51 protein-coding genes and 8 tRNA genes (1 of these 59 only partly in view) are annotated in these 57,291 nt (G+C 72.2%); 17 read left to right on the top strand and 42 right to left on the bottom strand.

Features of this window, described 5'->3' with window-relative positions:
• From AC060K_RS00515 to ligD, 3 genes are all read left to right on the top strand, one after another.
• Positions 1–345 carry the 3' portion of a DUF349 domain-containing protein gene (locus tag AC060K_RS00515; RefSeq protein ID WP_483763483.1) on the top strand. The gene continues 1,779 nt to the left of window position 1, outside the view, so only the last 345 of its 2,124 coding nucleotides appear in the window; its start codon lies off the left edge, out of view; it ends in the stop codon at positions 343–345.
• Between the two features lie 70 nt (positions 346–415).
• The gene (locus AC060K_RS00510; protein ID WP_483763482.1) at positions 416–1,021 is read left to right on the top strand and encodes a hypothetical protein; all 606 of its coding nucleotides are present in this window, start codon (positions 416–418) and stop codon (positions 1,019–1,021) included.
• A gap of 9 nt (positions 1,022–1,030) precedes the next feature.
• Positions 1,031–2,107, top strand: coding sequence for a non-homologous end-joining DNA ligase (gene ligD / locus AC060K_RS00505; protein WP_483763481.1), 1,077 nt, complete (start codon positions 1,031–1,033; stop codon positions 2,105–2,107).
• A 7-nt stretch (positions 2,108–2,114) separates the two neighbouring features.
• Here ligD and AC060K_RS00500 read toward each other — a convergent pair whose 3' ends face one another.
• The 18 genes from AC060K_RS00500 to AC060K_RS00415 all read right to left on the bottom strand — a co-directional run bounded on the left by AC060K_RS00500 (position 2,115) and on the right by AC060K_RS00415 (position 17,944).
• Complete coding sequence (locus tag AC060K_RS00500; protein ID WP_483763480.1) at positions 2,115–3,269, bottom strand: ATP-dependent DNA ligase; 1,155 nt, start codon at positions 3,267–3,269, stop codon at positions 2,115–2,117.
• A gap of 70 nt (positions 3,270–3,339) precedes the next feature.
• Positions 3,340–3,873, bottom strand: a complete 534-nt coding sequence (locus AC060K_RS00495) for a Uma2 family endonuclease (RefSeq protein ID WP_483763479.1) — start codon at positions 3,871–3,873, stop codon at positions 3,340–3,342.
• Between the two features lie 75 nt (positions 3,874–3,948).
• Positions 3,949–6,333 (bottom strand): RelA/SpoT family protein, encoded by a 2,385-nt coding sequence (locus AC060K_RS00490; RefSeq protein WP_483763478.1) that lies wholly within the window; start codon positions 6,331–6,333, stop codon positions 3,949–3,951.
• A gap of 58 nt (positions 6,334–6,391) precedes the next feature.
• The gene (locus AC060K_RS00485; RefSeq protein ID WP_483763477.1) at positions 6,392–6,973 is read right to left on the bottom strand and encodes an adenine phosphoribosyltransferase; all 582 of its coding nucleotides are present in this window, start codon (positions 6,971–6,973) and stop codon (positions 6,392–6,394) included.
• A 7-nt stretch (positions 6,974–6,980) separates the two neighbouring features.
• Positions 6,981–8,075 (bottom strand): protein translocase subunit SecF, encoded by a 1,095-nt coding sequence (secF, locus tag AC060K_RS00480; RefSeq protein WP_483763476.1) that lies wholly within the window; start codon positions 8,073–8,075, stop codon positions 6,981–6,983.
• Entirely contained in the window at positions 8,075–9,976 is a 1,902-nt protein-coding gene (gene secD, locus AC060K_RS00475) for a protein translocase subunit SecD (RefSeq protein ID WP_483763475.1), read from the bottom strand. Before secD ends, secF begins: the two co-directional genes overlap by 1 nt.
• 125 nt (positions 9,977–10,101) lie before the next feature.
• A complete protein-coding gene (gene yajC / locus AC060K_RS00470) occupies positions 10,102–10,563 on the bottom strand; it encodes a preprotein translocase subunit YajC (RefSeq protein WP_483763474.1) in 462 nt (153 codons plus the stop codon).
• A 68-nt stretch (positions 10,564–10,631) separates the two neighbouring features.
• Positions 10,632–11,741, bottom strand: a complete 1,110-nt coding sequence (ruvB, locus tag AC060K_RS00465) for a Holliday junction branch migration DNA helicase RuvB (protein WP_483763473.1) — start codon at positions 11,739–11,741, stop codon at positions 10,632–10,634.
• 22 nt (positions 11,742–11,763) lie between these two features.
• The gene (gene ruvA / locus AC060K_RS00460) at positions 11,764–12,384 is read right to left on the bottom strand and encodes a Holliday junction branch migration protein RuvA (protein WP_483763472.1); all 621 of its coding nucleotides are present in this window, start codon (positions 12,382–12,384) and stop codon (positions 11,764–11,766) included.
• A 106-nt stretch (positions 12,385–12,490) separates the two neighbouring features.
• On the bottom strand, positions 12,491–13,057 hold the full coding sequence (gene ruvC / locus AC060K_RS00455) for a crossover junction endodeoxyribonuclease RuvC (RefSeq protein ID WP_483763471.1): 567 nt from the start codon (positions 13,055–13,057) through the stop codon (positions 12,491–12,493).
• A gap of 72 nt (positions 13,058–13,129) precedes the next feature.
• Positions 13,130–13,888, bottom strand: coding sequence for a YebC/PmpR family DNA-binding transcriptional regulator (locus AC060K_RS00450; protein WP_483763470.1), 759 nt, complete (start codon positions 13,886–13,888; stop codon positions 13,130–13,132).
• 9 nt (positions 13,889–13,897) lie between these two features.
• The gene (gene pdxT, locus AC060K_RS00445; RefSeq protein ID WP_483763469.1) at positions 13,898–14,542 is read right to left on the bottom strand and encodes a pyridoxal 5'-phosphate synthase glutaminase subunit PdxT; all 645 of its coding nucleotides are present in this window, start codon (positions 14,540–14,542) and stop codon (positions 13,898–13,900) included.
• Positions 14,543–14,587: 45 nt separating this feature from the next.
• Positions 14,588–15,079, bottom strand: a complete 492-nt coding sequence (locus AC060K_RS00440; protein WP_483763468.1) for a hypothetical protein — start codon at positions 15,077–15,079, stop codon at positions 14,588–14,590.
• Positions 15,076–15,651: a hypothetical protein gene (locus AC060K_RS00435; protein ID WP_483763467.1), complete on the bottom strand. Its 576-nt coding sequence runs from the start codon at positions 15,649–15,651 to the stop codon at positions 15,076–15,078. The genes AC060K_RS00440 and AC060K_RS00435 overlap by 4 nt, the downstream gene beginning before the upstream one ends.
• Positions 15,644–16,345 (bottom strand): LPXTG cell wall anchor domain-containing protein, encoded by a 702-nt coding sequence (locus tag AC060K_RS00430; protein ID WP_483763466.1) that lies wholly within the window; start codon positions 16,343–16,345, stop codon positions 15,644–15,646. Before AC060K_RS00430 ends, AC060K_RS00435 begins: the two co-directional genes overlap by 8 nt.
• Positions 16,342–16,914, bottom strand: coding sequence for a signal peptidase I (locus AC060K_RS00425; RefSeq protein ID WP_483763465.1), 573 nt, complete (start codon positions 16,912–16,914; stop codon positions 16,342–16,344). The genes AC060K_RS00430 and AC060K_RS00425 overlap by 4 nt, the downstream gene beginning before the upstream one ends.
• A gap of 1 nt (position 16,915) precedes the next feature.
• Complete coding sequence (locus tag AC060K_RS00420; protein ID WP_483763464.1) at positions 16,916–17,080, bottom strand: hypothetical protein; 165 nt, start codon at positions 17,078–17,080, stop codon at positions 16,916–16,918.
• 285 nt (positions 17,081–17,365) lie between these two features.
• Positions 17,366–17,944 carry an NUDIX hydrolase gene (locus tag AC060K_RS00415; RefSeq protein WP_483763463.1) on the bottom strand — a complete coding sequence of 193 codons (579 nt, stop codon included), beginning with the start codon at positions 17,942–17,944 and terminating at the stop codon, positions 17,366–17,368.
• A 283-nt stretch (positions 17,945–18,227) separates the two neighbouring features.
• Here AC060K_RS00415 and AC060K_RS00410 point away from each other — a divergent pair, with 283 nt between their 5' ends.
• Entirely contained in the window at positions 18,228–20,444 is a 2,217-nt protein-coding gene (locus AC060K_RS00410) for a rhamnogalacturonan lyase family protein (RefSeq protein ID WP_483763462.1), read from the top strand.
• A gap of 168 nt (positions 20,445–20,612) precedes the next feature.
• Positions 20,613–22,955, top strand: a complete 2,343-nt coding sequence (locus AC060K_RS00405; protein WP_483763461.1) for a non-reducing end alpha-L-arabinofuranosidase family hydrolase — start codon at positions 20,613–20,615, stop codon at positions 22,953–22,955.
• A 78-nt stretch (positions 22,956–23,033) separates the two neighbouring features.
• On the opposite strand, the gene AC060K_RS00400 is transcribed toward AC060K_RS00405, so the two are convergent.
• Genes AC060K_RS00400 through hrpB form a run of 3 tightly spaced genes read right to left on the bottom strand, consistent with a single transcriptional unit; the run spans position 23,034 to position 26,949 of the window.
• Positions 23,034–23,708 carry an O-methyltransferase gene (locus AC060K_RS00400; protein WP_483763460.1) on the bottom strand — a complete coding sequence of 225 codons (675 nt, stop codon included), beginning with the start codon at positions 23,706–23,708 and terminating at the stop codon, positions 23,034–23,036.
• A gap of 24 nt (positions 23,709–23,732) precedes the next feature.
• Complete coding sequence (locus tag AC060K_RS00395; RefSeq protein ID WP_483763459.1) at positions 23,733–24,371, bottom strand: HAD family hydrolase; 639 nt, start codon at positions 24,369–24,371, stop codon at positions 23,733–23,735.
• Between the two features lie 34 nt (positions 24,372–24,405).
• A complete protein-coding gene (hrpB, locus tag AC060K_RS00390) occupies positions 24,406–26,949 on the bottom strand; it encodes an ATP-dependent helicase HrpB (protein WP_483763458.1) in 2,544 nt (847 codons plus the stop codon).
• Positions 26,950–27,051: 102 nt separating this feature from the next.
• Here hrpB and AC060K_RS00385 point away from each other — a divergent pair, with 102 nt between their 5' ends.
• From AC060K_RS00385 to recQ, 3 genes are all read left to right on the top strand, one after another.
• A complete protein-coding gene (locus AC060K_RS00385) occupies positions 27,052–27,615 on the top strand; it encodes a dihydrofolate reductase family protein (RefSeq protein WP_483763457.1) in 564 nt (187 codons plus the stop codon).
• Between the two features lie 61 nt (positions 27,616–27,676).
• On the top strand, positions 27,677–29,176 hold the full coding sequence (locus AC060K_RS00380) for an SDR family NAD(P)-dependent oxidoreductase (protein ID WP_483763456.1): 1,500 nt from the start codon (positions 27,677–27,679) through the stop codon (positions 29,174–29,176).
• A gap of 26 nt (positions 29,177–29,202) precedes the next feature.
• Positions 29,203–31,062, top strand: coding sequence for a DNA helicase RecQ (gene recQ / locus AC060K_RS00375; RefSeq protein WP_483763455.1), 1,860 nt, complete (start codon positions 29,203–29,205; stop codon positions 31,060–31,062).
• A 100-nt stretch (positions 31,063–31,162) separates the two neighbouring features.
• Here recQ and AC060K_RS00370 read toward each other — a convergent pair whose 3' ends face one another.
• The 4 genes from AC060K_RS00370 to AC060K_RS00355 form a co-directional block, all read right to left on the bottom strand.
• A complete protein-coding gene (locus AC060K_RS00370) occupies positions 31,163–32,857 on the bottom strand; it encodes a glycoside hydrolase family 27 protein (RefSeq protein WP_483763454.1) in 1,695 nt (564 codons plus the stop codon).
• 141 nt (positions 32,858–32,998) lie between these two features.
• Positions 32,999–34,477 (bottom strand): non-reducing end alpha-L-arabinofuranosidase family hydrolase, encoded by a 1,479-nt coding sequence (locus tag AC060K_RS00365; protein WP_483763453.1) that lies wholly within the window; start codon positions 34,475–34,477, stop codon positions 32,999–33,001.
• Between the two features lie 22 nt (positions 34,478–34,499).
• Positions 34,500–36,572: a family 43 glycosylhydrolase gene (locus AC060K_RS00360; protein WP_483763452.1), complete on the bottom strand. Its 2,073-nt coding sequence runs from the start codon at positions 36,570–36,572 to the stop codon at positions 34,500–34,502.
• Positions 36,573–36,740: 168 nt separating this feature from the next.
• On the bottom strand, positions 36,741–39,428 hold the full coding sequence (locus tag AC060K_RS00355) for an ATP-binding protein (RefSeq protein WP_483763451.1): 2,688 nt from the start codon (positions 39,426–39,428) through the stop codon (positions 36,741–36,743).
• A 120-nt stretch (positions 39,429–39,548) separates the two neighbouring features.
• Between AC060K_RS00355 and AC060K_RS00350 the strand changes: the two genes are divergently transcribed.
• Positions 39,549–39,968, top strand: a complete 420-nt coding sequence (locus AC060K_RS00350) for a hypothetical protein (protein WP_483763450.1) — start codon at positions 39,549–39,551, stop codon at positions 39,966–39,968.
• 171 nt (positions 39,969–40,139) lie between these two features.
• Here AC060K_RS00350 and AC060K_RS00345 read toward each other — a convergent pair whose 3' ends face one another.
• The 11 genes from AC060K_RS00345 to AC060K_RS00295 all read right to left on the bottom strand — a co-directional run bounded on the left by AC060K_RS00345 (position 40,140) and on the right by AC060K_RS00295 (position 49,289).
• Positions 40,140–40,484, bottom strand: coding sequence for a type II toxin-antitoxin system PemK/MazF family toxin (locus tag AC060K_RS00345; RefSeq protein ID WP_483763449.1), 345 nt, complete (start codon positions 40,482–40,484; stop codon positions 40,140–40,142).
• Positions 40,478–40,726: a ribbon-helix-helix protein, CopG family gene (locus AC060K_RS00340; RefSeq protein ID WP_483763448.1), complete on the bottom strand. Its 249-nt coding sequence runs from the start codon at positions 40,724–40,726 to the stop codon at positions 40,478–40,480. The genes AC060K_RS00345 and AC060K_RS00340 overlap by 7 nt, the downstream gene beginning before the upstream one ends.
• 263 nt (positions 40,727–40,989) lie before the next feature.
• Positions 40,990–41,913: a pyridoxal 5'-phosphate synthase lyase subunit PdxS gene (gene pdxS / locus AC060K_RS00335; RefSeq protein WP_483763447.1), complete on the bottom strand. Its 924-nt coding sequence runs from the start codon at positions 41,911–41,913 to the stop codon at positions 40,990–40,992.
• Between the two features lie 119 nt (positions 41,914–42,032).
• On the bottom strand, positions 42,033–42,692 hold the full coding sequence (locus tag AC060K_RS00330) for a hypothetical protein (protein ID WP_483763446.1): 660 nt from the start codon (positions 42,690–42,692) through the stop codon (positions 42,033–42,035).
• Positions 42,692–43,873 carry a glycosyltransferase family 4 protein gene (locus tag AC060K_RS00325; protein WP_483763445.1) on the bottom strand — a complete coding sequence of 394 codons (1,182 nt, stop codon included), beginning with the start codon at positions 43,871–43,873 and terminating at the stop codon, positions 42,692–42,694. The genes AC060K_RS00330 and AC060K_RS00325 overlap by 1 nt, the downstream gene beginning before the upstream one ends.
• Complete coding sequence (locus AC060K_RS00320) at positions 43,870–44,868, bottom strand: phosphatidylinositol mannoside acyltransferase (protein WP_483763444.1); 999 nt, start codon at positions 44,866–44,868, stop codon at positions 43,870–43,872. Before AC060K_RS00320 ends, AC060K_RS00325 begins: the two co-directional genes overlap by 4 nt.
• On the bottom strand, positions 44,865–45,488 hold the full coding sequence (gene pgsA / locus AC060K_RS00315) for a phosphatidylinositol phosphate synthase (RefSeq protein WP_483763443.1): 624 nt from the start codon (positions 45,486–45,488) through the stop codon (positions 44,865–44,867). The genes AC060K_RS00320 and pgsA overlap by 4 nt, the downstream gene beginning before the upstream one ends.
• The gene (locus tag AC060K_RS00310; protein ID WP_483763442.1) at positions 45,488–45,991 is read right to left on the bottom strand and encodes an HIT family protein; all 504 of its coding nucleotides are present in this window, start codon (positions 45,989–45,991) and stop codon (positions 45,488–45,490) included. Before AC060K_RS00310 ends, pgsA begins: the two co-directional genes overlap by 1 nt.
• A 115-nt stretch (positions 45,992–46,106) precedes the next feature.
• Positions 46,107–48,140 carry a threonine--tRNA ligase gene (gene thrS / locus AC060K_RS00305; protein ID WP_483763441.1) on the bottom strand — a complete coding sequence of 678 codons (2,034 nt, stop codon included), beginning with the start codon at positions 48,138–48,140 and terminating at the stop codon, positions 46,107–46,109.
• A 176-nt stretch (positions 48,141–48,316) separates the two neighbouring features.
• On the bottom strand, positions 48,317–48,514 hold the full coding sequence (locus AC060K_RS00300) for a hypothetical protein (RefSeq protein ID WP_483763440.1): 198 nt from the start codon (positions 48,512–48,514) through the stop codon (positions 48,317–48,319).
• Between the two features lie 145 nt (positions 48,515–48,659).
• Entirely contained in the window at positions 48,660–49,289 is a 630-nt protein-coding gene (locus tag AC060K_RS00295; protein ID WP_483763439.1) for a TetR family transcriptional regulator, read from the bottom strand.
• A gap of 66 nt (positions 49,290–49,355) precedes the next feature.
• Here AC060K_RS00295 and AC060K_RS00290 point away from each other — a divergent pair, with 66 nt between their 5' ends.
• Entirely contained in the window at positions 49,356–50,213 is an 858-nt protein-coding gene (locus AC060K_RS00290; RefSeq protein ID WP_483763438.1) for an SDR family NAD(P)-dependent oxidoreductase, read from the top strand.
• A gap of 18 nt (positions 50,214–50,231) precedes the next feature.
• Here the strand turns inward: AC060K_RS00290 and AC060K_RS00285 are convergent, their stop codons facing one another.
• The 6 genes from AC060K_RS00285 to AC060K_RS00260 form a co-directional block, all read right to left on the bottom strand.
• The gene (locus tag AC060K_RS00285) at positions 50,232–50,969 is read right to left on the bottom strand and encodes a tyrosine-protein phosphatase (protein ID WP_483763437.1); all 738 of its coding nucleotides are present in this window, start codon (positions 50,967–50,969) and stop codon (positions 50,232–50,234) included.
• Positions 50,970–51,111: 142 nt separating this feature from the next.
• On the bottom strand, positions 51,112–52,908 hold the full coding sequence (locus AC060K_RS00280; protein ID WP_483763436.1) for a cation:proton antiporter: 1,797 nt from the start codon (positions 52,906–52,908) through the stop codon (positions 51,112–51,114).
• Positions 52,909–53,281: 373 nt separating this feature from the next.
• Positions 53,282–53,355: transfer RNA gene (locus tag AC060K_RS00275), tRNA-Val, on the bottom strand.
• Positions 53,356–53,376: 21 nt separating this feature from the next.
• Positions 53,377–53,448, bottom strand: a tRNA-Val gene (locus AC060K_RS00270).
• A 9-nt stretch (positions 53,449–53,457) separates the two neighbouring features.
• Positions 53,458–53,528 (bottom strand) — tRNA-Cys (locus tag AC060K_RS00265).
• Between the two features lie 52 nt (positions 53,529–53,580).
• Positions 53,581–53,653 (bottom strand) — tRNA-Gly (locus AC060K_RS00260).
• A gap of 171 nt (positions 53,654–53,824) precedes the next feature.
• Between AC060K_RS00260 and AC060K_RS00255 the strand changes: the two genes are divergently transcribed.
• The 7 genes from AC060K_RS00255 to AC060K_RS00225 all read left to right on the top strand — a co-directional run bounded on the left by AC060K_RS00255 (position 53,825) and on the right by AC060K_RS00225 (position 57,150).
• Positions 53,825–54,979 (top strand): chorismate-binding protein, encoded by a 1,155-nt coding sequence (locus tag AC060K_RS00255; RefSeq protein WP_483763719.1) that lies wholly within the window; start codon positions 53,825–53,827, stop codon positions 54,977–54,979.
• Entirely contained in the window at positions 54,976–55,407 is a 432-nt protein-coding gene (locus tag AC060K_RS00250; RefSeq protein ID WP_483763435.1) for a VOC family protein, read from the top strand. Before AC060K_RS00255 ends, AC060K_RS00250 begins: the two co-directional genes overlap by 4 nt.
• A 110-nt stretch (positions 55,408–55,517) precedes the next feature.
• Positions 55,518–56,369, top strand: coding sequence for an aminotransferase class IV (locus AC060K_RS00245; protein WP_483763434.1), 852 nt, complete (start codon positions 55,518–55,520; stop codon positions 56,367–56,369).
• Positions 56,370–56,438: 69 nt separating this feature from the next.
• Positions 56,439–56,512: transfer RNA gene (locus tag AC060K_RS00240), tRNA-Val, on the top strand.
• Between the two features lie 374 nt (positions 56,513–56,886).
• Positions 56,887–56,959: transfer RNA gene (locus tag AC060K_RS00235), tRNA-Gly, on the top strand.
• A 47-nt stretch (positions 56,960–57,006) separates the two neighbouring features.
• Positions 57,007–57,077 (top strand) — tRNA-Cys (locus AC060K_RS00230).
• A gap of 1 nt (position 57,078) precedes the next feature.
• Positions 57,079–57,150 (top strand) — tRNA-Val (locus AC060K_RS00225).
• Positions 57,151–57,291: the final 141 nt, after the last annotated feature.

Raw genomic sequence — 57,291 nt, 5'->3', positions numbered from 1 at the left:
TCGTCCGCCAAGGCCGCCCTGCGCGACATCCAGGAGCGCTGGGAGCAGGCGGGCAAGGTTCCGCGGGGTGACGTGCAGCGGGTCGAGGGGCGCCTGCGCGCCGTCGAGACGGCCGTCCGGGACGCCGAGCAGGCGCAGTGGAACCGCAGCAACCCTGAGACGCGCGCTCGTGCCGAGGGGGCCGCTGCACAGCTCCAGGCCGCGATCGAGTCGCTCGAGGCCGACCTGGCCAAGGCTCAGTCGGCGGGTGACAAGCGCAAGGTCGCCGAGCTCGAGTCGGCGCTGGCCGCCCGCAAGTCGTGGCTGGAGCAGGTCGTCAAGGCCGCCGAGGACAGCCGCGGCTGATCCCTCGTTCGTCCACAGGATGCCCGGCCGTGCTCAGCACGGCCGGGCATCGTGCGTCTAGGGTCGGTCCGTGATGCTCGCGACCCTGCTCGACCCGGCGTCCGGGCCGCCCCTGCGTGTGGTCGAGCCGGACCACGTCGGCGGCCGTGCGGCGTGGGCAGACCTCCTCCGCGCGGGCGCGCTGGACCTCCTGCACGACGACGCGGCGGTCCCGCGTGGCACCGTCCTGACAGCGGTCCACCGAGCGCTCGCCCTCGCCGCCGTCGTGCCGCCTCGCTGTGTCCTCGCGGGCCGGTCCGCCGCCTGGGTGCACACGGGGCTGTACAACGGCCGGCCCGTCGTCCGGCTGCCCCCGGGCACGGCAACGGAGGTGGCCTATCCGCTCGGCACCCACCACCCGGCGCCGCGACCGGGTCTGCACGTGCACCAGGCGCCACGCCTTCAGCGGGACACGGACCGCGTCGCGGGGGTCGCCGTCATGTCGCCGGTCCGGACCGCTGTCGAGGTCGCCTGCCGGGTGCCGCACCCCGAGGCCGTCAGGCTCCTGCGCGGGCTGGCGCGCGCCGGGGCGGACCTTCGTCTCGCGGCCCGGCTGCTGGAGCAGCGGCAGCGCGTCGTCGGGCGGCCTGCGGCGCGCCGGGCGCTCTCGGCGGCGGTAGCGGCGCTGCCCGGCTAGTTTGGCTCCATGGCGACCAAGACTCCAGCCGTCGAGCTCGACGTGGCCGGCCGCACCGTGCGCGTCTCCAGCCCGGACCGGGTCGTCTTCCCGGACCGGGGCCTGACCAAGCTGCAGGTCGTGGAGTACTTCGTCGCGGTGTCCGACGGGATCACCGGCGCGCTGCTGCACCGTCCCACCACGCTGGAGCGCTGGCCCAAGGGCTTCTTCGACGGCGCGGTGATGTCCACCCGGGCCGACAGCCACGGCGACGCCTTCTACCAGAAGCGCCTCCCCCAGGGTGCCCCCAACTGGGTGGAGACGGCGACGATCGCCTTCCCCAGCGGCCGGACCGCCGACGAGGTGTGCCCCACGGAGCCGGCCGTCGTGGCGTGGGCCGCCAACCTGGGCACTCTCACCTTTCACCCGTGGCCCGTCCGCCGCGACGACGTCGAGGCCGTGGACCAGCTCCGGATCGACCTCGACCCGCAGCCGGGCACGGCGTTCGCCGAGGCGGTCGCCGTCGCCCCGCACCTGCGGGAGCTGCTGACGGAGCTGGGGCTCACGGGCTACCCCAAGACGTCGGGTGGCCGGGGCCTGCACGTGTTCGTGCCTCTCACGCCGGGCTGGTCGTTCACCCAGGCCCGGCGCGCCACCATCGCGATCGGCCGGGAGCTGGAGCGGCGCCTTCCCGACCAGGTCACGACGAAGTGGTGGAAGGAGGAGCGGGGCGAGAAGATCTTCGTCGACTACAACCAGATGGCCCGCGACCGCACCATCGCGTCCGCCTACTCGATCCGTGCGAACAAGCGGGCCACGGTGTCCGCGCCGCTCGAGTGGGACGAGGTGGACCAGGTCCACCCCGACGACTTCGACGTCACCACCGTGCCGGCGCGCCTCGCCGAGAAGGGCGACCTGTACGCGGCCCTCCGCGCCGACCGCGACCCGTCGCTCGACTGCGACCTGCGCCCTGCCCTCGATCTCGCCGACCGTGACGAGCAGGAGCACGGCCTGGGCGACCTGCCGTACCCGCCCGAGTACCCCAAGATGCCGGGCGAGCCGAAGCGGGTGCAGCCGAGCCGTGACAAGGACCGGCCGAAGGACTGACGACTCCTCAGCCGCCCGCGAGCGTGGCCAGGGGCGCGCCCGGGAGCAGGTCGCCCAGGTCGTACGACACCGGTTCCTCGAGCTGCTCGTACGTGCACGACGCCGGCTCGCGGTCGGGCCGCCAGCGCTTGAACTGGGCCGTGTGCCGGAACCGGGTGCCCTCCATGTGGTCGTAGCCGACCTCGAGCACCCGCTCGGCCCGCAGCGGCGTGAACGACAGGTCCTTCCCGCTGCTCCACCGCGACACCGCCCCGGGCCGGCGCTCCTTCCCGTCGGCGGCGGCGGGGTCCTGCCAGTCCGCCCACGGGTGCGCGTCCGCGGCGGCCGTCCCCGGCTCGACGACGAGCGGCGCCAGCTCCTCGATCAGCGCCGCACGCCGCGCCGCGGGGAAGGAGGCGGCGACACCCACGAACTGCAGCTGACCACCGTCGTCGAACAAGCCCAGCAGCAGCGATCCGATCAGCGGCTTGGCCTCCGTCGAGGTCTTGTGCAGCCGGTAGCCGGCGAGCACCACGTCGGCCGTGCGGGCGTGCTTCACCTTGAGCATGGTGCGCTTGTTGGCCTCGTAGGGGCCGTCCAGCGGCTTCGCGACGACGCCGTCGAGCCCCGCGCCCTCGAAGGAGCCGAACCACTCGCGGGCCACATCGGCGTCGAACGTGCGCGGGGTGCGGAACACCAAAGGTCCGGTCAGCCCCAGACCGTCCAGCACGTCGAGCCGCTCACGGAGAGGCCGCGCCGAGACGTCGTCGTCGGCCAAGGCCAGGACGTCGAAGACGACGAACGCTGCGGGCGTCTGCTCCGCGAGGAGCCGCACCCGTGACGCCGCAGGGTGGATGCGCTGCGAGAGCAGCTCGAAGTCGAGCCGGGCTCCCCCGTCGCCCGCGCGGGCGATGACGATCTCGCCGTCCACCACGCACCGCTCCGGCAGAGCCTCACGCACCGCCTCGACGACGTCCGGGAAGTACCGCTCCATCGGCTTCGCGTTCCGCGAGTCGATGCGCACGCTGTCGCCGTCGCGGTACACGATCGCGCGGAAGCCGTCCCACTTGGGCTCGTAGACGTACGACGGCGGCCCCTCACCCTGGTCGGGCACGCTCGCCACCGAGCGGGCCAGCATGGGCAGGACCGGGGGCAGCACCGGCAGGTCGAGGTCCGCAGTCATGGCCCCGATGCTGCCACCGGCGAGGGGCCGAGGCGAGTGCTCGCGGCCTCCCTGGCTCGGGGAACCGCCGTCAGCGGCGGGGAGCCGTGAGCGTGACGGGGAACGGCTGCGTCAGGTCGACGGACTCCCCCGGCGAGACCTTGGCCACCACCTCGTACGACTCACCGGCGAGCGCGTAGACCACCACGGACCCGTCCAGGTCCACCCGCCAGTACGCCGGGATCCCGGCCTCGGCGTACGCGACCAGCTTGTCGCCCCGGTCGGTAGTCACGGTCGACCGGCTCGCCACCTCCACGACGAGCTCCGGACGGACGGCGTTGTACTCGACGTCGGCGAGCACTACGCCGGGAGACAGGACCGCAATGTCGGGGACGAACCGGTTCTCCCCCAGCGCGATGCCGATCTCATAGAGCACGTCCCAGCCCTTCGGCACGCCCGTGAGCAACGTGAAGAGCATGTCCCTGGCCACCGTCTGGTGGCCAGCCTTGGCAGGGGGTGTCACGAGCAGCCTTCCGTCGACGATCTCGTACAAGTACCCGTCCGGAAGATGCTGCAGGTCGGCCTCGGTCCAGTCCGTCTTCAGCGGGTTCAGCAGCTCTGTCATCGCGCCACCTCCTTTCGGGGTACAGGTATCAGTCTCGCCCGTCGCGGGCAATCCCGCCCGTCGAGACCTAGACATCTACACCGGGAGCTGCGGGCGCTCCGCCGCCTTGGTGCCCGTGATGCGGTGGACGTCGAAGACACCGTCGACCTTCCGCACGGCGGCCAGAACCGTCGCGAGGTGCGCCGGCTCGGCCATCTCGAAGACGAACCGGGAGATCGCCAGGCGGTCGCTCGAGGTGGAGACGAAGGCCGAGAGGATGTTGACGTGGTTGTCGGAGAGCACCCGCGTCACGTCGGAGAGCAGGCGGGCCCGGTCGAGGGCCTCCACCTGGATCTGGACCAGGAACATCGTGTTGGCGCCGGTGGTCCACTCGACCTCGACAAGGCGCTCGGGCTGCTTCCGCAGCCCTTCCAGGTTCACGCAGTCGGAACGGTGCACGCTGACGCCCTGACCGCGGGTCACGAAGCCGACGATGTCGTCGCCCGGCACCGGCGTACAGCACTTCGCGAGCTTGACCCACACGTCGTTGCTGTCGGACCCCTTGAGGGCCACGCCCGGATCGCCCGCGCGGATGCGTCGTGTCGGCGTGCCGAAGGCGGGACGGGCCGCCTCGGCCATGTCCTCCTCGGCGCCGTTCTCGCCGCCGAGGGCACGGACCAGCTTCTCCACCACGTTCGCGGCCGAGACCTGCCCCTCGCCCACCGCCGCGTACAGCGCCGACACGTCGGGGTAGCGCATCTCGTCGGCGAGGCCGACGAGCGTCTCGTGCGACATGAGGCGCTGGATCGGCAGGTTCTGCTTGCGCATCGCCTTGGCGATGGCCTCCTTGCCGGTCTCGACGGCCTCCTCGCGGCGCTCCTTGGTGAACCACTGGCGGATCTTGTTCTTGGCCCGCGGCGACTTGACGAACGCCAGCCAGTCGCGCGACGGGCCGGCGGTCTCCGACTTGGACGTGAGGATGTCCACCACGTCGCCGTTGTCCAGCGACGAGTCCAGCGGCACGAGGCGCCCGTTGACGCGCGCGCCCATGGTGCGATGGCCCACCTCGGTGTGCACCGCGTACGCGAAGTCGACGGGCGTGGCGTCCGCCGGGAGGGCGATGACCTCGCCCTTCGGCGTGAAGACGTAGACCTCGTCGCCGCCGATCTCGAACCGCAGCGAGTCGAGGAACTCCGCCGGGTCGGCCGTCTCACGCTGCCAGTCGACGAGCTGACGCAGCCACTTCATGTCCTGGTTGCGCGGGTCGTCGTTCTTGGGTGCGCTGCTCCGCGCGCCCTCCTTGTACTTCCAGTGCGCCGCGACGCCGTACTCCGCACGCCGGTGCATGTCGTGGGTGCGGATCTGGATCTCGACGGGCTTGCCGCCCGGGCCGATGACCGTCGTGTGCAGCGACTGGTACATGTTGAACTTCGGCATCGCGATGTAGTCCTTGAACCGGCCGGGGACCGGGTTCCACCGCGCGTGCATGGCGCCGAGCGCCGCGTAGCAGTCACGCACCGAGTCCACCAGGACCCGGGTGCCGACGAGGTCGTAGATCTCCGCGAAGTCGTGGCCGCGCACGATCATCTTCTGGTAGATCGAGTAGTAGTGCTTGGGCCGGCCCGTCACCGTCGCCTTGATCTTGGCCGACCTCAGGTCGGACTCGATCTGCGCCTTCACCACGTCGAGGTACTCGTTGCGGGCGGGCGCGCGCTCGGCCACGAGGTGCACGATCTCGTCGTACACCTTCGGGTAGAGCGCCTGGAAGGACAGGTCCTCGAGCTCCCACTTGATGGTGTTCATGCCCAGCCGGTGGGCCAGCGGGGCGTAGATCTCGATGGTCTCGCGCGCCTTGCGCTCCGCCGACTTGGAGGGCACGTACTTCCAGGTGCGGGCGTTGTGGAGCCGGTCGGCGAGCTTGATCACGAGCACGCGGATGTCGCGCGCCATCGCGACCACCATCTTGCGGACGGTCTCGGCCTGGGCGGAGTCGCCGTACTTGACCTTGTCGAGCTTGGTCACGCCGTCCACGAGCAGGGTGACCTCGTCGCCGAAGTCGGTGCGGAGCTGGTCGAGCGAGTACTCGGTGTCCTCCACCGTGTCGTGGAGCAGCGCGGCGGCGATGGTGGTGCCCTCGAAGCCGAGCTCCGCCAGGATCGTGGAGACCGCGACCGGGTGGGTGATGTAAGGGTCGCCGCTCTTGCGCATCTGCCCGCGGTGCGCCTTCTCGGCAATCACGTAGGCGCGCTCGATGAGCGAGACGTCGGCCTTGGGGTGGTTGGAGCGCACGGCCTGCAGCAACGGCTCGATGGCCGCCGTCGAGGCCCCCGAGCCCGCACCGCGAACCCCCAGGCGCACCAGACGGTTGCGCACCCGGACGCCCGTGCCCGGGGTGGGTACGGCGGGAGTCTGACGGCCCTGCGGACCGGAGCCCGGGTCACCGCCGGACGGCGCGCGCGACACCGTGGTGTTCTCTGACATTGCGCGCCTCCTTCTGCCTGGGACGACTGCCGGAACGGCAAGTCTAGCCCCGGGACCTCTATTCCCCGGACGACTCCACTCGCAGGAGCGTATCGACGTGGCGTCCGTCCAGCCTGTCACGGCCGCGGAGCGCCGCGAGCTCGAGCAGGAAGGCGAGCCCCGCAACCACGCCTCCGCACTGCTCCACGAGGCGGGCGGCGGCCTCGGCCGTGCCGCCCGTCGCCAGGACGTCGTCCACCAGGAGAACGCGGGAGCCGGGGGCGAGTGTTCCCGAGCGCAGCTCGATGGACGCGGAGCCGTACTCGAGGTCGTACTCGACCCGCTCGGTGGGCGGAGGCAGCTTGCCGGCCTTGCGCAGCGGCAGGAACCCGACGCCCAGCTGCACCGCGAGCGGGGCGCCGAGCAGGAAGCCGCGGGCCTCCATGCCGGCCACCACGTCGACGCCCTCGGCCGTCGCCAGACCGGCGAACGCGTCCACCACGTCGGACAGCGCCGGGCCGTCGGCCAGCAGCGGCGTGATGTCCCGGAACATGATCCCTGGCAGGGGGAAGTCCGGGACGTCGGCGATCAGGGAGCGCACCGACGCCGCCCTCTCCGGCCCGAGGCCGGAGAGGGCGGCGACTGAGATGTCGTCGGTCAACGCGACCTCAGCGACGACGCCGCGGCTGCGCCGTGTGGCCGAGGTGCTGGCCCGGCACGAGCTGGGCCGAGCCGGCGGCGACGGCGGCGAGGGTCTCCTCGTCCGCGCCACCCTCGACGAGGCCGGCCCGCGCCTGGAGCACCTTCTCCGTGTGCGCGGCGATCTTGGGCTCACGGATCCGCAGGGCCACGTCGAGCGGCGTCGCCAGGAAGATCGACGACGCGGCACCCACCGCGATACCCACGAACAGCGACAGCGAGATGTCGCGCAGCGCGCCGGCGCCCAGCAGGAAGCCGCCGACGAACAGGATGCCCGCCACCGGGAGCAGCGCCACCACCGACGTGTTGATCGAGCGCACGAGGGTCTGGTTCACGGCCAGGTTGGCCCGCTCGGCGTACGTGCTGCGCGTCTGCTCCAGCACGCCCTGGGTGTTCTCGCGCACCTTGTCGAAGACCACGACCTTGTCGTAGAGCGAGAAGCCCAGGATCGTCAGGAAGCCGATGATCGTGGACGGCGTGACCTCCCAGCCGACCACCGCGTACACGCCCGCGGCGATGAGCAGGTCGGCCAGCATGGCGACGATCGCGGCGACGGACATCCGCCACGCGCGGAAGTAGATCGCCATGAAGATCGCGACCGCGACGACGAACGCGATGACACCGAGAAGCGCACGCTGGGACACGCCCTCGCCCCACGTGGGGCCGATGAACGCGCTGGTGATCTGCTCGGACCCGTTCACGCCGTAGGCCTCGGCGAGGGCCTCGGCCACCGCGTCGGTCTGCTCGGCCGTGAGCTCGGCGGTCTGGACGCGCACGGCGTCCTGACCGACGCTGGTCACGCGCGCCTCGTCGTTCGGCACCACCGACTGCACCGCCTCGACGGCGAGGTCCTGGTCCTTGGTGGTGACACCCGAGACGGTGAACTCCGACCCGCCGCGGAAGTCGATGCCGAGGTTCAGGCCCTGGAAGACCAGGACGAGGACCGAGGCCACGGCGAGCACACCGGTGACGACGAACCACCGGCTGCGCTTCTGGACGATCGGGTACGACCTGCGACCCGTGTAGAGGTCGTTGCCCCACTGCGCGAAGCTGCGGCCGGCCATCAGTGCTTCTCCTCGTTCTCGTCGACGGGCGCGTCGGCCTGCTCGGCCGCCGCCCGGCGCTCGGCGGCACGCCGCTCCGCGATCGTCATCCTGCGCCCGTCCGGGCCGCTCTGCGGCAGGCCCTGCGGGGCGATCCCGGCCATGGCCGGCTCCGGGACCTGCTCCTCGGCGGGGGCGTCCTCCACCGCGGCGGGCGCGGTGGACCGGGAGCCCGTGGCGACCCGGCCGGCACCGACGTACCGGGTACCGGCGACCTGGAGGCGGTCGGGCGAGAGGCCCGACGCCGGGTGGCCGTCGCGGAAGAACTTCACCTTGGAGATGAGCTCCATCACGGGGTGCGTGAACCAGAACACGACCATGACGTCGATGATCGTGGTGAGACCCAGCGTGAACGCGAAGCCCTGCACACCGCCGACCGTCATGTAGTACAGGATCACGGCGGAGAGCAGGTTCACGCCCTTGGCCGCCAGGACGGTGCGGCGGGCGCGGTCCCAGCCGCGCTCCACGGCGACGCGCAGCGTACGGCCGTCACGCAGCTCGTCACGGATGCGTTCGAAGTACACGATGAACGAGTCCGCCGTGAAACCGATGGCCACGATCAGACCCGCGACACCCGGCAGGGACAGGCGGTAGCCCATGCCCCACGAGAGCAGCGCGATGGCGGCGTAGGTCATGACACCGGCGACCACGAGGGACGACACGGTCAGCAGGCCCAGCGTGCGGTACTGGAACATCGAGTACACCACGACCAGCAGCAGGCCGATGAGGCCGGCGAAGAGGCCGCGCTGCAGCTGCTCCGAACCCAGCGTCGCCGAGATCTGCTCCTGACTCTGCACCTCGAACGTGAGCGGCAGCGAGCCGAAGCTCAGCTGGTTGGCCAGCGTCGCGGCGCTCTCCTGCGTGAACGAGCCCGAGATCTCCGCGCGGCCGTCGTTGATGATGACGCCCGGCGACAGCGACGGCGCGGACACGACCAGGCCGTCGAGCGTGATCGCGAACTGGTTGCGCGGGCTCTCGAGCCCCTGCAGGCGGGTGGTCGTCTCGGCGAACTGCTCGGTGCCCTCGCCGTTGAACTGCAGGTTCACGGCCCACTCGTTCGTGACCACGCCGTTGGCGCCCGTCTTCAGGCCCGAGCTCGCGTTCGTCAGGTCGGTCCCGTCCACCTCGACGGGGCCCAGGATGTACTTCAGCGTGCCGTCCTGGGAGCACGTGACGAGCACCTTGGCGGGGTCGTCACCGCCGCCGCCCTTGAGGTTCTCGGGGTCGGTGCAGTCGAGAGCGGTGAACTGCTCCTGCACGGAGGGCGTGATCTGCGCGAGGTCGCTGGGGTCCGTCGCCGTGACGGGCTCCTCCTCGGCCGGGGCGCTGGCCTCCGCGGACGGGCTGGCCTCCGCCGAGGGCGCGGCGCTCGCGTCGGGGGCCGGGCTCGCGACGGCAGCGTCGGGAGCCGGGGCCGCGCTCGCGTCGGCGGACGGGGCTGCGCTGGGGTCGGCCGACGGGCTGGCCGACGGCTCCGGTGCCGCCATGCCCACGTCGTACGTCAGCACGGGCCGGAACTTCATCTGCGCGGCCTTGCTGATGAGCGCGATCGTGTCGTCGTCCACCTCGCCGGGGATGCCGACGACGATGTTCTCGCCGCCCTGGCTCGCGATCTCCGACTCGGAGACGCCCGAGGAGTCGATGCGCTGGCGGATCACGTTGATCGCCTCGTCCAGGGCCTCCGCGGTCACCTCCGAGCCGTCGGTCGTGACGGGCTTCAGGATGACCTGGGTACCGCCCTGGAGGTCGAGCGCGAGGCCGGGGGCCAGGCTTGCGCCGTCAGGATTCTCGCTCGAGCGTGGGTCGAGCTGCACGCCGGCAAGGAGCGCGCCGAAGGGCAGCAGGATCGTCAGGACCGTCATGAGGACGATCGTGCGAACCGGCCGCGAGCGCCGGGTAGGAGTCGCCAACTTCTGTCTCTTCTCGTGTGCGCGCCGCGAGCGGCGCGGGTTCGGCACCGGCCGGGTGGCCCCGGCCGGTGCGGTCGTCACTTGCCGTCGGTGTCGCCGTCCCGGCGCGCCTTGGGGTCCCGAGGTGCGTCGTCGAGGCCGGACAGGTCGTCCGGGACGTCGATCACGTCGGGGGCGATGCTACTTGCCGTTCCCGGCTTGTCTGTGACGGAACCGTCATCTGTGGTGGTGCCGTCCTCGTCGTCGGCGTCCGTGTCGTCCTCGGCGGGCGTGGCGTAGCGCGCCGGACGCTCGTTGACGGCGGCCAGGACCCACTCCGTCCGGGCACCGGACTCGGACTCGACGGTGACGATCTCGGTCTCGGCGTCGACGCTCACGACCCGGCCGACCATGCCGGACGCCGTCATGATCTCCTTGCCCGGCTCGAGGCTCGCACGGAACGTCTGCGCGGCACGCTGCTGCTTGCGCGTGCGCGAGGACATGAAGAACATCGCTGCGGCGAGCAGCACGATGAGGATGAGGAATGTCGGGTCGCCCACGGTGGCAGATCCTGTTCGGTCGGGAGTGGGAACCACCACAGTCTAGGTCGGTCCGGGGGTGCTGTGGGTCATTCCTCGAAGAGCGTGACCCCTGCGGGTGCGCGGAACGGTCCGGACGACGCCGGGTTCGCTGTCCCGGGCGCCCCGGCGGGCGGGGTGAGGCCCAGGTGGGCCCAGGCCGCGGGGGTGGCGACGCGGCCTCGGGGGGTGCGTCCCACAAGGCCCTCGCGGACGAGGTAGGGCTCGGCCACGGTCTCGACGGTCTCGGGCTCCTCGCCCACCGTGACGGCGAGCGTGGTGAGGCCTACGGGCCCTCCGCCGAACCGGGTGCAGAGCGCTTTGAGCACCGCGCGGTCGAGCCGGTCGAGGCCGATGGGGTCCACCTCGTACACCTCGAGGGCCGCGCGGGCGGCCCGCAGGTCGAGCACGCCGTCGCCACGCACCTGCGCCCAGTCGCGCACGCGACGTAGCAGGCGGTTGGCGATGCGGGGGGTGCCTCGCGACCGGCCGGCGATCTCGTGGGCGGCGGTGTGCTGCAGCTCGACGCCGAGCAGGCCGGCGGAGCGGAGGATGACGCGCTCGAGCTCCTCGGCGGAGTAGAAGTCGAGGTGCCCGGTGAAGCCGAACCGGTCGCGCAGGGGCGCGGGCAGCAGGCCCGCCCGCGTGGTGGCCCCCACCACGGTGAACGGGGGCAGGGCCAGCGGGATCGCGGAGGCCCCGGCGCCCTTGCCGACCACCACGTCGACGCGGAAGTCCTCCATGGCCACGTACAGGAGCTCCTCGGCGGGGCGCGCGAGACGGTGGATCTCGTCGATGAACAGCACCTCGCCCTCCTCCAGCGAGGACAGCACGGCCGCGAGGTCGCCGGCGTGCTGGATGGCGGGGCCGCTCGTGACGCGCAGCGAGGTGCCGAGCTCGGACGAGATGATCATGGCGAGGGTGGTCTTGCCGAGCCCGGGCGGGCCCGACAGCAGCACGTGGTCGGGCGGGTTCCCTCGGGCGAGCGCCGCCTGGAGCACCAGGGAGAGCTGGTCGCGCACCACGCGCTGGCCCACGAACTCGTCGAGCCGCTTGGGCCGGAGCGCCGCCTCGGCGGCACGCTCCACGTCGTCGGCCGACGAGTTGACGATCCGGCCGGTGCCGACGCTCTCGTCGCCGAACCCGCTCGAAGAACCCACCTCAGCGCCTTCTCGGCCTCGCTCAACCACGGCGGCCTCCCAGCGTCCGGAGCGCGTCGCGCAGGGTCACAGCAACGTCCGCCTCGGCCACCACGTCGGTACCCGCCTCGGCGAGCACCTTCGCGACGGCGTCCTCGGCCGCCTTGGCCTGCCAGCCGAGGCCGGTCAGCGCCTCGACCACCTGAGCGGTCCGGTCGTCGGCGACGGGCGCGGCCGGGGCGTGCGAGCCGCCGTCGGGCAGCGGGGCTCCCAGGCGGTCGCCGAGCTCGAGGACGATGCGCTGGGCACCCTTCTTGCCGATGCCGGGCACGCGCATCAGCGCGGCCAGGTCCTCCCCCGCCACCGCGCGCCGCAGCGCGTCAGGCGTGTGGACCGCGAGCATCGCGAGAGCGAGGCGCGGGCCGACGCCGCTGACCGACTGGACCGCCTCGAAGACGTCGCGCTCGTCGGCGTCACCAAAGCCGTACAGCGTCATGGAGTCCTCGCGCACCACGAGGGAGGTGGCCACCCGGGCCTGCTCCCCCACGCGCAGCGCCGCCAGCGTGGTGGGCGTGGCGTGGACCAGGTAGCCGACGCCGCCCACCTCCACGACCGCGCGGTCCAGCCCCACGTGCTGCACCGTCCCCGTGAGCGAGGCGATCACCGGCGCCCCCCTTCCTCGATCGAACGTCCGTGCGATCCTAACAACGCGGGCCGACGCCGGAGCGCACGCGGGTGCCCCGGCGTGCCGCAGCCGGTGGCCGGGTCTCTCAGCGCCGCGGGCGCTGCTTGGCCGCGTGCTCCGCGGCCGCCCAAGCACGCTGGGCGGAGGTCAGCTCGTGGCGGTCGCCGCCCTGCAGCGCACCGGCGGGCCGCCACAGGTGGCACACCGCGAGGGCCAGGGCATCGGCCGCGTCGGCGGGCCTGGGCAGCTCGGCCAGGCCGAGGATGCGCGCGACCATGCGCTGCACCTGCTCCTTGTCGGCCCGGCCGGAGCCGGTGACCGCCGCCTTGACCTCGCTGGGCGTGTGCAGCGCCACGGGGACGCCGCGCCGGGCCGCCGCGAGCATGGCCAGGCCCGCCACCTGGGCGGTGCCCGTCACGGTGGCGACGTTGTGCTGGGCGAACACGCGCTCCACGGCCACGACGTCGGGGACGTGCTCGTCCATCCAGGCGTCCAGCCTCTCGGCGAGGTGAAGCAGCCGGAGGTCCACCGACAGATCCGTCGAGGACCGGATGACACCCACGGCCACCATCGACGCGCGACGGCCGGGGAGGGAGTCCACCACGCCGACGCCGCACCTGGTCAGGCCAGGATCCACCCCGAGGACGCGCACGCCCTCACCCTCTCACGGGTGAGGGCGTGCACCGGCGCCACGCGCCGGGGACGCTCGGGGCGCCGGGGAGGTTCAGTCCTCCTCGAGGGCCGCCATGACCTCGTCGGACGCGTCGAAGTTGGCGTAGACGTTCTGCACGTCGTCGCTGTCCTCGAGGGCGTCGATCAGGCGCATGATCTTGCGGGCGCCCTCCACGTCGAGCTCGACCTGCATGGACGGGTGGAACACCACGTCGGCGGAGTCGTAGTCGATCCCCGCGTCCTGCAGCGCCGTGCGCACCGGCACCAGGTCGGTGGCCTCGCTCAGGACCTCGAAGCTCTCGCCGAGGTCGGTGATCTCCTCCGCGCCCGCGTCGAGCGCCGCGAGCATGACGTCGTCCTCGCCCACGCCCTCCGTCTTGGGCACGACGATGAGGCCCTTGCGGGAGAACAGGTACGAGACCGAGCCCGGGTCAGCGAGGTTGCCGCCGTTGCGGGAGAACGCGAGGCGCACCTCGGAGGCGGCCCGGTTCTTGTTGTCGGTGAGGCACTCGACCAGGAGGGCGACACCGTTGGGGCCGTAGCCCTCGTACATGATCGTCTGGTAGTCCGCGCCACCGGCCTCGGCGCCGGAGCCGCGCTTGACCGCGCGGTCGATGTTGTCGTTCGGGACCGACGACTTCTTCGCCTTCTGGACCGCGTCGAACAGCGTCGGGTTGCCGGCCAGGTCACCGCCACCGGTGCGCGCGGCAACCTCGATGTTCTTGATCAGCTTCGCGAAGAGCTTGCCACGCTTGGCGTCGATCGCGGCCTTCTTGTGCTTGGTCGTGGCCCACTTTGAGTGCCCTGACATGACCCTGAGTCAATCCCTTCGCGATGCTTCGATGATCTGGACGAACCGCCCGTGCACACGCGCGTCACCGGTGATCTCCGGGTGGAAGGCGGTGGCGAGCAGCGATCCCTGTCGTGCTGCGACGATCCTACCGGCGGCCGCCACCGGACGGCCCTGGATGTCGGTCGCGGGGATGCGGGCGAGGACCTCGACGTCCGGCCCGGCCTCCTCGATCCAGGGCGCCCGGATGAAGGCGGCACGGACCGGACCGCCACCGGGCTGGTCCGAGATCCCGGCCATCTCCAGGTCGGTCTCGAACGAGTCGACCTGCCGGCCGAACGCGTTCCGGCGCACCACGACGTCCATGCCGCCCACGGTCCGCTGCCCGTCGATCCCGTCGAGGATGCGGTCGGCGAGCAGGATCATCCCCGCGCACGACCCGTACACCGGCAGCCCGGCCTTCACCGCGGTGCGCAGCGGCTCGTCCAGCCCGAAGATGTGCAGCAGCTTGTCGATGGTGGTGGACTCCCCGCCGGGGAGGACCAGGCCGTCCACCGCCTCGAGCTCAGCGAGGCGCCGCACGGGCACGGCGCGTGCGCCGACGGCCTCCAGGGCCGCGAGATGCTCACGGACGTCGCCCTGCAGGGCGAGGACTCCGACGGTAGGTGCGGTCACGACCGTCCATCTTACGGCCCACCGCGGACCCCCTGCGGCGGGCGCTCACGGGTTGCACTCGAGCGTCAGGCCGAGCGGGATCACGGAGACGCCGCCACGGACGGTGCGGGTCGACGTCGGCCCCGTCCACGTGGTCCCGGGCAGGAACGGCGTCACGACGATCGTGTACGTCCCGCCCAGCAGGCTGCCGAGCACCTGCGTGATGAGCCCCTGGTTGATCACCACCGACCGCGTGGTCCCGTTGTCGGTGACGGCGACCGGCTGCCCGTTGAACGTCGCCCGGTAGTCGAGCACCGCCGGGGACGTCACCTCGGGCCAGGTCACCGCCGCGGTCTCGAAGAGCTGGCCGTCCGTGTCGGTGCAGGTGGTGGCCGGCGCCTGGATGGTCCACGCGCTCACCGTCGCGGTGTCGGTCACCGAGTCGGACCACCACGCGTGGGCCGGGGGCGCGGCCCGCAGCCCGGTCACGGCGAGCAGCCCCACGCCGAACGCGGCCAGGCTCGCCAGCGCGGCGCGGGCGGTCTCCCGGCGCCTCACGGTGCCACCTGGGTCGCCGCGACCACGACGGTCACCGTCGCCGACTGGCCCTGGAACGAGCTCGGGGCGGTGGGCAGCACGCGCACCTGGACGCACACCGCCTGGCGGCCTGTGGTCACGCCCTGGGCGACGGGCTGCAGGACGGTGGTGGGCGGCGTCGTCGTCCCGCCCGTGCACGTCGTCCCCGCGTCGGTGGCGCCGTACCGCAGGACGACCTCGACCGCGTCCGGGCGCGACGTCGTCGCGGTGACCGAGTACGCGAACGCCGCCCGCGCGGTGCTGCCGTTGCCGACGGTGAAGGCCTGCGCCTGCTGGCTGCCCGGCACCGCGTTCGTCAGGTCGAGCTGGTCGAGGTTGTACGTGCCTCCCGGGCCGATCACGTACTGGCCTGTGGCCCCGAGCACGAGGTCCAGGCGCCCGGCGACCGCCTCGGGCGGCTGCGCCGAGCCGGACGCCGCCCACCAGGCCCAGGCCACGCCACCGCCGGCACAGGCCGCCAGGAGGACGGCGAGCGCGACGAGAGCCGCGCGGCGCGCACGGCGGGCGAGCGAGGCGATGGTGCGCTCAGCCACGGCGCCTCCGCACAAGGATCAGGGCCCCGGCAACCACGGCCGCGCCCGCGACGAGCAGGAGCGGCAGCACGTCGCCTCCGGTGACGGGCAGGGCGGCCGACGGCGGCCGTACCCCCTCCGGGGCGGCGTCGGGCGCCCGCGGCGCGTCCCCCGGCGGCACCGGTGTCGGCGGCGGCGAGCCCCCGATCGGCGACGGCACGGCGACGCCCGGGTCGGTCAGGGTGACGTGCACCGCCAGGCTCGCGGACTCCAGCTGGGTCTCGTTGCCCGACGCGGGGTCGAAGGACACCGAGAACCGCACCGGGACCACCTCCTCCGGGTCCAGCTCGACCGCTCGCGAGCGGACGCCCTCGGTCCAGGGTTCGTCGCCGATGCTCGTCCGCACCTCGAGGTCCGCCGGGAGGTCACCGCCGCCCGCGACGACCACCTCGGCCCACCCTGTGGCGGCGCGTCCGCTCTGGTTCCGCACCCAGAGGGTGGCGTCCTCGGCATGGCCGGGTATCCAGCGCAACGCCGGGTCGAAGAGGTCGGCCTCGAGCCGGGGCGTCCAGGTGACGCCGTCGACGCTCAGCCCGACGGCGTCGTCGGGCACCTCCGCCGCGGCGACCGTGCCGAGCGCTCCGGCCACGAGGACCGCCGCGAGCGCCGCGGTGCCCGCGGCCCGCAGGCCGCGCCGGACGGCGCGGGCCGTCACGGACCGCCCCCGTGCTCGGGCACGGCGACCGCCGCGGGCTCCTCCCGAGGGCGGGAGAGCCGGGCACGGGCGGCACCCGCGACCTGCCACGCGGCGTAACCGAGGAGCAGCACGACCAGGCCGGTCGTGGCGGCCTCCCGCTGGCCGGGACCGAGCAGCACCGACACACGGCCCAGGTACGGGACCTGGTACCAGAGGACGCCGCGGACCTGCGCCTCCCGTACCGGGTGCGGGTCCGTGCCGGTGTTGGCGTCGCCGCGCGTGACGAGGGTGCGCTCACCGGTCGTCGTGGAGCCCACGCCCACCACACGGTGGGTCGCCACCTGGGGGTCACCGGACCGCAGCTGGTAGGTGACCACGTCGCCGATCCGGATCGTCGCCGGGTCGGCCGGACGCACGACGGCGAGCGTCCCCGCGGGCAGCGCGGGGCGCATGGAGCCGGTGGTCACCACGTAGGGCGTGGCCCCGGCGAGCCGCGGCACGAGGACTCCTGCGAGCAGCGCGGAGCCCGCGACGACGAGCAGCACCAGAGCCAGGGCGCGCCCCGTGACCCGGAGCACGTCCCCCATGTCAGGGGGCGACCTCTTCGTGCGCCTGGGTGAGCGTGACGGTCACGTCGGCGAGCGCCGCGACGAGCTGCGCGGTGGTCGTGGACTGTGAGGCGTTGGTGGCGCCCGGGCCGTCGAACACCACGCCCAGGTCGACCTCCACGGTGTCCCCCGCTGTGACCGGCACGGGCAGCGTGGCGGCGGCACCGTTGACCGTGAAGGTCGGATCCTGGAGGGTGAGCTCGGCCGTGAAGGCGTTGTCGGCCTCCCAGTCGGGCGCGCCGATGGCGACGTCACCGAGCGCGAGGTGGGCGCCTTCGTCGCCGTGCCCTTGCTCCGCACGGTAAAGGGCCTTCGCTTGACGCGCACCCGGGCGTGTTGCCGCAGGATCTCAGGCAAAACAGGGCGACACGCCACGAAACCCGGCGCGAGGAGCGGGATAAAGGAGGGTGAAAAGGCCAGAGGTGAGGACCTAGTCGTCGTGCTCCGTGCCGAGGTGCCGCACAGTCCCGTCCCACCCCTGCGCGAGGGCCTCCACGAGGTCGGGGAGAACGTGGGGGAACACCTCGAGCGGCTGGGTGCGCAGGTCGTGGGCGGACATCCACCGCAGCTCGTCGAGCACGTCGAGCTCGACAGCCGTCCAGCCCGCGCGGTCGGGCACGTAGCCGCCGCTGACCCGGGCCACGAAGAACACCTCGTCCTGGCGGCACGTCTCGGCGAAGAAGTCGAAGATGGCTGACCTCGTGAGCACGGGGCCTTCGAGGTCGGCCGCGGTCAGCACCAGCCCGGCCTCCTCGCGCAGCTCGCGGAGCGCGGCCTCGACCTCGCTCTCCCCCGCGTCGATACCGCCGCCCACGGTGAACCACCACGACCGCTCCGGCTGGTCGGCGTCGTGCCCGCGCGCGAGCAGGGCACGGCCCGCGTCGTCGAGGACGATCACGCGCGCCGCGCGCCGGAACCGCAACCCGTCGGGCCCGACCACCCAGTCCGGGCCGAGGGAGGTGGTGCCGGGCCCGGGTGCGGTGGCGCCGGCGTCGCTAGCCCTGTTCATGCCGACGACGATACGTCGGACCGCGGGCCTCACCGGTGTCGCCGACCGGTCTCGCACCACCACCCTCGCAATCTGAATCGTTTAAATCGGGGGGATTCCATTGACGTTCGGAAACCGGCGGCCCTACGTTCGTTGACGTCCCGCATTTGAACGATTCAATCCACGATTCAATGCCGGGCTGTTCGATGACATCGTGGCAACGGAGCCGCTTGCCGTCGCCGCGCCTCGCCAGAACCTCGGGCGTGCCCGCCACGGCCGAGCCACCCCACAGAGGAGCGAATCAATGTCAAGGCAGAGAACCACCAGAAGGGCGGCGGTGGCCGGGCTCTCCGGGCTCGCCGTCGTCGCGACGAGCCTCGTCGCGCTGAACACGGCGCACGCAGCGACCACGCGGTACGAGGCCGAGTCCGCCCCGGCCGTCTGCAACGGCGTGATCGAGTCCAACCACGCCGGGCACTCGGGCACCGGGTTCTGCAACTCCGACAACGCGGTCGGGGCCGGCATCGACTTCACGATCCAGTCCGCCGCCGCCGGCTCCGCCACCCTGGGTATCCGGTACGCCAACGGCGGCACGGCCAACCGGCCGGCGTCAGTCATTGTCAACGGCGCCACCGTCCAGACCGTCGGGCTGGAGCCGACCGGCGCGTGGACCACGTGGGCAATCAGCACCGTCACCGTCCCCGTCAACGCGGGCTCCACCACGGTGCGCCTGGCCGCGACAACCACCGGGGGCCTGCCGAACGTCGACTACCTGGACGTCACCACCGGCGACGGCGAGCAGCCTGGCGGCGGCAACGGCGTCTACGAGGTCGAGGCCCTCACCCGCGGGGTGACCGTCGTACCATCAGGCAGCGGCAACCTCGTCAGCTGGCGCCTGCTCGGCACGGACAACCCGAACGCGGCCTTCAACGTCTACCGTGACGGCCAGAAGCTCAACGCGTCACCGATCACCGGGGCCACGAACTACCTCGACGCCAGCGGCAGCGGCACCTACACCGTCGCAGCCGTCACCAACGGCACCGAGGGCGCGCGCTCGGGCACCGAGGTCCGGTTCGGCTCCGGCGGATACTTCGACATCCCGATCAGCAGGCCCTCGAGCACCTACGAGGCCAACGACGCCAGCGTCGCCGACCTCGACGGCGACGGCGACTACGAGTACATCGTCAAGTGGTACCCGTCGAACGCCAAGGACAACTCGCAGTCCGGCGTCACCGAGAACACGATCATCGACGCCTACACCCTCCAGGGCACCCGCCTGTGGCGGATCGACCTGGGGCGCAACATCCGGTCGGGGGCGCACTACACCCAGTTCCAGGTGTACGACTACGACGGTGACGGCGACGCCGAGATCGCCATGAAGACCGCCGACGGCACGCGCGACGGCCGTGGCGTCGTCATCGGCAACGCCAGCGCCGACCACCGCAACAGCGGCGGCTACATCCTGACGGGGCCGGAGTACCTGACGATCTTCGACGGCCGCACCGGCGGGGCGATCGACACCGTCGACTACCAGCCCCCGCGCGGCAACGTGTCCGCCTGGGGCGACAGCTACGGCAACCGGGTCGACCGCTTCCTGGCCGGCACCGCCTACCTGGACGGTTCCACGCCGTCGATGATCTTCGCGCGCGGCTACTACACGCGCTCGGTGATCTGGGCCGTGGACTTCAACGGCCGGGACCTCACCACCCGGTGGATCTTCGACTCCGACGTCAAGGGCTCGCAGTACCGCGGGCAGGGCGCGCACAGCCTCTCGATCGCCGACCTGAACGGCGACGGCCGCCAGGACGTCGTCTACGGGGCGATGGTGGTCGGCTCGGACGGGAACGCATTGTGGAACTCCCGGATGGGCCACGGCGACGCGCTCCACGTCTCGGACTTCGTGCCCAGCCGCGCGGGACAGGAGGTGTTCATGGTGCACGAGGACGGCTCCATGCCGTCCTCCAGCCTCATCGGCTCGAACGGCACGGTCCTGTTCCAGACCAGCCCCAGCGGCGACAACGGCCGAGGCGTCGCCGCGAACGTCACCACCGCCAACCCGGGGGGCGAGTACTGGTCCTTGAACGTGACCGACCTGCGGAACGCCTCCGGAGGCTCCGTCGGCACCAAGCCGAGCTCGGCGAACTTCCTGTCCTGGTGGGACGGTGACGGCGAGCGTGAGCTCCTCGACGGCACGCAGATCAACGACTACCAGAGCGGGCGCCAGCTGACGGGCTCGGGCGTGGCGTCGAACAACGGCACCAAGGCGACGCCGTCGCTCTCGGCGGACCTGTTCGGCGACTGGCGCGAAGAGGTGGTCTGGCGGACCAGCGACTCCTCGGCGCTGCGCATCTACGCCACGCCGCACCGGACGAACCTGCGCATCGCGACGCTGATGCACGACGTGCAGTACCGCGTGGCGGTCGCCTGGCAGAACACCGGCTACAACCAGCCGCCGCACCCGAGCTTCCACATCGGCAGCGAGGTCAGCAGCTACCCCTGGCCCAACATCCACACCCCGTAACCGGGGCCGGGGCACCAGACCCGGGGCGGGCGGACCGTGCGGTCCGCCCGCCCCGGGCGTGCCGCGCTGGCGTCGCCTTAATCGGTACGCACCCTGCCGTCGGTGCCGCACCCGGTGTATCGATAAACCTCCAGGTGATCGCTCACGACGCGCAGGAGGTACACGACGATGCACCCACGTAGCGCCCGGTTCCCGGGCTCCGGAACCAGCTCGGGCACACTGCCCCAGAGACGGACGGTGTCGCTCGGCGCCGCCACGCTGGCCGTCGTCGGGCTCGTTGCCGCCGGCCTCGCCCAGCAGCCCGCAGCCGCGGAGGGCTCGGGGGACCTCGCCGCGACGGTGCAGTCGGTCCGCGCCGCGGCGGACGGCCCGCCGATGACGGACAACAGCTTTGCCGTCACCCGCGAGGGAGCGTACGGCGACAACCGGTACACGGTGTTCCGCCCGTCCGACCCTGCGGCGGCCGGCGGCGGCCTGCCCGTCATCGCGTTCGGCAACGGCGCGTGCGCGCACACCGACAACAGCGAGGTCACCCGGCTGCTGACCACGATCGCGTCCAAGGGGTTCGTCGTCGTCGACACCGGGTCGGCCGACGGCTCGCCCAACGGCGTGCCCAGCGGCCAGCCGATCCCCTCGCTCCTGACCGACGCCGTCACCTGGGCCGAGGGGGAGCAGCGCCGCACCGGCGCCCCGCTCGCGGGACGGCTCGACCTGTCACGGGTCGCCACCGCGGGCCACTCGTGCGGCGGCATCGAGGCGCTCGTCGCCGGGCAGGACCAGCGGGTGTCCGCCGTCGTCGCCCTGAACAGCGGCCTGTTCGCCGACGGCTCGCTCGGCTACTCGCGCACCGAGCTCAGCAGGTTGCACACGCCCGTGATGTTTCTAGACGGCGGCCCGTCCGACGTCGCGTACGACAACTCCCGGGCCAACTACGACCTCGTGCGCGTCCCCGCGGTCCGCGCCTCGAACCCCGACGCGGGACACGGCGGGTTCATCACCGGCGCGCAGCTGGCCGACGGCGTCACCGCCGTCGTCTCGTTCCTGGACCTGGTCCTCAACGACAACGCGACGGCGCGGCGGTACGTCCTCGACCCGTCGGGGCTCGGCTCCCGGGCGCCGTGGTCGGTCGCCTCGAAGAACTGGCCGGCCGCGTCGCCGTCGCCGTCTCCCTCGGTCTCGCCGTCCCTGACCACCCTTCCCCCGACGCCGACGCCGACGCCGCCCGCGAGCGCCTGCTCGGCCGCGCTGCGCGTCGTCAACTCGTGGGGCGGCGGCTACCAGGGCGAGGTCACGGTCACCGCGCGCTCCGCGATCAGCGGCTGGCGCGTGACGCTCCCCAGCGGCGTCACGCCCACCCAGCTCTGGAACGGCAACCTCTCCGGTTCCACCGTCACCAACGTCGCCTGGAACGGGAACGTCGGCGCCGGCCAGAGCACGGGCTTCGGCTTCATCGGCAGCGGCTCCGCCCCGGCCGCTGCCGCCCTCCCCTGCGGTTCCGGAGCCGGGCCGGCGCCGTCCCCGAGCGCGTCTCCGACGGTCTCGCCGAGTCCGAGCGCGTCACCCACGGTCTCGCCGAGCCCGTCGCCGTCGGCGCCGGCCTGCGAGCTGCCGACGCGCTACAGCTGGACGTCCACCGGCCCCCTGGCGCAGCCGAGGTCCGGCTGGGTGTCGCTGAAGGACTTCACGACGGCGCCGTACCAGGGGAAGCACCTCGTCATCGCGACCACGCACGACGCGGGTGACACCTGGGGCTCGATGACGTTCGGCCTCGTCTCGAACTGGTCCGAGCTGGCGACCGCCACGCAGACCGCGATGCCGTCCGGGACGGTCGCACCGTCGCTGTTCTACTTCGCGCCCAAGAACACCTGGGTGCTCACCTACCAGTGGGGGCCGGCGCCGTTCATGTACCGGACGTCGAGCGACCCGACGAACGTGAACGGCTGGTCGGAGGCGAGGCCGCTGTTCTCCGGCAGCGTCGCGGACGCTCCGTACGGCCCTATCGACCAGACGGTCATCGGCGACGACAGGAACATGTACCTGTTCTTCGCGGGCGACAACGGGAAGATCTACCGGGCCAGCATGCCGATCGGGAACTTCCCGGGCGACTTCGGGACGGCGTCGACCGTCGTCATGAGCGACACGCGGGAGAACCTGTTCGAGGCCGTCCAGGTGTACAAGCTCAAGGGCACCCAGAAGTACCTGATGCTCGTCGAGGCGATGGGCACCAACGGGGTGCGCTTCTTCCGCTCGTTCACCGCGGACAGCCTCTCGGGCACCTGGACGCCGCAGGCCGCGACCGAGTCGAACCCGTTTGCGGGCAAGGCCAACAGCGGCGCGACGTGGACGAACGACATCAGCCACGGTGAGCTCATCCGTACCAGCGCCGACCAGACCATGACCGTCGACCCCTGCGACCTGCAGCTCCTGTATCAGGGCCGCGACCCCAGCTCCGACGGCATGGACTACGGGCAGCTCCCCTATCGTCCGGGCCTGCTGACGCTCCGGCGTTGACGGCGGTCCTCGCTCGGCGACGGACGGTCGGGCTCCGTAGGCACCCGCCTGCGGAGCCCTACCGTCCGTCCGGCCCGCTCAGCGGACGACGGCGATCGCGAAGCCGTCCCAGCCCTTGAGGCCCACGGTCTGCAGGGCCGTGGCGTGGGCGATGCGCGAGTCGGTTCCGAGGGCGTCGATCAGCGCCCAGGTGCCGAGCACGCGGGGGTCGTCGCTCTGCGGGTCGGCCACCGCGCCGTTACGCACGACGTTGTCGCCGATGATCACCGTGCCCGGCCGGCTCAGCGTGAGCGCAGCGTCGAGGTAACGCTTGTTGCTGGGCTTGTCGGCGTCGATGAAGACCAGGTCGAACGGCTCGACGCCGTCGTCGATCAGCCGCTGCACCGACTCGGTGGCCGGGCCGACGACGACCTCGACGCGGTCGGCGACCCCGGCCCGCTCGAGGTTCTCGCGAGCGACCGCGGCGGTCGGCTCGTCGATCTCGAAGGTCACCACGGCGCCCTCCGGTCCGACGGCCCGGGCGAGCCAGATGGTCGAGTACCCGGCCAGGGTGCCGAACTCGAGCACCCGTCGCGCGCCCGCGAGGTGGGCCACCAGGGCGAGGAACGCGCCCTGGTTGGGTGCGACGTCGGCCAGCGGCATCGCCGTGCGGGTCGAGCTCTCCCGCGCGTGGGCCAGGGCGTCGTCCTCGGGCACCAGCTTGTCGATGAAGTACCGGTCGACCGCTGTCCAGATCTCGTCACCCTCGTACATTCTCCGACCCTATCGGAGCGCAGGTCAGAGGGGCAGGACGATCTCCCGCAGCTCGGCCAGGGCTCCGATGCGATAGGCGGCCCCCACAAAGTCGGACGACGCCGTGAACTCGTTGTGGACCACGGCGCACTCGATGCCGGCCGCCACCGCCGACCTCAGTCCCCTGGCGGAGTCCTCGACCACCAGCGTCTCTTCCTTGGTGGCGCCGAACCGATCCAGCCCGGTCAGGTACGGCTCCGGGTGCGGCTTCGCGAGCCGGTAGTCCTCGCGGACGAGGACGAAGTCCATGAACTGCGTGATCTGCCGCCGCTCATGGATCAGGTCGAAGTCCGCGCGCTTGGCCGTCGTCACGATCGCCAGGCGCGCGTGCCGCGACAGTTCCGCGAGCGCCTCGACGACGCCGTCGATCTCGATGCGCTCCGTCCTCAGGTACTCCTTGTAGTAGGCATCACGAGCCGTGCGCGCCCGGGCGATGGTCTGCTCGTCCACCCCTGCTTCCCTGGCCTGGACCCACGTGCCCCCGCTCTGATTCATGTCACGGAGGTACTGCTCCCGGTCCAGGGTCAGGCCCACGTCCGCCAGGGCTCGTTCGCCGGCCTTGTAGTACCAGTGCTCGGTGTCCACGAGGACGCCATCGTGGTCGAAGAGGATGTAGTTCTTCATGCGGGCCGTACGAGCCCGGGACGGTGACGATCCTTCACTGGCGGGGCTTCACCTTTCCGGTCGGGACGGCCGTGAGCGGGTCCTCCGGCCACGGGTGGCGAGGGTAGCGGGCTCGCAGGTCGGCACGGACCTGCGGATAGCCCTGCCTCCAGAAGGAGGCGAGATCGCTCGTGATCGCGACCGGGCGCTGGGCGGGCGACAACAGGTGCAGGACGACGCGGACCCGACCGTCCGCGACCGCGGGGGTGGTGGTCCAGCCGAACACCTCCTGCAGCTTCACCGCGAGGACCGGCGGCTCGGCGCCGTCGTAGGCGAGCCGGACCGCGGAGCCCGACGGGACCGTGAGCCGCTCCGGCGCCAGCTCACCCAACCGGGCCGCCGCAGGCCAGGGAAGCAGTCGCCGGAGCGCCGAGGCCACGTCGATGCGGGCGAGGTCGCCCGAGCCGCGCACCGAGGCGAGCTCTGTCCCCAGCCATTCGTCGAGACCGGCCAGCAGGGCGTCGTCGTCGACCGCAGGCCACGGGTCGCCGAGGTGGGCGTGGCAGAACGCGAGCCGTTCCCGCAGGGCGAGGGCGGCCTCCGGCCAGCGCAGCGCCGACAGACCGTCACGCCGGATCCCGTCGCGGACGGCCGCCTGGACGAGCAGCGGGTCGGGCTTCGCCAGCGGGAACTCCTTGAGCACGATCGCGCCGAGCGCCTCGACCCGCCGCGTCACAACCCGGCCGTCGTCCCAGCGGACCTGGTCGGTGGTGGTGACGAGGTCGCCCGCGATGTCTCGCGCAGTCTGCTCGTCGATCGGCGCGGCGGAACGGATCCTGGCGTCGGCGCGACCGGGTGCCCGGTCGGCGACCGCGACAGCCAGCCAGGCCGTGTTCCGCAACGGCGACTGCGGGTCCAGCGCAGCACCCGTGCCGCCGGACATCTGGTACGTCGCCGAGCCGGTCCCCCGGGCGCGCGCGATCCGGTCCGGATACGCCAGCCCCGCGACGATCCCGGCCGCGAGATCGTCCGGGACCCGCGTTGCCCGACCAGAAGCCCCGCTCGGGGCGTCGCGCGTCGTCGTGCCTCGGCCGAGGCGCTCTGTCTCTTCTCGCCAGCGGGCCGTGGCTCCGCGGTCGTCGCCACGGCGCAGGGCCCGCCAGCGCGCCGGCAGGTCGTCGCCGAGGTCGCGCCCGGAGTCGTCCGAGAGCATCGCGACCACCTCGCGCGCCCGGTCGGCGCCGACCCGCGGCGTCCCGTCCAGGAGCGCCCGGGCCAGGCGAGGATGCACCCCGATCGCCGCCATCTGCCGGCCACGCTCCGTGATCCGCCCGGCGACGTCGACGGCGCCGACGCGGCGCAAGAGCTCGGTGGCCGCGGTCATCGCCGCCGACGGCGGCGCGTCGAGCCAGGTGAGGCCCTCTCCCCCCGGCGCGCCCCAGGCCGCGAGGTCGAGGGCGAAGGCCGCCAGGTCCGCGATCGCGATCTCCGGCGCCGCATGATCGTCGAGCCGGGCGTGATCGGTGGCCGACCAGCACCGGTAGACCCGGCCGGGCGCCTCCCGCCCTGCCCGACCCGCCCGCTGGTCCGCCGACGACCTCGAGACCCGGCAGGTGACCAGTGCACCGAGGCCACGGGACTGGTCCGTCCGGGGCTCCCGGGCGAGGCCCGAGTCGACCACGACCCTGACCCCGGGCACAGTCAGCGAGCTCTCCGCGACCGACGTCGTGACCACGATCCGACGGGTCGCGGCCGGGGCCAGTGCGCGGTCCTGCTCTGCCCTCGACTGGCGGCCGAACAAGGGCACGACGTTCTCACCGGCCAGCCGGCGAGCAACACCGTGGATCTCTCCCTCCCCCGGGACGAACACGAGGAGGTCGCCGTCGTTCTCGGCCAGAGCACGCCGGACGACGGCCGCGACGTGGTCCAGCAGCCGCCGGTCGACGCGCCCACCGGGAAGCAGCGGCGCGGGGACCGGTGGCGGGGCCCACTCCACCGCCACGTCGAACTGCGCGGCGGACGCGGTGATCACCGGCGCGGGGACGTCCGCACCCAGAGCGCGGCTCAGCCGGACCGTGTCCGCCGTGGCCGAGGTCGCGACGACCGCCAGGTCCTCCCGGAGGTTCGCCCGGACGTCGACGCAGAGCGCGAGCAGCAGGTCGGCGTCAAGATGGCGCTCGTGGCACTCGTCGATCACGATCCCAGCGACCCCCGGCAGCTCGGGATCCTGCTGCAGGCGCCTGACGAGGAGCCCCGTCGTCACCACCTCGACGCGGAGCCCTTTGCCCCCGCGGCGCTCACCCCGCATCGCGTAGCCGATCCGCTCCCCCAGCGGTTCACCGACCAGCATCGCGAGCCGGGCCGCGGCCGCACGGGTCGCCATCCGTCGCGGCTCGGCGACGATGATCGTGCCCTCGAGCGCGTCGGCCAGCGCGAGCGGCAGCAGGGAGGTCTTTCCCGATCCGGGCGGCGCGACCAGCACCGCGGTACCGCGCGACCGGACAGCGTCGACCGTGGCAGGCAGGACGGCCCGGACGGGCAGGTCCGCCCCCGGCATCGAGGGTTCGGGCAGCAGCACGCTCACCGGGGTCCGAGTCACCTCGTGACCTTAACGGGCGTGGCGGCGATGAGAAACGGCGTCGACAGTGGTCTATGTACCGTCCGGTGGAAACGCGCTGCGCGCATCGAGGGAGAGCACGAGATGAGACCACTTCGCTACTCGATCAACGTCACGCTCGACGGCTGCTGTCATCACGAGGCCGGCCTCCCACCGGACGAGGAGTCGATGCGCTACTGGACCGACCGGATCGAGCAGGCCGACGCCCTCCTGTACGGCCGGGTGACCTACGAGATGATGGAGTCGGCCTGGCGGCGGCCGGCCACGGGCACCTGGCCCGACTGGATGGATGCGTGGGATGTCCCGTTCGCCGAGGCCATCGACCGGGCAAAGAAGTACGTCGTGTCGAGCACGCTGACCGAGGTCGACTGGAACGCCGAGCTGGTGCACGGCGACCTGGGACAGGCGGTCCAGCGGCTCAAAGAGGAGCCGGGTGAGGGCCTCGCGACCGGAGGCGTGACCCTCCCCCTGGCCCTGGCAGACCTGGGGCTGATCGACGAGTACGAGTTCGTCGTGCAGCCGGTCCTTGCCGGGCACGGGCCGACGCTGCTCGCCGGTCTGCGTGAGCGCATCCAGCTCGAGCTCGTGGACCGCCACGAGTTCCGGTCGGGGGCGGTCGCTCTGAGGTACCGGCCCGCGCAGGTGTGAGTTTGGCCGGCCCGAGGGTGCGACCCGGTTCCCGGCCCAGGCGGCGGGATACCCTACGGCAGTGCCATCGAACGCGGGGATCGACCCGGACGAGCTTGCCACCACCCTCCGGGTACTGGGCCGGCTCCAAGACCTCGACCCCAACCATCCCGACGTCCAGACGGTCAAGCGCGCGACCGGCTACATGTGGAAGCTGCTCAAGAAGTCCCGCAAGGCAGCCATCCGCGAGGAGCGCCAGGCGCACGACCGGAGCATCATCGAGCAGACGGCGACCGGCTCTGCGGCACGGATCGACGACGAGACCGCCGGCATCCCGCTGGTCTCCACCACACCGGGGGCGTTCGCCGGCGAGCTGCTCACCGCCCGTGGCTGCTACATCTGCAAGACGGACTACACGCTGGTCGACTCGTTCTACCACTGGCTCTGCCCGGACTGCGCCGCGAAGAGCCACGTGCGTCGCGACCAGCGCACGGACCTGACGGGCCGCCGCGCCCTGCTCACCGGGGGCCGGGCCAAGATCGGCATGTACATCGCGCTGCGCCTGCTGCGCGACGGCGCCCACCTCACCATCACCACGCGGTTCCCGAAGGACGCGGTACGCCGCTTCTCCGCGATGCCCGACGCCGCAGACTGGCTGCACCGGCTCAAGATCGTCGGCATCGACCTGCGCGACCCCACCCAGGTGATCGCCCTGGCCGACGACGTCGCCGCGGCGGGCCCGCTCGACATCCTGGTCAACAACGCCTGCCAGACGGTGCGCCGGTCCCCGGGGGCCTACTCGCAGCTCGTCGCGGGCGAGTCGACCCCGGTCGCCCCGCTCCCGTTCGGGCTCCAGGCGCCGGAGATGGTCACGTTCGACCACGTCTCCGAGGCGCACCCCGCGGCGATCGCGGGGGCGCTGACCGCGCTGTCGGTCGCCCACCGCGAGGGGCAGTCGCAGGACGACGCCGTCGCGATGCACACCGCGGCGTCCCTGACGGCGCTGGCTCTCCGGGCGGGCTCGGCCTCCCTCGACGCCCACCTGGCCGGCACCGCCGTCGACGCCGGGGGGCTGCTCCCCGACCTGCAGACCACCAACTCGTGGACCCAGGTCGTGGACGAGGTCGACCCGCTGGAGCTTCTGGAGGTGCAGCTCTGCAACGCGATCGCGCCGTTCCTGCTCATCTCCCGGCTGCGGCCCGCGATGCGGGCGGCGACGTCCCAGGCGCGACGCGGGTACGTCGTCAACGTCTCGGCGATGGAGGGGCAGTTCTCCCGCCGGTACAAGGGCGCCGGGCACCCGCACACGAACATGGCCAAGGCCGCCCTCAACATGCTGACGCGGACCTCCGCGTCGGAGATGTTCGAGACGGACCGGATCCTGATGACCGCGGTGGACACCGGGTGGATCACGGACGAGCGCCCCCACCAGGAGAAGCTGCGGATCGCCGCCGAGGGCTGGCACGCGCCCCTCGACCTGGTCGACGGCGCCGCCCGCGTCTACGACCCGATCGTCCAGGGCGAGTCCGGGACCGACCTGTACGGCTGCTTCCTCAAGGACTACGAGCCGTCGCCCTGGTAGAGCGGGAGAATGGCACACTGGCGGCCATGACCCTCCCGGACGTCGCCCCGGTAGCGCCGGCACTCGAGGTGCTGCGTGACGTCTTCGGCTATGACGCCTTCCGCGGCGACCAGCAGGAGATCATCGAGACGGTAGCCGGCGGCGGCGACGCCCTCGTGCTGATGCCGACCGGCGGCGGCAAGTCGCTGTGCTACCAGATCCCCGCGCTCGTCCGCCGCGGCACCGGCGTGGTGATCTCGCCGCTGATCGCCCTGATGCAGGACCAGGTGGACGCCCTGGAGGCGCTCGGTGTCCGGGCCGGTTTCCTCAACTCCACGCAGGACCCGGACCAGCGCCGCGCGGTGGAGCGTGCCTACCGCTCCGGTGAGCTCGACCTGCTGTACCTCGCCCCGGAGCGGCTCGGCGTCGAGTCCACCGCCCGGCTTCTCGACGAGGGCACCATCGCCCTGTTCGCCATCGACGAGGCGCACTGCGTGTCGCAGTGGGGCCACGACTTCCGGCCCGACTACCTGCGGCTGAGCGAGCTGGCCGAACGCTGGCCCGGCGTCCCCCGCATCGCGCTGACCGCCACCGCCACTCAGCACACGCGCGAGGAGATCGCCACCCGCCTCAGGCTCACCGACGCCCGGCACTTCGTCGCCAGCTTCGACCGGCCCAACATCACCTACCGGGTCGTCCCCAAGGACAACCCCGGCAAACAGCTGCTCGACCTGCTGCGCACAGAGCACCCGGGTGACGCCGGGATCGTCTACTGCCTCTCCCGCGCGTCGGTGGAGCGGACCGCCCAGCAGCTGACCGACCAGGGCATCCGCGCCCTGCCGTACCACGCGGGCCTCCCCGCCGAGGTGCGCGCCGCCAACCAGTCGACCTTCCTGCGCGAGGACGGCGTGATCATGGTGGCGACCATCGCGTTCGGCATGGGCATCGACAAGCCTGACGTCCGGTTCGTCGCCCACCTCGACCTGCCCAAGTCGGTCGAGGGCTACTACCAGGAGACGGGCCGCGCGGGCCGGGACGGCCTGCCCGCCACGGCGTGGCTCGCCTACGGGCTGGCCGACGTGGTCCAGCAGCGCAAGATGATCGCCGAGTCCGACGGCGACCTCGCGCACCGCCGCAGGCTCTCGGCGCGCCTCGACGCGATGCTGGCGCTGTGCGAGACCGTCGAGTGCCGCCGTGCCCAGCTCTTGCGCTACTTCGACCAGGACCATCCGGGTAGCTGCGGTGCCTGCGACACCTGCCAGAACCCGCCCGAGACCTGGGACGGCACCGTCGCCGCCCAGAAGCTCCTCTCCGCGGTGTTCCGGTTGGACCGCGAGCGCAACCAGCGCTTCGGCGTCGGGCACGTGGTCGACATCCTGCGCGGAAAGTCCACGCCCAAGATCACCCAGTGGGGGCATGACAGCCTCACGGTGTTCGGCGTGGGTGAGGACCTGTCCGACGACGAGTGGCGGTCCGTGGCGCGCCAGCTCCTGGCCCTGGGACTGCTGGAGGTGGACTCGAACCACGGCACCCTGCTGCTCACGGGCACCAGCGGGGAGGTGCTGGGCCGGCGTCGCGAGGTGCGGCTCCGGCGCGACCCACGATCCGCGGGCAGCACACGCAAGCCCGCACGCTCCGGCGGCGCACAACCCGAGGCCGCCCAGCTCTCGGACGCCGACCAGGAGGTCTTCGAGCGGCTCCGCGCCTGGCGTGCGTCGGCCGCCAAGGAGCAGGGCGTGCCCGCCTACGTCGTGTTCCACGACGCCACGTTGCGCGCGGTGGCCACTCAGCGGCCGGCAGACCTGGACGCCCTGAGCGGGATCAGCGGCGTCGGGCAGGCAAAGCTGGACCGCTACGGCGACGGGATCCTGAGCGCTCTCCACGGCCGGAGCAGCCAGGCTGACTAAGCATCGTCGCGAGCGCGGCCGCAGCAGGACCATGTGCGACGGGCTACAGGCCCCGCGGACACGAAGTCCGCGAGGCCTCCCGCTCAGCCTCGAGGCGCGGCTACCGCCGCGCCCACACCTGGTTCGCCGCGCCGGTGCACGTCCAGAGCAGCACTGCGGTGTTGTTGGCCGTCAGGTTCCGGTCGACGTCCAGGCACAGCCCGGACCGCACGCCCCGAATCGTGCCGTCGGCCTGGAACGTCCACTGCTGGTTGGTGCCGCCGTTGCAGTCCCAGAGCTGGACACGCGTCCCCGCGGTGGCGTCGAGGGGTGCGTCGAGGCACTTGCCCAGCGATCGCAGCGTGCCGTCCGTCGGGGTCCACGTCTGGTTCGGCGCGGAGTGGCAGTCCCAGATCACGAGGCCCGTGCCGTTCGCCGTGGCGCTGTTGGGCACGTCGAGGCATCTGCCCGACGACGAGCCGACGAGGGCGCTACCGGTCGGCTGCGGCGCGCCGCCGGGCGTGACCCGGAACAGGGCGACACCGTGCTGGGCGACCTGCGCGGTGAGCTGGCCGGTGGTCGAACCGGTGGCGCCGGTCCACAGCTCGCGGTACCCGTGCGTGCCGGAGCCGAGCCCGACCTGGCTGAGCGTGGTCGAGATCTGCCGGGTGCCCGAACCGCGGTTGAGCAGCGCGACCGCCACGGAACCGTCGGCGAGCGGCTTGGCCCAGACCTCGGCATCGCCGTCGTCCCGCACCCGGTCCGCCTGCCGCACGAGCGGGTCCTGGTCGATCGCGAGGACGTCGCGGTTGGTGAGGACCGCACGAACGTCCGCGCTCATGGTGCGGAGGTCGTTGCCCGCGATGAGCGGTGCGCTGAGCATGGCCCACATGCTCTGGTGCGCACGGTTCTCCGTGGGGGTCAGCGAGTTCCGCACACCCACCATGAGCATGTCGGGGTCGTTGTACTGACCCGGCTTGGTCCACTCGCGCATCGGCTCGATGATGTCGAGGGCCTCCGTGATGCCGACGAAGCAGTCCGCCGACGGCGAGCATCCCGTCGACCAGGCGTCGTCGAGGTCCTCCGAGGTGCGCCACATGTCCGCGAAGGCACCCCAGCCGGAGTACGTCGGAGCAGAGTTCCAGTGGGCGCTGTTCGGGTTGATCGAGTAGACGATCGGGCGGCCGGTGGCCTTGAGCGCGTCGCCGAACCTCTTGAAGACCGCCGCCTGCTCGGCCGCCGTGCCGCGCGGGTCGCACCAGTCGTGCTTGACGTAGTCGACGCCCCACGACGCGAACAGGTTCGCGTCCCTGGTCTCGTACCCGTACGACGATGTGCCCGGCAGGTTCGCGAAGTACTGGTTGCAGGTCTTCTCCCGCGGAGCGTGGTAGATACCGAACAGCAGGCCCTTGCTGTGGATGTAGTCGCCCAGGGCCTTCATCCCAGAGGGGAACCGGTCCGTCCGGGCTCGCAGGTTGCCGCTGGCGTCGCGGGTGTCCTGCATCCAGCAGTCGTCGACCACGACGTACCGGTACCCGGCGGCGGCCATGCCCGAGCTCACCATCGCGTCAGCGGTCTCGCGGACCATCTGCTCGTTGATGTTGCAGTAGAAGGTGTTCCAGCTGTTCCAGCCCAGGGGCGGCAAGGGCGCCGGCTCCTGGACGGTGGGGTCCGCAGCTGCGGCCGCGGCTGGGCCGAGCGTGCCGGCGGCGGCCGTGTCGGTTGCGCCGGCGGATGGCCCGACGGCGATCAGGGAGGCGGTCAGCGCGGTCGCGGCGAGCACCGAGAGCAGGCGGCGACGAGACAGGTCTTTCACGAGCACTCCTTCGTGCAGCGGTGAGGTGGGCGGTGGTGACCGGCCAGGTCGCCGTCCGGACGGCGTGACCGACTGTGCGAGGGGGCCGCCGGGGGGGGGGGGGGCGGGGGCCCCCCCCCCCCCCCCGCGGCCCGCTGTGGGTCAGCGTTGCAGCGTGAGCAGGCCGGGGCGGTAGGGCAGGAGGCCGTAGTCGCCGCCGGAGCTGGGTGAGCGGCCCTGGTAGAGGAGCTGGAGGTTGCAGGCGTCGACGGTCATGGTCTGGTCGGCGCTGGTGCGGATGAGCTCGCCGTGGCTGATGTCGTTGGTCCAGGTCGCGCCGCTGTTGGCCTTGCCCGCGAAGGGGTTGGCCTCGGTCGCGGCCTGGGGGGTCCAGGTGCCGGACAGGCTGGTGGCGGTGAACGACCGGAAGTACCGGCCGTTGGCGCCGATGGCCTCGACGATCATGAGGTACTTGTTCAGGCCCTGGAGCTTGTAGACCTGCGGCGCCTCGAACAGGTTGTTCGTGGTGTCGCTCATGATCGTGGTGTACGAGGAGCCGAAGTTTCCGGGGAAGTTCCCGATCGGCATGCTGGTCCGGTAGATCTTGCCGTTGTCCCCGGCGAAGAACAGGTACATGTTCGTCCCGTCACCGATGACCGTCTGGTCGATCGGCCCGGTGCTGGAGCCGGAGATGCTGCCCGTGAACAGGGGGCTCGCGGCGGACCAGCCGTTCGGGTTCGTCGGGTCGGTGGAGGTGCGGTACATGAACGCGGCCGCGCCCCACTGGTAGGTCAGGACCCAGATGTTCTTCGGCGCGAAGTAGAACAGCGACGGCGCCACGGTGGCCGAGGACATCGCGTTCTGCGAGGCCGAGCCCAGCTCGGAGAAGTTGTTCACCAGCCCGAAGTTCATCGAGCCCCACGACGTGCCGAAGTCATGGGTCGTGGCGTAGACGAGGTGCTTGCCGTTGTACGGCGCCGTCGTGAAGTCCTTCAACGACGCCCAGCCCGACCGCGGCTGGGCCAGCACGCCCGTCGACGACCACCGGTACGACGACGGCAGATCACACGTCCCGCCGGGCGGGGGCGTCGTCCCGCCGCCGACCTTGACGAGCTGCCACTGCTGGTTCGAGCCGTTCCAGTCGGAGTACTGGACGACGTTGGCGCCATCCGCGGTCGACCCACCCTGGACCTCGACCGCCTTGCCGCTGTGGCGGGCGATGAGCTGGATGTAACCATCCACGTCCTGGACGCTGAACTGCTGGTTCGTCGAGTTCGCGTCAGTCCACTGGATGATCCCGGCACCGTCGGCCGTGGACCGGTTCGAGACGTCCAGCACCTTGCCCGACAGACGCGACTTGAGCCGGTAGTAACCACCACCCGAGTCCACGAACTGCCACTGCTGCTGGTTCCCGTCGTTCCGCGACCACTGCGCGATCCGCGCACCATCAGTGGTCGCCAGGTTGTACACGTCCAAGGCCTTACCGCTGTTGCGATTGACCAGCACGTAGTACGCGGTCGGGTCGATCGTCGCGGCCGAGGCAGCGGGCGCCGTCGCCACGACGCCCAGGGTGGCGACCAGTCCGGTCAGCAGCGTGGCCACCAGTCCCAGCCGACGTCGGCTGGCGGGTCTCGTTCTCATGTCGTTCCTCTCGGGTTGGGTTCTACGGGGTGGTCAGGTCGAAGCGCCGCACGGTGACCGCGCCACCGAGCGAGCCGGTGGCGTAGTTGAAGATCCCGAAGCGGTAGCCCATGAAGAACTGCCAGGCGTTGCCGAGCGTGAAGCCGGGCCCGAGCCGGGTGAACGTCACCCCGTCGGTGCTGTACGAGAACGTGGCCTGCCGGCCCGAGCCCGGCCGGATGTCGGCGGTGGCCCGCAGCCAGATCCGGCCACCGCTGACAGGGGCGCTCGCCACCTCGGTGCCGGTGCCGGTCGTGTTCCAGCTGCCGTCCATCGTCAGGCCGTTGGTCATCGAGACCCGGGTGACGCCGTTGTCGCGCCGGACGCCGATCCAGGCCGAGGAGTCCCGGAGCATCGCCAGCCCGGCCCGGTCGCCGTCGCGCATGGCGCTGTAGTCGAGCTCGATCGTGGCGGTGGACGACGGCCCCTGGATGCGGTGGGTGAGCGTGTTCCGGGCGTTGTAGAGGTCGTTCGTGACGGTGGCGGTCTGCAGCCGCAGCCCGTTGCTCACGGTGAACCTGCTCGCGTCCGGGTTGTGGTTCCACTCCCAGCGGGGGCCGAGTGACGGCCCCGCGAACGTGTCGGGACCGATCATGGACGCGACGGTGCGCGACGTCGTGATGTTCGGCTTGGGGTAGGTGGTGCCCCAGGCACCGTTGACGGTCTGCACGGTGGGCCATCCGTCGGCGCTCCAGCTGATCGGCGCGAGGGCCGGCACCCTGCCGCCCGGGTACGCGTCGACGAACGACATGTAGTACCAGTCGCCGTTCTGGGTCTGCACGAGCCCGCCCTGGTGCGGCACGCCGCCGCCCGGGATCGGGCCGGGCATGTCGAGCAGCACCTGGCGCATCTCGTAGGGACCGAACGGGGACGTGGAGCGCAGCACGTACTGCCCGTTGGCCGGGCGCGTCAGCCAGATGTAGTAGTAGCCGTTCCGCTTGTAGAACCGGGCGCCCTCGAGGGTGCCGACGCTCGACGGTGTGCTGAACACCTGCTGGCTGCGCACCTGGCTGAGCCCGTCGGCCGACAGCTGGGCAACGCTGATCGTGCCGTTGCCGTACGCGACGTACATGGTGTCGTCGTCGTCGACCAGCAGGCCGGCATCGTAGTAGCACCCGTTGAGCTGGGCGCGCTTGGTCCAGGTGCCGTCCACCGCGGTCGCCGTGTAGACGTAGGTGCGGTTGAACTCGACGCAGCCGATCCAGTAGAAGGTCCTGTTGCTGGGCCGGTAGTTGAACGCGGACGCCCAGATCCCCTTGACGTAGGCGCGGCCGCCGGTGAGGTCGTACCTGCTCGACCCGAAGTCGAGGGAAAGCACGGAGTGGCCGGCGTACTCCCAGTTCACGAGGTCGTACGAGCGCAGGATCGGCGCGCCCGGGGAGTAGTGCATCGTGGAGGCGGAGTAGTAGTACGCATCGCCGACCCGGATGATGTCGCCGTCGGCGAAGTCCTGCCAGACGACGGGGTTGGTGTAGCTGCCGCCGGGCGGGGGCGTCGTCCCGCCGCCGACCTTGATGAGCTGCCACTGCTGGTTCGAGCCGTTCCAGTCGGAGTACTGGACGACGTTGGCGCCATCCGCGGTCGACCCGCCCTGGACCTCGACGGCCTTGCCGCTGTGGCGGGCGATGAGCTGGATGTAGCCGTCCACGTCCTGGACGCTGAACTGCTGGTTCGTCGAGTTCGCGTCAGTCCACTGGATGATCCCGGCCCCGTCGGCCGTGGACCTGTTCGAGACGTCCAGCACCTTGCCGGACAGGCGCGACTTGAGCCGGTAGTAACCACCACCCGAGTCCACGAACTGCCACTGCTGCTGGTTCCCGTCGTTCCGCGACCACTGGGCGATCCGCGCACCGTCCGTAGTCGCGAGGTTGTACACGTCCAAGGCCTTACCGCTGTTGCGGTTGACCAGCACGTAGTACGCGCTCGTGTCGATGGTCGCGGCTGCCGCAGGGGCGACCGGACCTATCGCCAAGGTGGCGCCGACGACCGTGGCGGCGGCAGCGGCGACGAGCGCGGTCATGCGACGGCCGAACCGGGCGCCAGTCTCGGAAGACATCATCGGCTTCTCCCCTGTCATGTGAGCGCTAACATCGTCCGCTAGGTTGCCAGCCGACTTCCGAGCCCACAACAGGTTCGACAACGATTGAAACGCTTAGAACGCACCTGCTCGGCGAGTCGACGGCGAGTCGCGGGACGACGAAGCCCGCGGACCCGAAGTCCACGATCAGGTAGCGAGCGCGGCCAGCTCCGCCCGTGACGAGATCCCCAGCTTCGGGAACGCCTTGTAGAGGTGGTAGCCGACGGTGCGCGGGCTGAGGTAGAGCTGCGCCGCGATGTGGCGGTTGGACGCGCCCGTGGCGGCCAGCCGCACCACCCGCTTCTCCTGCGCAGTGAGCACGCTGAGCGGGTCGTCCGCCCGGCGTGGGGCCGCCGGGACGTCGCCGGTGGCGCGCAGCTCCGCGCGGGTTCGTTCCGCCCACAGCGCCATGCCGAGCCGGTCGAACGTCTCCAGAGCGGCGCGCAGCTGGGCGCGAGCGGCGGCGCGCTTGCGGGCCCGGCGCAGCCACTCGCCGTAGAGCAACCGCGTGCGGGCCTCCTCGTGCGGCTGCTCGCCCAGCTGGTGCACGCGCACGGCGTCGTCGTACAGGCCCTCGTCGTCCTCGACGAGCGCGCGGCAGCGTAGCGCGACCGCGTCGGCGGACGGCACGTCGACGGCCGCCGCCCAGCCCAGGTAGGAGGCCAGGGGGTCGCGTGCCCGCTCGGGTTCCCCGGCCCGGACCGCGGCCTCGATCCGGTCGGGGGCCGAGAAGACGGAGGCTGGTGCCATGGAGGGCGATATCCTCTCCAGCATCCCGAGCGCCACTTCCGGGCGGCCCAGCGCAAGCTCCAGCCGGCCCAGCCCGGCCACTGCGATCGCCTCGGCCATGCGGAGCCCGCGTGCTCGCGCCTGCTCCGTGGCCTCCGCTGCCGCTGCCCGGCAGCCCGGCTCGTCACCCAGAGCGCCGCGGGCCGAGGCGAGCAAGGCGGTGAGCATGACCGCTCCGCTCCGTCGGCCCAGGTCGCCGAGCATGGCGATGGTCTCCTCCAGCCGGGCCGCTGCTTCGCGGAATCCGCCGAGCAGCAGCTGCGTCTCCGCCAGGGTTCCTACCGCGAGAGTCAGCCAGCCGCCCATGTCATGGTCCCTGCAGTCGGCCTCGACGCGCGTCGCGACAGCCTCGCCGTGACCGTAGCGGCCGATCGGCGCGCACAGCTGCGCGAGGAAGAGCCGGCCCGGTGTCCCAAGGTCGGGCGGTTCCGGGGCGAGCACCAGCCCTCGCATGAGCGCGACCGCGTCCCGCAGCTCACCGTTCATCAGTGCGGCCAGACCGAGCGCACCACCGACCAGTGGCGAGCCGACCTCGGGCAGACCCCTGAGCAGCCTCGCCGCCTGGTCGGTCAGGCCGACGTCACTTGCGTACCACCCGCAGTGCACCGCCTCCACGAGCAGGTAGGCGGCCTGCTCGGCGTCCGCCGGGGCGACCCGCTCCGCGCCGGCGATGATGAGCCTGCCGGCCGCCGCCTGGCTGCCTTCCTCGAACTCCCGGTGAGCGCGCACCTGGATCAGGTGGGCGAGGGCCGACGGATCCTGGAGCTGCGCGCTGGCCCGGTCGGCCAGCGCGCCCGCACGCGTCGGCTGGCCTGCGTCGCTGGCCGCGACGGCTGCCGCGGCCAGCCGTACCGACCGCCTGGCGGGGTCAGGGGTCAGCTCGGCCGCCCGCTCGTACGCCGCGGCCATCGCGGCGTAGCCGGAACGGGTGCGCGCCCGCTCCGCAGCCCGCTCCAGCTCGCGGGCCACCTCCTCGTCAGGCGTGGTCGTCGCTGCGGCCAGGTGCCATGCCCGGCGGTCGGCATGCTCGTCGCCGTCGAGCACGTCGGCGAGCGCCTGCCTGACGGCCAGCCGCGACGTCAACGGCACGCCCTGATAGGCGGCGGCCCTGATGAGCGGGTGCCTGAAGGTCACGACGGCACCGTTCACCGTGACCAGCCTGGCCTGCTCGGCTGCTTCCAGGTCCGCCGGGCCGGCGGAGAACGACTCCGCGGCGCGCAGCACGATGCCCAGATCGCCCGTGTCGTCGGCGGCGAGCACGGCGAGCAAGGTCTGGGCCGTGCCGGGCAGCGCGCTGATCTGCTGGTGGAAGGCCTCCTGCACGCGGGCGACGACCGGCATCGTGGTGAAGGGGTTCAGCAGCCCGGCCCGCTGCTCGGCGGTGAACAGGGACGGCAGCTCGAGGAGCGCGAGGGGATTTCCGCCCGCCTCGGCCAGGACGCGGTCACGCGCCCTCGGCGACAGGTCCTTGGCCGAGTCGGCCAGCAGCGCGACGGCGGCGTCGCCGTCCACGCCGTCCAGCCACAGCTCGGGCAGCCCTCGTGGGTGGAACTCCTCTCGCCCCGCGAACACGAGCGCGATGCCCTCCGCGTCCAGCCGCCGCGCCACGAACTGCAGGGCGTCGATGGACGCCTGATCGACCCACTGCGCGTCGTCGACCAGGCAGAGCAGCGGTCCGTCGGCGGCGATCTCGGCCAGCAGACTGAGCACAGCCAGGCCGATGAGGAACCGGTTCGCCGGAGCTGCAGTCGCCAGCCCCAGCGCGGCCCGCAGCGCCGCCGCCTGAGGATCGGGCAGCCGGTCGAGCCGGTCGGCCTCGGACCGCAACAGCAGGTGCAGGGCCGCGTACGGCAGCTCGGCCTCGGACTCGTTGCCGACGCAGCGGAGCACCCGCGCTCCGGCAGCGCGCTCGGTCACGTACCGGAGCAGGGCGGTCTTCCCGATGCCCGGCTGCCCACGCACGACCAGCACCCCGCTGCGCCCGGACAGCGCCTCCCCCAGCAGCCGGTCCAGCCGCGCCTGCTCCGCAGCGCGTCCATGCAACATGGCCGCAGCCTAACGGAGCCGGCAGTACCGTCACGATGACAGATTCGGCACCGTACCTGCCTGCGTGATCCTCGGTGTCAGCAGGGACGACCGCGTCCCGCACCGAGGAGAGGATCTGACATGGCCGCCAACGCTACGACGCCCACCACCACCGCCGGCTCCGGCACGGACGCCACGCTGCTGCGGTTCGCGCTGAAGCAGGACGCCATCGGGTCGGGCGCCATCGGCGTCGTCCTCCTGGCCGCCGCAGCGATCTTCGGCTCGATGTTCGGCCTTCCCGCCGCCTTCCTCGTACCGGTGGGCGCTTTCCTCGTCGTCTGGGCCGCGAGTCTCCTGTACCTCGCCGGCCGTCCGGTGGTGAACCGGACGGCGGTGATCGTCGTGGTGGCGATCAACGTGGCGTGGGTGGTGGCCAGCGCGGAGGTCGTCATCGCCGGGTGGTTCCCGCTGACCGGCCTGGGCACCGCCTTCGTGATCGTCCAGGCAGTGGTGGTGGCCGCTTTCGCCGGCCTCCAGCTCGCGGGGCTCCGCAGGGCCTGAGCACGCCGCCGACCCCCTGCCCACTGGTGTGGGTACGCAGATGGTCGCCTCTCGAACTCGAGAGGCGACCATCTGCGTACCCACAGCGGAATGGGGGGTGTCCAGCCGGTCAGGCCGTCGTCACCGGGCGCACCAGCACCGTCCCCGTCCCGTAGTCGTCGCCCTGAGGGATCACAGATCGACCACACGCCGGAGGCCGGCGTCGACCGCATCCATCAGGTTGCCGGGCAGCGTGAACCCGGTGGGCTCGATGTCCGCCCGGTCCACCGTCATCGGCTGCGATACGTTCACGACCGAGTCCTTCGGCAGCCCGGAGGCGAGAGCCGGGAGAAACACGTTCCCGGGGTGCCGTGCGAGAGACGTGTTCGACGTGATCGGCAGGACGACGATCGTCGAGATCCGTGACTTGTTGTACTGGTCGGACTGCACGACGACGGCCGGGCGCCGCTTGGCAGGCACGCTCCCCGCGGGCTCCCCGAAGTCAATCCAGCAGATCTCCGCCCGCTGGATCACCACTCGTCCGACGCCTCGACGAGCCGGGAGTTCGCGGCTCGGCGCAGGTCCGCCGTCTCGTCGCCCGGCTGACCGAGCGCGTCGATCGCCTCGTCGAGCTGCGCGGTCAGATCCGCACCGCTCAGCTCGTCCGCGTAGTGCTCAGCGGCGCGGCGGTAAAACTCCGACCGGGTCATCCCGTGCTTCTGCGCGATGTGGTCGAAGCGCTCCGCCGCGTGGTCCGGAAGGCTGATCGCTGTCTTCATCACCCAACGGTATAACTTTTTCTACCATGCCACCAGGCCGCAGAGGGCGCTCCAGCGCGGGTCACTCCGTCAGGCCCAGCTCGTTCTGGAACTCGGCGCCAGATCGGCCAGCACCCCAGCCCGGAACACGCCCTTACCGCAACAGCCCACGACAGGCTCCACGAAACACGCTCCGCAATGCGGGAGGCGCCGCAGACGGCGAGGCCCCGCGGACACGAAGTCCGCGGGGCCTCACGCTCAGCCTCCGGGCCGACGTGCCGTCGTCACCAACCCCGCTCAGCCAGCCGAACCGGCGCCGGCTCCTCCTCGACATTGATGCCCACCATGGCCTCGCCCAGGCCGCGCGACACCTTGGCGATCACGTCGGGGTCGTCGAAGAACGTGGTGGCCTGGACGATCGCCTTGGCGCGGGCGACCGGGTCGCCCGACTTGAAGATGCCCGAGCCCACGAACACGCCCTCGGCACCGAGCTGCATCATCATCGCGGCGTCCGCCGGCGTGGCGATGCCGCCCGCGGTGAACAGCACGACGGGCAGCTTGCCGGTGGTCGCGATCTCCTTGACGAGCTCGAACGGCGCCTGCAGCTCCTTGGCAGCCACGAAGAGCTCGTCCTCGGGCAGGGAGGTCAGGCGGCGGATCTGCTGGCGGATCTGGCGCATGTGCGTGGTCGCGTTCGAGACGTCGCCCGTGCCGGCCTCGCCCTTGGAGCGGATCATCGCCGCGCCCTCGGTGATGCGGCGCAGGGCCTCGCCGAGGTTGGTGGCACCGCAGACGAACGGCACCGTGAAGGCCCACTTGTCGATGTGGTTGGCGTAGTCCGCAGGCGTCAGCACCTCGGACTCGTCCACGTAGTCGACGCCGAGGGACTGCAGCACCTGAGCCTCGACGAAGTGGCCGATGCGCGCCTTCGCCATGACCGGGATCGACACCGCCTCGATGATCCCGTCGATCATGTCGGGGTCGCTCATCCGCGAGACGCCACCCTGGGCGCGGATGTCGGCCGGGACGCGCTCGAGGGCCATGACGGCCACCGCGCCCGCGTCCTCCGCGATCTTCGCCTGGTCCGGCGTGACGACGTCCATGATGACGCCGCCCTTGAGCATCTCGGCCATGCCGCGCTTCACGCGCGCGGTACCGACCGTGCCGGCGGATCCGCCGGCGGTGTTGTTCTCAGGAGCCTCAGCCACCGTTACCTCACATCATTTCGCGCCACAGGGATTGCCGGGGCACAGCCACAGGATCGTGCGCCCCTGCCCACGATCCTACGCGCCGTGAACCAGGCCCGGCCGCGCTGCTCGCGCGCCGGTCACCGGCCGTTGGTCGCGGCCACCGGGTCCAGCCCGTCGGGCATCGCGTCGTCGAGCTCGACGGTCCGCGGCACGGGCGCCCTGCCTGCCAGACGCAGGAGCCGCACGTACCAGTGCCGACGCACCCGCTGCGCCTGCGCGACGGCCTCGTTGTGGAACCGGCGCGCCAGGGTGGCCCGGTACCAGGACGCCGCGAGGGAGTCGAGGAGCAGGTCGCCCGGGTCCACCGCACGGACCTCGTGGACAGCCTCCGGCGGGCCCAGCGCCTCGCGCAGCGTCGCCGACAGGTCGCTCTCCGCCCGTTCCCGCTCGGCACCTAGACCGTCGATCCCGAAGGTCACCTGCACGAGGGCCGACGGCGCGCGCCCGGCACCCGGCCCGCCGCCCGCCGCGTCCACCACCGCGCCGGACGAGCCCGCCACGTCCACCACGGCGTAGGCCGTCTCTGCGACCAGCACCGCGCTCGCAGGATCGAGCACGCCCGACGCGGCGAGGTCCACGGCTGCCGACGCCCGCCGCACCAGCTGGGTGTCGAGCGCGATGCGCGACGCCGCGACCTTGCGGTGCAGCCGGTCGAGGCGGGACGCAGAGCGCCACGCCAGGAACACGAGGACCGCCGCGGCGGCGAGCGCCCAGAACGCGATCTCGGACCAGGTCATCAGACGGCCGCCTCCCCCGCCTCGATCGCCATCTCGTACACGGCGAGCACCTGCTGGCTGATCGTGGCCCAGTCGAACCTCTGCACGAAGCCCGCGGCGCGCTCCTGGTACGCCTCCCGGCGGTCGGGGTCGGCGAGCAGGCCCAGGATCGTCTCCGCGAGGTGGTCGCTGTCACCGACGCGGAACAGGGCGCCGGCCGCGCCCTCGTCGAGCACGCGGTGGAACGCGCCGAGGTCGCTGGCGACCACGACGGCGCCGGCGCTCATAGCCTCGACCAGGACGATGCCGAAGCTCTCGCCGCCGGTCTGGGGGGCCACGTAGAGGTCGACGGACCGGAGCAGCCGCGCCTTGTCCTCGTCCGAGACCCCCCCGAGGAACTCCACGGCCCCGGCGTGCTCCCCCAGCGCGGCCCGCGTCTCCTCCTGCGCGTCCTCCCCGCGGCCCGCCACGAGGAACCTGGCGCCCGGCACCTTCTCCAGCACCCGTGGCACCGCGCCGACCAGCACGGGCAGGCCCTTGCGCGGCTCGTCGATGCGGCCCAGGAAGGCGATCGTCGGCGCGTCCGGTGTACCCGTCCACTCCGGCCGGGGCTCCGCGGCGCCGAACGGCGCGGTGAAGACGCCGTTCGGGATGACGACGGCGTCGCCGCCCAGGTGGTCCACCAGCGTGCGGCGCGCGTCCTCCGACACCGCGATGCGGGCCGCGATCTTCTCCAGGCTCTGCCGCACGAGCGGGTAGGCGAGCTGCAGGGCGCGGGAGCGCACCAGCGAGGAGTGGAACGTGGCAACCACCGGGGACTGCGCCTGCCAGAGTGCCAGCATCGACAGCGACGGCGTCATCGGCTCGTGCAGGTGCAGCACGTCGAACTCCCCGGCCTCCAGCCAGCGGCGCACCTTCGACGCGGTCATGGGCCCGAAGGTCAGCCGCGCCACCGAGCCGTTGTAGGGCACGGGCACCGCGCGTCCGGCGGGCGTCACAAAGTCCGGCAGCGGGGTGTCGTCGCTCGCCGGTGCCAGCACCTCGACGTCGTGCCCCTCCGCCAGGAGCGCCTGCGCCAGGTCACGCACGTGGAACTGCACACCGCCCGGGGCGTCGAACGAGTACGGGCACACGATCCCGACCCGGAGGCGGCGCTTCGACGCGTGGCTTCGCCGCGAGCGCCAGAACGGCGTCCGGGTCACGAGGCCCCGCCGTCGTGGGCCGCTGCCGCCACCCTCCGCTCCCGGTCCCGCGCGGGGTCCAGGTCGGCGACGAACACGCGCTGCAGCATATGCCAGTCCTCGGTCCGCTCGGTGAGCGTGCGGGCGATCGCGTCGACCCACCCCTGCGTGAGGTGGGCGACCTGCTGGGGGCGCGTCCGGACGTCGTCGGGCAGCGGGTCCGGGAGGGCGACCGGGTCGTGGAACTCGATGACGATGCCCCACGGCGTGCGTGCGACACGCCGGCGGGTGCGGTCGAGTCGCTCGTAGGTGATGGTCACGGGGATCAGCGGCGCCTTCGACGCGAGCGCCAGGGCCGCCGGCCCGGCGGCGACCCGTGCACGGTGGCCGCAGAGGTCCACCTCGACGCCCGTCGCCGTCAGGTCGCGGTCGGCGAGCAGCGGCACCAGCCGGTCCCCGCCGAGCACCCCCGCCAGCAGACCACGGAACACCTCGCCGTCGCCGAGCCCGAGCGCCTCGATGCCGAGGGACCGGCGGAACGCGACGAACTCGTGGAACAGCGCCTCCGGCTTCAGCTTCTCCGCGACCGTCAGGACGGGGGCGATGTGCCGCGAGCAGTAGGCGCCGGCCAGGTCCCAGTTGCCGAGGTGTGCCAGCGCGAGGACCACCGCGCCCCGCCGGGAGCCGGGCCGGTCGAGGGCGGGGGCGAGGACCGTCTCGTAGCCGACGAGCCGCACCCGTGCGTCGACCTGCTCGGTCGACGCGCCCTGGAGCGTGAAGGCCTCCCGGAAGTAGCGCATGTAGGAGCGCATCCCGGCGCGGGCCAGCCGGCGCACGCCCCGGGCGTCCAGGTCCGGGCGTACGCGGGCGTAGTTCGACTCGAGGCGTCGCACGCCGTCGCCGCGGCGCCACCAGGTCACGTCAGCCACCACCGTGAAGGCGGCCCGCAGCACCGGCTCCGGGACCTTCGGCGCGTGGCGCCAGGCGAACGTGTACGCCTTCGCGACGTCGATCACGGGGCGACCGCCTCCCGGAGCTGACGCCGGACCGTGCCGACCCGCTGCGCCACCGTGACGAGGCTCGCGACCGCCAGCAGCCAGAGCACCACGACCGCGACCACGACGGGCAGGCCCACGTCGATGAAGGTCATGGGGACCAGGGCGATCACCAGGCGGTCGGTGCGCTCGGCGATGCCGTTGCTCGCCGACGCCCCGACGCTCTCGGCGCGGGCCCGGGCGTACGGGACCACCCCGCCCAGGACCAGGCAGGCCAGGCCCGCGAGCGTGCCCCAGGTGGCGTACGGCTCGTCGGCCCGCAGCACGAACCACAGCGTGATGCCCACGAAGACCGCGCCGTCGGAAATGCGGTCGAGGGTGGAGTCGAGGAAGGCGCCCCAGGGGCCGGAGCGGCCCTGCGACCGGGCCATCACACCGTCGAGCGAGTCGAAGAGGAGGAACACGCCGATCAGCAGCCCGCCGAGGAGGAGGTGGCCCGCCGGCAGGAGCGTGAGCGCCAGGGCCGTCACCACGACGGTGCCGGTGATGGTCACGGCGTCGGGAGTCACCCCCAGCCGGGTCAGCACGCGCGCGAGCGGCGTGAACAGCCGGGTCATCGTGGCGCGCAGGCCGCGGAACATCAGCTCTCCCCTCGGTCCCACGCGTCAGCCAGCCGGCGGCGCGTGTCTGCCAGCAGCTCCGGGAGCACCTTGGTCTGTCCCACCACGGGCAGAAAGTTGGCGTCGCCGAGCCAGCGCGGCACCACGTGCTGGTGCAGGTGCGCCGCAATGCCCGCCCCGGCGACCTCGCCCTGGTTCATGCCGAGGTTGAAGCCGGACGGGGCGTAGGCGGCACGCAGCGCGCGGACCGCCGCCTTCGTCATGGCGGCCAGCTCCGCCGTCTCGGCGTCGTCCAGGTCCGTGTAGTCCGAGACGTGCCGGTACGGCAGCACCATCAGGTGCCCAGAGTTATACGGGTACAGGTTGAGGAGCGCGAAGCACCGCTCCCCGCGGGCGACGACGAGACCCTCCTCGTCGCCGCCGCGCGGGATGCGGCAGAACGGGCACGACCCCTCGGTGGCATCGGCCGGCTTGTCCTGCCCGCCGATGTACACCATGCGGTGCGGCGTCCACAGGCGCTGCATGCCGTCTTCCTGCGGCCCGAAGGCCGAGGCGGGCTCGACACCGGAGGCGCCCCCGCCTGGGGCGCCCCCGCCGACGCCGGCTGCCGCCCCGCGACCGTGCTCGTCCATCCGCGCGTCAGACCTGGACGCGGTCCCGGACCGCCGCCGCGATCCGCTCGATCGCCTCGGCGACCGGCACCCCGTTCTCCTGCCGGCCGTCACGGAAGCGGAACGACACCGCGCCCGCAGCCTCGTCCTCGCCGCCCGCGATGAGCGTGAACGGCACCTTCTCCTTCGACGCGTTGCGGATCTTCTTGGGGAAGCGGTCGTCGGACAGGTCGAGCTCCACGCGGATGCCCTCGGCCCGGAGCCGGGCGGCGATCTCCGTGACGTAGCCGTCGAACGCGTCCGCGACGGGGACCAGCTTGACCTGCACGGGCGCGAGCCACACCGGGAACGCGCCCGCGTAGTGCTCGAGCAGCACCGCGAAGAAGCGCTCGATCGAGCCGAACAGCGCGCGGTGGATCATCACCGGGCGCTGCCGCGTGCCGTCCGACGCGGTGTACTCGAGGTCGAAGAGCTCAGGCAGGTTGAAGTCCAGCTGGATCGTGGACATCTGCCACGTGCGGCCGATCGCGTCCCTCGCCTGGACGGAGATCTTCGGCCCGTAGAAGGCGGCACCGCCCGGGTCGGGCACCAGGTCCAGGCCCGACGCCGTCGCGACCTCCTCGAGCGTGCGGGTCGCCTCCTCCCACGCCTCGTCCGAGCCCACGGACTTCTCGGGGTCGCGCGTCGAGAGCTCCAGGTAGAAGTCGTCCAGGCCGTAGTCCTTGAGCAGGTCGAGGACGAAGGTGAGCAGCGAGGTGAGCTCGTCCTTCATCTGGTCCGGCGTGCAGTAGATGTGCGCGTCGTCCTGGGTGAAGCCGCGAGCGCGGGTCAGGCCGTGGATCACGCCCGACTTCTCGTACCGGTACACCGTCCCGAACTCGAACAGGCGCAGCGGCAGCTCGCGGTACGAGCGGCCGCGCGCGTCGAAGACCAGGTTGTGCATGGGGCAGTTCATGGGCTTCAGGTAGTAGTCCTGGCCCGGCTTGCGCACGTTGCCGTCGTCGTCGAGCTCCTCGTCGAGGTGCATCGCCGGGTACATGCCGTCCTTGTACCAGGACAGGTGCTGCGAGATCTCGTACAGGCGGCCCTTGGTGATGTGGGGCGTGTTGACGAACTCGTAGCCCGACTCGAGGTGCCGCTTGCGGGAGTACTCCTCCATCGCCATGCGGATGATGCCGCCCTTGGGGTGGAACACTGCCAGGCCGGAGCCGATCTCGTCCGGGAAGCTGAACAGGTCCATCTCGCTGCCCAGGCGGCGGTGGTCGCGGCGCTCGGCCTCGGCCAGGCGCTCCAGGTGCGCCTTGAGCTCGTCCTTGGTGGGCCACGCGGTGCCGTAGATGCGCTGCAGCTGCGGGTTCTTCTCGCTGCCCCGCCAGTAGGCCGCGGCCGACCGCATCAGCTGGAACCCGTTGGCGATGAGCTTCGTGGTCGGCAGGTGCGGCCCACGGCACAGGTCCTTCCAGACCACCGTCTCGGACTCGCGCCCGGCGCCACGGACGTTGTCGTAGATGGTCAGCTCGCCGCCGCCCACCTCCACGTCGGCGCCCTCGCCGGCCTCCGACGACGACCCCTTGAGGCCGATCAGCTCCAGCTTGTACGGCTCGTTCGCGAGCTCGGCGCGCGCCTCCTCCTCGGTGACCACGCGTCGGCGGAACGTCTGGCCCTCGTTGACGATGCGCTGCATCGCCTTCTCCAGGGCCTTGAGGTCCTCGGGGGTGAACGGCTCCTCGACGTCGAAGTCGTAGTAGAAGCCGTCGGTGATGGGCGGGCCGATGCCCAGCTTGGCGTTCGGGTTGACCTGCTGCACCGCCTGCGCGAGCACGTGCGCTGCCGAGTGGCGCAGGACCGCCAGGCCGTCGGGCTCGGAGATCGTCACGGGCTCGACGACGACACCGGCGGGGAGGGGCTGGTCGAGGTCGCGCAGGACGCCGTCCACGCGCACCACGACGACGTCGCGGCGGTCGGCGAAGAGCTCGGCGCCGGTCGTGGCAGTCTCCGTCGTCGTCCCCGTTCCCTCGGTGGCGAGGTCGGTGAGGGTGGGCGGCGATACGACGTCGGACACGTGCGTCTCCTTGTGCTGGGGCGGGGGTCCGCCCGGACGGGTGGTGCGCCGCCGTCGACCGAGGTCGAGACGGACGAGGGGCACCGCCCCGGAACGGGCGGCGCCCCTCGATCGTACCGATGCCAGGCATCGGTGACGTACCGGGAGCAGCCGAGCGGCCGCCTCCCGGCCTGCGGTCACTGACCGCCGAACTCCTTGGCCTTCTCGGCCGCCGTGTCCACGAAGCCGTCGACGTTGTCGGGCGCGAACTCCTTGACCTTCTCCGCGGCACCGTCGACGTTCTCGTCGGTGAGGTAGCCCTTCGCCTTCTCGACGTTGTCCGGGTCCGTGACGAAGTCCTTCGCCTTGTCGAACATGTCCCCAAGACCGCCCATGATGGTCTCCTTCGGCTATCGCGGGCACGCCGAACAGCGCCCCCCGCGGGCGGCGGTGCATCCGCCGCCGGAGAGAACCTACCTACGCCCGCCGGGGTCTGCCACAGGTAGCGTCCGCTCGCCACTCCTGGCACCCACCGCCCGCTCAGGTCCGGGGACCTACCGCAGCCATCGCACGGTCGACGACGGCCGCGAAGCTCTCCGTGGCGCCGCCCGCGAGCCAGGCGTGCTGAGCAGCCAGGACGCAGCCGAGCGCCGCGGCGACCACGGCGCGCGGCGTGGGGTCGTCGGCGGCCCAGGTGCGGCCCGACGACGCGGCACGTTCACGCACCACGAGCTCGACCGCGCCCTGCACCCGCTCGATCTTCTCCAGGTACCGCGCCAGCAGGCTTGGCGTACCGAAGATGATGCGCTGCATCGGTGCGGCAGAGCCGGAGCTGCCGGCCGCGTCGAGGTGCGCGACGAGCCCGTCGAAAGAGTGCCGCAGCGAGACCCAGACCGGCTCGTCGGCCGGCCTGCTCCGCAGCGCGGCGAGCAGCTCGTCGGCCACGAGGTCGAGCTTGCCGACGACCACGTCCTCCCGGGTGGGGAAGTACCGGTAGAGGGTGCGGCGCGACATGCCCACGGCCTCGGCGATGTCCTCGATGGTGGTGCCCTCGTACCCGCGCTCGACGAAGAGCCGCTCGGCGGTCTCGGTGATCTCCTTCTGGACCGCCCGCCGGGTGCGTTCCCTGAGTCCCATGCGTGCCGGTGCCGCGTCCACGTCTCGATCCATGATGCGCAAACCCTACACGATGCGCCGTCTTTGACACAATGTGCCACTACGTGCATGCTGTGTCACATGGACAGCGACTCCGCACCCGCATCCCCCAGGACCATCGTCATCACCGGCGCCAGCGACGGGATCGGCGCCGCCGCAGCCCGCCTGCTCGCGCGAGCCGGCCATCGCGTCGCCGTCGTCGGGCGCAACCCGGACAAGACCGCGCAGGTCGCTCGCGAGCTGGGGGCCGACCACTTCGTCGCGGACTTCACCCGCCTGGCGGACGTGCGGCGCCTGGCCACCGAGCTCGACGACGCGTACCCGCACATCGACGTCCTGGCCAACAACGCGGGCGGCATCCTCGGGGACCGCACCAAGACGGTCGACGGGCACGAACGGACGTTCCAGGTCAACCACCTCGCACCGTTCCTGCTGACCAGCCTCCTGCTGGACAAGCTGCTCGCGAGCCGCGCGGCGGTCGTCCAGACGTCGAGCGTCGGGGCACGGCTGTTCGGGCGGCTGGACCTCGACGACCTCCACCACGACCGCGACTTCACGCCGCACCGCGCCTACGGAACGGCCAAGCTCGAGAACATCCTGTTCACCACCGAGCTGCACCGGCGCTTCCACGACCGGGGCCTGTCGTCGGCGGCGTTCCACCCGGGCGGGGTGGCGACGGGCTTCGGCAGCGAGAGCACGAGCTTCTTCCGCCCGCTCTACCAGAGCCGGATCGGCAAGCTGCTCCTGGCGACGCCCGAGCAGGGCGCCGCGCAGCTGGTCCGGTTCGCGCAGACCGCCCCCGGGATCGACTGGCAGTCGGGCGCCTACTACGAGCACGGCCGCGTCGCCCGGCGGGTCAACCCCCAGGCACGCGACGCCGACCTGGCGCGCCGGCTCTGGGACCGCTCCGCGGAGCTGGTCGGGGTGACGGCGGCCTGAGGCGCACGGTCGCCCGGTTCACCGCGTCAGGCGCGCCACCAGAGCGTCGTGCTGCGCGTCCGTCAGACCGCCGGTGGCCAGGTAGTCCCGCACGGACCCGTACCGGCCACGCAGGTGGGCGAGCGTCGCGCGCATCACGTCGGCCGACGGCGGCACCGCCCGAGCCGGGTGCCGCGGCGGCCGGCCCGGTGCTCCCGGGGCGACCGAGCCGTCGTCGGGCACAGCCGCTCTCTCCGCGTAGCGCGGGGCGAGCCGCTCGTTGGTGAGCACGTAGTCGGCGACGACCGCGTCCTCGCCGACTCCGGCCAGGGTGAGCGCCATGGCGACGACGAGCCCCGTGCGGTCCTTGCCCGCCGCGCAGTGCACGACCACCGGCCCGGGCGGCGCTTCCGCGACGGCGGCGACCGCGCGGGCGAACAGGGCTGGACGGCGGTCGAGCATGCCGATGTAGAGGTCGGCCCAGGGGCCCTCTTCCTCGTCCTCGGTCTCCTGGACCGGCAGCGGCTGGTAGAGCGGGTCCGTCGCGAACGCGTGCGGATACTCCACGGTCTCCCAGGTGCGGCGCAGGTCCACGATCCGGGTGACGCCGTAGGCACGCACGGCTTCCACGCCGTCGGCCGTGAGGTAGGTCAGGGAGTCGGCACGGACGAGCGCCCGCTCACGGACGGTGCCGCCGTCGGCGAGAGGGAGTCCGCCCAGGTCACGGGCGTTGAGGCAGTCGGGCCAGGTCAGGTGCAGCGGTGTGTGCGACGTCACCCCGCGACCGTAGCGGGGTACTCGCCCCCCGGGAAGCTCACCTCGGACGGTGAGGCTGCCCAGCGGCCCGGGCGACCAGGCACCTGTTCCCCGTCTCGGCGCGAGACGGGGAACAGGTACCTGGTCGGCGCAGGGCCGGCCGTCAGTCCTCGTCCGGAGGCGGCTCAGGCCCCTTGCGCAGCTCGAGCGCGATCTGGTCGGCGTCGAGGAGGTCGAGCGCGTGGCCCAGCGGCGCCGACCCGTACACGCCGGACGCTCGGGCCTGCAGCAGGACCGACCGCTGCTCCGCGATCGCCGCGAGGCGGAGCTCCTTGTACTGCTGGAACCGGTGGGCGGGCGACGACGCGTCCTCGTCCTGCTCCTGCTTCTCGCGCACCATGTCGGTCCGCACCCGGGCCACGACGGCCGGGTCGTAGGGCACCCCGTCGGGACGCCGCAGGTCCGGCCGGTCCAGGAACTCACGGGCCGCGCCCTCTGTCGCGTCGCGCAGCAGCGCGAGGTCCCCGTCGCCCGCGGCGGGAGTCCCCGCCAGCCCGAGGCGCCGCACGACCCAGGGCAGCGTCCCGCCCTGGACCAGCAGGGTCCCCGCCGCCACGCCGAACGCCACGAGGACGAGGAACGACCGGTGCGTGGTGTCCGCCGGCAGCGACTGCGCGGCCGCGAGCGTGACGACGCCGCGCATACCCGCCCAGACCAGCAGAACACCCTCGCGCGGGCCGAGCGGCTTCGCGAGAAGGTAGTCGAGGTCGGCGGTGCGGCGGGTCAGGACGCTCCGGAACCGTTCCGCGCGAGCCACGGTAGCCGCGCCGCCCGCGGTAGCCGCACCGCCCGCGGTAGCCGCACCGCCCGCGGTAGCCGCACCGCCCGACGGCGGCCCCGGCTCCGCCAGGTGCGCGTCGAGCTTCTCCTGCATGCCGGCGAACATGCCGCGCAGCTCCCGGCCGCGGCGCGCGCGGCGGGCGAGGAGCAGCAGCAGCGGGGTCACGTATGCGCTGCGGACCACCAGCACGGCGACCGCCGCGACCGCTGCGACCGCGACGGCGTGCAGCACGCTGCGACCCGACTCCCCCACGTCCTCGACGAGGGCGAACAGCTGGATGCCCATGAGCAGGAACACGCCGCCCTCGAGGAGCAGCTCCACGGTGCGCCAGTTGGAACGCTCCGCGATGCGGTCCTGCGGGCGCAGGTGGCGGGCGGACCCGTTGCCCGTGACCAGGCCTGCCGTGACGACGGCCACCAGCCCGGAGGCGTGCAGCTCCTCCGCGGGCAGATAGGCGAGGAACGGCACCACGAACGAGATCGCCGTCGACAGGGCGGCGTTCCCGAGGCGGGCCCGGGCGCGGAGGCCGAGCCAGCCCACCGGAGCGCCGATCACGACTGCCACCACGACGGCGTACGTGAAGTCGCCCACCACGCCCCACAGGGAGACGGAGGCGGCGGTGGCGGCGACCGCGGACCGCAGCAGCACCAGCGCGGACGCGTCGTTGAGCAGGGACTCGCCCTCCAGCACCGTGACCACGCGGGGCGAGGCCCCGAGCCGCTTCACGATCGACGTGGCGACGGCGTCGGTGGGGCTCACGATCGCACCGAGCGCGATGCCCGTGGCCAGGTCGATCCCGGGGACCAGCCAGGTGAAGAGGAGGCCGAGCAGCACCGAGCTGATCACGACGAGCGCGACGGACAGACCGCCGATCGCCGTGAAGTCCCGCCGGAAGTCCATGGCCGGCAGGCTCACGGCCGACGAGTACAGGAGCGGTGGCAGCACCCCGGCGAGGATCAGCTCGGGCGGCACCTCGACGGCGGGCACCATGGGGAGCAGGCTCACGCCCGCACCGAGCACCATGAGCACGAGCGGCGCGGCCACCCCGGCCCGGGGCGCGAGCGCCGTGACGCCGATGACCACGACGGCGGCCACGACCGCGACGATCAGGTACTCCACGTTCCTCCTCGGGACGGCGCCGGTCTCGCGCACCCCGTCGTGACACCGCCCACGGTACCCGGCGGTTCCTGCGGGTTACCCGGCAGCCCCTGGCAGCATCGAGGCGGGGGCCCGACGTCGGACCCCCGCCTCGCTCATCCCTCCGGTCCCGTCACCCGGGGAGGAGAGACAGGACCAGCTCGAGAAGCTTCTGGAGCAGCGCAAGCAGTGCGTCCACGCGGAACACCCCCTTCGATGTGCGGCGGTCGACCGACCGCTGTTCTGGCGGACGCGCCGACGGTAGGCAGCAAGGGGTGAAAGTTGCGCGCCGCAGCTGTGATACGACACGACGAAGGCCCCCGGACCATGGTCCGGGGGCCTTGCGTGCGACGGGTGGGCGATACAGGACTCGAACCTGTGACCTCTTCGGTGTGAACGAAGCGCGCTAACCAACTGCGCCAATCGCCCGCTGTGGTGCGGGTCTTCTTGTGGGCGATACTGGGATCGAACCAGTGACCTCTTCCGTGTCAGGGAAGCGCGCTACCGCTGCGCCAATCGCCCGTGATTGCGAGGTGGGTACGGGATTCGAACCCGTGTATACGGCTTTGCAGGCCGCTGCCTCGCCTCTCGGCCAACCCACCGTTGAGACGTCTCTCTCGTCACGGTGGACTGAGCAGAGAGAGTGGGCCTCCGAGCGGACGACGAGACTCGAACTCGCGACATCCACCTTGGCAAGGTGGTGCTCTACCAACTGAGCTACGTCCGCACGACCAGCAGCCGGGGGTGATCCCCGGCGTTCCGGCGCGCTCTGAACATTAATCGAACTACGGCGGGCGCGTCCAATCGCCCCGACCCGGCTAGCGTGGGGAACGTGCCGCCCAGCCCCTCCCAGACCCCCACGAACCGCGCGATCACGCCGTTCCCGCCCCACGCGGACGTGAGCGGAACCACGGCGGACACCCGCTCGGCGGACTGGGCACGCTTCGGGGGCAGGGTCGCGCGAGGTGTGGCGGAGTGCGTCGACCTCGCCGCGGAGCCGGGCAGGCTGACGAGCGGCACGTGGTTCGTCGTCGTCGACTTCGAGGGGCCCGACCGGGGCGGCCGCGCCCGAGCCTGGCGCTTCGACGACGTCCGTCCCGGGGCGGGGCCCGACGGCGAGCCGGCCGTCCCCTGGGAGGGTCCCCCCGCCGGCTCCTGGCGCAGCTCCCTGGACCAGGCCGGCTACGAGGCCGCCGTCGAGCGGGTACGCCAGCACGTCCGGGAGGGCGACGTCTACCAGGTGAACGTCTGCCGCGTCCTGGCTGCCCCGCTCCCTGCGGGCCCCGACGGGCGCGAGCCGGACGCCCAGGCCCTTGCCGACCGCCTCGCTGCCGGCAACCCTGCCCCCTACGCGGCAGCCGTGCACGTGCCGGCGTCGACGGGCGTCGACCCCGTCTGGGTGGTCAGCGCCTCGCCGGAGCTCTACCTGTCGCTCGAGCGGTCCCCGGCAGGCGGTGTGGTCACGTCCGGCCCGATCAAGGGCACCGCCCGCTCCCCGGAAGGGCTCTCGGACAAGGACCGCGCCGAGAACATCATGATCACCGACCTGGTCCGCAACGACCTCCAGCGGGTCTGCCGGCCCGGCACCGTCGAGGTCACCGACCTCCTCGCGGTGGAGCGGCACCCCGGTCTGGTGCACCTCGTCTCGCGCGTGCGCGGCCTCCTGAAACCTGACGTCGACGGCTCCCCCGACCTCTGGCGCCGTCTGCTCGACGCGACCTTCCCACCCGGCTCCGTGTCGGGCGCTCCCAAGTCGTCTGCGCTGCGCATCATCGGCGAGCTGGAGCCGGTCCCGCGCGGGCCGTACTGCGGCGCCGTCGGCTGGCTGGACGCCGACGAGGGCACCGCCACCCTCGCCGTCGGCATCCGCACCTTCTGGTGGGCCGACGACGCCCCGGCCTGGTCCCGCTCCCGCGGCACCCTGCGCTTCGGCACCGGTGCCGGGATCACGTGGGGGTCGGACCCGGCGGCCGAGTGGCGGGAGACGGAGCTCAAGGCGGCGCGGCTCGTGGGGCTCGCGTCGTCCCCCGGCCGACCTACGATGCCGACATGACCATCGGACTCTGGCCCAGCCTCGTGTACGCCGACGCTGCCGCCGCCTGCACCTGGCTCTCTGCGATCGGCTTCACCGAGCACGTGACGTTCAAGGACGAGGAGGACGGGCACCTCCACCACGCCGAGTACCTCTGGCCCGCCGGGGGCGGCGTCATGTTCGGTACCTACCACCCGGACTACCCCGAGTGGCCGGCCCGGCCCGGCACGGGCAACACGTACCTCGTGACCGACGACGTCGACGCCGTCCACGCCGCCGCGATCGCCGCGGGCGGCACGTCGGTGCGCGAACCTGTCGACGAGGACCACGGCCGCAACGCGACGGTCAAGGACCCCGAGGGCAACCTGTGGTCGTTCGGGACGTACGTCTCGGCCTGCGGTCCTCGGCCCGCCCGTGCGTCGCGCGGGCCTGCTCCCCGGATCGCCTGAGGACCCGTACGCGGACCTGGAGGCAGTCCGGCGCGACGTCGCGGAGCCCCTCCCGGGCGCACCCCGGCCGTCCCTGGGCGAGGGGGACGACGTCGGGCAGACTGGGGAGCATGACGGTCATCTGGACGGACGGGCGCCTGGTCACCCCGGGCGAGGGCGCGCTCAGCGCCGTGGACCACGGAATCACTGTCGGCGACGGCGTCTTCGAGACGCTCGCCGTGTTCGACGGGCAGGCGTTCGCGATGACGCGGCACCTGCGGCGGCTCGCCCGGTCTGCGGCGGGGCTTGGGCTCGCACCCCCTGACGAGGCGAAGATCCTGGAGGGCGCCAAGGCCGTGCTGGCCGAGGCGGGCAGCAGCGCGGGCCGGCTGCGCATCACCGTGACGGCAGGGCAAGGGCCCCTCGGCTCAGGCCGCGAGCCGGGACCGCAGACGGTGGTCGTGGCCGCCGGGCCCGCCGTGATCCACCCGGAGGGGCGCGCCGCCCGGTCGCCCTGGGTGCGGAACGAGCGCTCGGCCGTGGCGGGCCTCAAGACCATCTCCTACGCGGAGAACGTCGTGGCGCTCGCCGACGCCGTCTCCAGGGGCGGTGACGAGGCCGTCCTCGCCAACACGCGGGGCGAGCTGTGCGAGGGCACCGGCTCGAACGTGTTCGTGGAGCGGGGCGGCGAGCTGGTGACGCCGCCGCTGTCGTCGGGCTGCCTTGCCGGGATCACGCGCGAGCTGCTGCTCGAGTGGGCGGCCGAGGAGGGCCTGCCCGTACGTGAGGCGGCCCCGGACGAGCTCCCGTTCTCGGTGCTCGACGAGGCGACCGGGGGCACTGCCCAGCTCCTGCTCACCGGCTCGGTACGCAACGTCCAGCCCGTGACCTGGCTCGACGGAGCGCAGCTGCCCGTGGGCGAGCTGAGCGCTGCCGCGCGCGACCTCTTCGAGCAGAGGCGGCGCGAGCGCCTCGACCCCTGACGGCGACAGCGGAAACTCCGTTTCGCATCGGGTCGGAATTCGGCTAGCATCGTCCACGCACACAGCGATGGGCGATTGGCGCAGTTGGTTAGCGCGCTTCGTTCACACCGAAGAGGTCACAGGTTCGAGTCCTGTATCGCCCACCCTCGCACGCAAGGCCCCCGGACATCGGTCCGGGGGCCTTCGTCGTTCCGGCTGCGGCGGCGTGCGCGGACCACCTCTGGCACGTGACCGGTAGTGGGGGGGGGGGGGGGGGGGGGGGGGGGCGGGGGGGCCCCCCCCCCCCCCCCCCCCCCCCCCCCCCCACTACCGGTCACGTGGAGGCCGTCGGCCGCTGGGCGGCGCACCGGGGCCGCGGGACTGAATCACACCGTTGTAGTTCGTCGGGCCGCCCGTCCAGGCTGGTCAGCGGGCGTTCCCCCGCGGCACCGCTCATTCGATTGGACCTTTGCCCGCTCCGTCCCTTAGTCTTTCCGAGCGCCGATCCGCGGGGGAAGCCCCGGGAACGATCGGTCGCGCGGACGTAGCTCAGTTGGTAGAGCACCACCTTGCCAAGGTGGATGTCGCGAGTTCGAGTCTCGTCGTCCGCTCGGTAGCCCTCGTGCCCCGGCTCGAGGGGGAGCGAGAACAACCGCACGGTGGAGTGGCCGAGAGGCGAGGCAGCGGCCTGCAAAGCCGTCCACACGGGTTCGAATCCCGTCTCCACCTCGGGCGATTGGCGCAGCGGTAGCGCGCTTCCCTGACACGGAAGAGGCCACTGGTTCGATCCCAGTATCGCCCACAGCAGGACGAAGGCCCCGGACTCTGGTCCGGGGCCTTCGTCGTTCCTGAGGCACCCCGTGTGTTCGGCAGTTCGTCGGATGATCGGCCGCCCGGGGGGGCGCGCCTGCGCCGCACAGCCGCACACCGGGGCCACACCCCC

The organism is Antribacter sp. NEAU-D49 (assembly GCF_057158775.1).
Note: the sequence above shows the minus strand (reverse complement) of the source record. Positions and strands in the feature narration are given on the sequence as shown.

Coding starts and splice junctions, on each gene's coding strand:
- AC060K_RS00410 (WP_483763462.1), top strand. CDS start 18,228: ATGTCAAGGCAGAGAACCACCAGAAGGGCGGCGGTGGCCGGGCTCTCC.
- AC060K_RS00395 (WP_483763459.1), bottom strand. CDS start 24,371: ATGAAGAACTACATCCTCTTCGACCACGATGGCGTCCTCGTGGACACC.
- AC060K_RS00350 (WP_483763450.1), top strand. CDS start 39,549: ATGGCCGCCAACGCTACGACGCCCACCACCACCGCCGGCTCCGGCACG.
- AC060K_RS00405 (WP_483763461.1), top strand. CDS start 20,613: ATGCACCCACGTAGCGCCCGGTTCCCGGGCTCCGGAACCAGCTCGGGC.
- AC060K_RS00490 (WP_483763478.1), bottom strand. CDS start 6,333: ATGTCAGAGAACACCACGGTGTCGCGCGCGCCGTCCGGCGGTGACCCG.
- AC060K_RS00300 (WP_483763440.1), bottom strand. CDS start 48,514: ATGGGCGGTCTTGGGGACATGTTCGACAAGGCGAAGGACTTCGTCACG.
- AC060K_RS00310 (WP_483763442.1), bottom strand. CDS start 45,991: ATGCAGCGCCTGTGGACGCCGCACCGCATGGTGTACATCGGCGGGCAG.
- AC060K_RS00330 (WP_483763446.1), bottom strand. CDS start 42,692: ATGACCTGGTCCGAGATCGCGTTCTGGGCGCTCGCCGCCGCGGCGGTC.
- AC060K_RS00355 (WP_483763451.1), bottom strand. CDS start 39,428: ATGTTGCATGGACGCGCTGCGGAGCAGGCGCGGCTGGACCGGCTGCTG.
- AC060K_RS00365 (WP_483763453.1), bottom strand. CDS start 34,477: ATGAGAACGAGACCCGCCAGCCGACGTCGGCTGGGACTGGTGGCCACG.
- AC060K_RS00425 (WP_483763465.1), bottom strand. CDS start 16,914: ATGGGGGACGTGCTCCGGGTCACGGGGCGCGCCCTGGCTCTGGTGCTG.
- AC060K_RS00500 (WP_483763480.1), bottom strand. CDS start 3,269: ATGACTGCGGACCTCGACCTGCCGGTGCTGCCCCCGGTCCTGCCCATG.
- AC060K_RS00495 (WP_483763479.1), bottom strand. CDS start 3,873: ATGACAGAGCTGCTGAACCCGCTGAAGACGGACTGGACCGAGGCCGAC.
- AC060K_RS00415 (WP_483763463.1), bottom strand. CDS start 17,944: ATGAACAGGGCTAGCGACGCCGGCGCCACCGCACCCGGGCCCGGCACC.
- AC060K_RS00295 (WP_483763439.1), bottom strand. CDS start 49,289: ATGGATCGAGACGTGGACGCGGCACCGGCACGCATGGGACTCAGGGAA.
- AC060K_RS00360 (WP_483763452.1), bottom strand. CDS start 36,572: ATGTCTTCCGAGACTGGCGCCCGGTTCGGCCGTCGCATGACCGCGCTC.
- AC060K_RS00385 (WP_483763457.1), top strand. CDS start 27,052: ATGAGACCACTTCGCTACTCGATCAACGTCACGCTCGACGGCTGCTGT.
- pgsA (WP_483763443.1), bottom strand. CDS start 45,488: ATGTTCCGCGGCCTGCGCGCCACGATGACCCGGCTGTTCACGCCGCTC.
- ligD (WP_483763481.1), top strand. CDS start 1,031: ATGGCGACCAAGACTCCAGCCGTCGAGCTCGACGTGGCCGGCCGCACC.
- recQ (WP_483763455.1), top strand. CDS start 29,203: ATGACCCTCCCGGACGTCGCCCCGGTAGCGCCGGCACTCGAGGTGCTG.
- secF (WP_483763476.1), bottom strand. CDS start 8,075: ATGGCCGGCCGCAGCTTCGCGCAGTGGGGCAACGACCTCTACACGGGT.
- AC060K_RS00450 (WP_483763470.1), bottom strand. CDS start 13,888: ATGTCAGGGCACTCAAAGTGGGCCACGACCAAGCACAAGAAGGCCGCG.
- AC060K_RS00245 (WP_483763434.1), top strand. CDS start 55,518: ATGACGGTCATCTGGACGGACGGGCGCCTGGTCACCCCGGGCGAGGGC.
- AC060K_RS00290 (WP_483763438.1), top strand. CDS start 49,356: ATGGACAGCGACTCCGCACCCGCATCCCCCAGGACCATCGTCATCACC.
- AC060K_RS00250 (WP_483763435.1), top strand. CDS start 54,976: ATGACCATCGGACTCTGGCCCAGCCTCGTGTACGCCGACGCTGCCGCC.
- AC060K_RS00340 (WP_483763448.1), bottom strand. CDS start 40,726: ATGAAGACAGCGATCAGCCTTCCGGACCACGCGGCGGAGCGCTTCGAC.
- secD (WP_483763475.1), bottom strand. CDS start 9,976: ATGACGGTCCTGACGATCCTGCTGCCCTTCGGCGCGCTCCTTGCCGGC.
- AC060K_RS00400 (WP_483763460.1), bottom strand. CDS start 23,708: ATGTACGAGGGTGACGAGATCTGGACAGCGGTCGACCGGTACTTCATC.